The organism is Rothia terrae (assembly GCF_012396615.1).
GTDB classification, from domain to species: domain Bacteria; phylum Actinomycetota; class Actinomycetes; order Actinomycetales; family Micrococcaceae; genus Rothia; species Rothia terrae.
The window spans coordinates 57,672-105,355 of record NZ_JAAXPV010000010.1; the positions used below are offsets into that span (position 1 = coordinate 57,672).

The 47,684-nt window shown below is 52.7% G+C and carries 46 protein-coding genes, 1 pseudogene and 1 riboswitch (1 of these 48 only partly in view); of the genes and pseudogenes, 34 read left to right on the forward strand and 13 right to left on the reverse strand.

All coding sequences use genetic code 11. The annotated features are described in order from the left end of the window. The 5 genes from HF984_RS06885 to HF984_RS06905 form a co-directional block, all read left to right on the forward strand. Positions 1–1,856 carry the 3' portion of a PTS sugar transporter subunit IIBC gene (locus tag HF984_RS06885; RefSeq protein ID WP_168614946.1) on the forward strand. The gene continues 82 nt to the left of window position 1, outside the view, so the window shows 1,856 of its 1,938 coding nt (coding positions 83–1,938); the start codon falls outside the window, past its left edge; the stop codon is at positions 1,854–1,856. Positions 1,857–1,951: 95 nt separating this feature from the next. Continuing rightward, positions 1,952–2,716, forward strand: a complete 765-nt coding sequence (locus HF984_RS06890; RefSeq protein WP_168614947.1) for a MurR/RpiR family transcriptional regulator — start codon at positions 1,952–1,954, stop codon at positions 2,714–2,716. After that, complete coding sequence (locus HF984_RS06895) at positions 2,713–3,171, forward strand: cell shape determination protein CcmA (protein WP_168614948.1); 459 nt, start codon at positions 2,713–2,715, stop codon at positions 3,169–3,171. Before HF984_RS06890 ends, HF984_RS06895 begins: the two co-directional genes overlap by 4 nt. A 108-nt stretch (positions 3,172–3,279) precedes the next feature. Continuing rightward, positions 3,280–7,122, forward strand: coding sequence for a DEAD/DEAH box helicase (locus tag HF984_RS06900; RefSeq protein WP_168614949.1), 3,843 nt, complete (start codon positions 3,280–3,282; stop codon positions 7,120–7,122). Continuing rightward, the gene (locus HF984_RS06905; protein WP_210729618.1) at positions 7,115–7,333 is read left to right on the forward strand and encodes a hypothetical protein; all 219 of its coding nucleotides are present in this window, start codon (positions 7,115–7,117) and stop codon (positions 7,331–7,333) included. Before HF984_RS06900 ends, HF984_RS06905 begins: the two co-directional genes overlap by 8 nt. 71 nt (positions 7,334–7,404) lie before the next feature. Here the strand turns inward: HF984_RS06905 and HF984_RS06910 are convergent, their stop codons facing one another. Together HF984_RS06910 and HF984_RS06915 are read right to left on the reverse strand one after the other, a co-directional pair. After that, entirely contained in the window at positions 7,405–7,581 is a 177-nt protein-coding gene (locus HF984_RS06910; RefSeq protein ID WP_168614950.1) for an FmdB family zinc ribbon protein, read from the reverse strand. 77 nt (positions 7,582–7,658) lie between these two features. Then, on the reverse strand, positions 7,659–8,261 hold the full coding sequence (locus HF984_RS06915) for a 5-formyltetrahydrofolate cyclo-ligase (RefSeq protein WP_168614951.1): 603 nt from the start codon (positions 8,259–8,261) through the stop codon (positions 7,659–7,661). A 299-nt stretch (positions 8,262–8,560) separates the two neighbouring features. On the opposite strand from HF984_RS06915, the gene galU reads away from it, so the two are divergent. The 5 genes from galU (at position 8,561) to HF984_RS06940 (ending at position 14,081) form a co-directional block, all read left to right on the forward strand. Next, entirely contained in the window at positions 8,561–9,469 is a 909-nt protein-coding gene (gene galU / locus HF984_RS06920) for a UTP--glucose-1-phosphate uridylyltransferase GalU (RefSeq protein WP_168614952.1), read from the forward strand. A gap of 148 nt (positions 9,470–9,617) precedes the next feature. After that, on the forward strand, positions 9,618–10,490 hold the full coding sequence (locus HF984_RS06925; RefSeq protein ID WP_168614953.1) for a hypothetical protein: 873 nt from the start codon (positions 9,618–9,620) through the stop codon (positions 10,488–10,490). 156 nt (positions 10,491–10,646) lie between these two features. After that, complete coding sequence (locus HF984_RS06930) at positions 10,647–12,260, forward strand: CYTH and CHAD domain-containing protein (protein WP_168614954.1); 1,614 nt, start codon at positions 10,647–10,649, stop codon at positions 12,258–12,260. A 436-nt stretch (positions 12,261–12,696) separates the two neighbouring features. Continuing rightward, on the forward strand, positions 12,697–13,104 hold the full coding sequence (locus tag HF984_RS06935) for a DedA family protein (protein WP_247596507.1): 408 nt from the start codon (positions 12,697–12,699) through the stop codon (positions 13,102–13,104). A gap of 47 nt (positions 13,105–13,151) precedes the next feature. Then, positions 13,152–14,081, forward strand: a complete 930-nt coding sequence (locus tag HF984_RS06940) for a LysR substrate-binding domain-containing protein (RefSeq protein WP_168614956.1) — start codon at positions 13,152–13,154, stop codon at positions 14,079–14,081. A gap of 79 nt (positions 14,082–14,160) precedes the next feature. On the opposite strand, the gene HF984_RS06945 is transcribed toward HF984_RS06940, so the two are convergent. After that, positions 14,161–15,162, reverse strand: a complete 1,002-nt coding sequence (locus HF984_RS06945) for a mechanosensitive ion channel family protein (protein WP_247596508.1) — start codon at positions 15,160–15,162, stop codon at positions 14,161–14,163. Positions 15,163–15,315: 153 nt separating this feature from the next. On the opposite strand from HF984_RS06945, the gene HF984_RS06950 reads away from it, so the two are divergent. From HF984_RS06950 to HF984_RS06960, 3 genes are read left to right on the forward strand one after another with little or no spacing between them, the layout of a single operon-like run. Continuing rightward, a complete protein-coding gene (locus tag HF984_RS06950) occupies positions 15,316–15,780 on the forward strand; it encodes an NUDIX hydrolase (RefSeq protein ID WP_228008175.1) in 465 nt (154 codons plus the stop codon). Positions 15,781–15,813: 33 nt separating this feature from the next. Next, a complete protein-coding gene (locus tag HF984_RS06955; protein ID WP_247596521.1) occupies positions 15,814–16,929 on the forward strand; it encodes an ABC transporter substrate-binding protein in 1,116 nt (371 codons plus the stop codon). 10 nt (positions 16,930–16,939) lie between these two features. Continuing rightward, the gene (locus tag HF984_RS06960; protein WP_168614959.1) at positions 16,940–18,160 is read left to right on the forward strand and encodes a pyridoxal phosphate-dependent aminotransferase; all 1,221 of its coding nucleotides are present in this window, start codon (positions 16,940–16,942) and stop codon (positions 18,158–18,160) included. A 62-nt stretch (positions 18,161–18,222) separates the two neighbouring features. Here HF984_RS06960 and HF984_RS06965 read toward each other — a convergent pair whose 3' ends face one another. Beyond that, positions 18,223–18,483 carry an exodeoxyribonuclease VII small subunit gene (locus HF984_RS06965; RefSeq protein ID WP_168614960.1) on the reverse strand — a complete coding sequence of 87 codons (261 nt, stop codon included), beginning with the start codon at positions 18,481–18,483 and terminating at the stop codon, positions 18,223–18,225. A gap of 19 nt (positions 18,484–18,502) precedes the next feature. After that, entirely contained in the window at positions 18,503–19,792 is a 1,290-nt protein-coding gene (xseA, locus tag HF984_RS06970) for an exodeoxyribonuclease VII large subunit (protein ID WP_168614961.1), read from the reverse strand. A 129-nt stretch (positions 19,793–19,921) separates the two neighbouring features. Between xseA and HF984_RS06975 the strand changes: the two genes are divergently transcribed. From HF984_RS06975 to HF984_RS07000, 6 genes are all read left to right on the forward strand, one after another. After that, positions 19,922–21,238: a hypothetical protein gene (locus HF984_RS06975; RefSeq protein ID WP_168614962.1), complete on the forward strand. Its 1,317-nt coding sequence runs from the start codon at positions 19,922–19,924 to the stop codon at positions 21,236–21,238. A gap of 23 nt (positions 21,239–21,261) precedes the next feature. Continuing rightward, on the forward strand, positions 21,262–22,362 hold the full coding sequence (locus tag HF984_RS06980; protein ID WP_168614963.1) for a 4-hydroxy-3-methylbut-2-enyl diphosphate reductase: 1,101 nt from the start codon (positions 21,262–21,264) through the stop codon (positions 22,360–22,362). 110 nt (positions 22,363–22,472) lie between these two features. Beyond that, positions 22,473–22,856: a DMT family transporter gene (locus HF984_RS06985; protein ID WP_168614964.1), complete on the forward strand. Its 384-nt coding sequence runs from the start codon at positions 22,473–22,475 to the stop codon at positions 22,854–22,856. A gap of 227 nt (positions 22,857–23,083) precedes the next feature. Continuing rightward, positions 23,084–24,169, forward strand: coding sequence for a redox-regulated ATPase YchF (ychF, locus tag HF984_RS06990; RefSeq protein ID WP_168614965.1), 1,086 nt, complete (start codon positions 23,084–23,086; stop codon positions 24,167–24,169). Positions 24,170–24,389: 220 nt separating this feature from the next. Beyond that, a complete protein-coding gene (locus HF984_RS11525; RefSeq protein WP_247596509.1) occupies positions 24,390–24,869 on the forward strand; it encodes a prolipoprotein diacylglyceryl transferase in 480 nt (159 codons plus the stop codon). Between the two features lie 77 nt (positions 24,870–24,946). After that, positions 24,947–25,324, forward strand: coding sequence for a nuclear transport factor 2 family protein (locus tag HF984_RS07000; RefSeq protein WP_168614966.1), 378 nt, complete (start codon positions 24,947–24,949; stop codon positions 25,322–25,324). Positions 25,325–25,417: 93 nt separating this feature from the next. On the opposite strand, the gene HF984_RS07005 is transcribed toward HF984_RS07000, so the two are convergent. Further along, a complete protein-coding gene (locus HF984_RS07005) occupies positions 25,418–25,636 on the reverse strand; it encodes a hypothetical protein (protein ID WP_168614967.1) in 219 nt (72 codons plus the stop codon). 286 nt (positions 25,637–25,922) lie between these two features. Here HF984_RS07005 and HF984_RS07010 point away from each other — a divergent pair, with 286 nt between their 5' ends. Genes HF984_RS07010 through HF984_RS07015 form a run of 3 tightly spaced genes read left to right on the forward strand, consistent with a single transcriptional unit; the run spans position 25,923 to position 27,652 of the window. Continuing rightward, on the forward strand, positions 25,923–26,930 hold the full coding sequence (locus HF984_RS07010) for an amidohydrolase family protein (protein WP_247596510.1): 1,008 nt from the start codon (positions 25,923–25,925) through the stop codon (positions 26,928–26,930). After that, positions 26,867–27,118 (forward strand): hypothetical protein, encoded by a 252-nt coding sequence (locus tag HF984_RS11530; RefSeq protein WP_343947427.1) that lies wholly within the window; start codon positions 26,867–26,869, stop codon positions 27,116–27,118. Before HF984_RS07010 ends, HF984_RS11530 begins: the two co-directional genes overlap by 64 nt. Positions 27,119–27,151: 33 nt before the next feature. Then, on the forward strand, positions 27,152–27,652 hold the full coding sequence (locus HF984_RS07015; protein ID WP_168614968.1) for a 2'-5' RNA ligase family protein: 501 nt from the start codon (positions 27,152–27,154) through the stop codon (positions 27,650–27,652). Between the two features lie 75 nt (positions 27,653–27,727). On the opposite strand, the gene HF984_RS07020 is transcribed toward HF984_RS07015, so the two are convergent. Beyond that, positions 27,728–28,969, reverse strand: a complete 1,242-nt coding sequence (locus HF984_RS07020; protein ID WP_168614969.1) for a glutaminase — start codon at positions 28,967–28,969, stop codon at positions 27,728–27,730. A gap of 188 nt (positions 28,970–29,157) precedes the next feature. Between HF984_RS07020 and HF984_RS07025 the strand changes: the two are divergent. Beyond that, positions 29,158–29,518: pseudogene (locus tag HF984_RS07025) on the forward strand (zinc ribbon domain-containing protein YjdM). A 132-nt stretch (positions 29,519–29,650) separates the two neighbouring features. Beyond that, positions 29,651–29,989 (forward strand): hypothetical protein, encoded by a 339-nt coding sequence (locus tag HF984_RS07030; protein WP_168614971.1) that lies wholly within the window; start codon positions 29,651–29,653, stop codon positions 29,987–29,989. 78 nt (positions 29,990–30,067) lie between these two features. Here HF984_RS07030 and HF984_RS07035 read toward each other — a convergent pair whose 3' ends face one another. Next, entirely contained in the window at positions 30,068–30,409 is a 342-nt protein-coding gene (locus HF984_RS07035) for a DUF952 domain-containing protein (protein ID WP_168614972.1), read from the reverse strand. A gap of 140 nt (positions 30,410–30,549) precedes the next feature. Then, positions 30,550–30,648, forward strand: a riboswitch (TPP riboswitch). On the opposite strand from HF984_RS07035, the gene thiM reads away from it, so the two are divergent. The 6 genes from thiM to HF984_RS07065 all read left to right on the forward strand — a co-directional run bounded on the left by thiM (position 30,638) and on the right by HF984_RS07065 (position 37,251). Further along, positions 30,638–31,459, forward strand: coding sequence for a hydroxyethylthiazole kinase (gene thiM / locus HF984_RS07040; RefSeq protein ID WP_168614973.1), 822 nt, complete (start codon positions 30,638–30,640; stop codon positions 31,457–31,459). (Overlaps the previous riboswitch by 11 nt.) Before the next feature lie 9 nt (positions 31,460–31,468). Next, on the forward strand, positions 31,469–32,218 hold the full coding sequence (locus tag HF984_RS07045; protein ID WP_168614974.1) for a thiamine phosphate synthase: 750 nt from the start codon (positions 31,469–31,471) through the stop codon (positions 32,216–32,218). A 2-nt stretch (positions 32,219–32,220) separates the two neighbouring features. Then, positions 32,221–33,810, forward strand: coding sequence for a bifunctional hydroxymethylpyrimidine kinase/phosphomethylpyrimidine kinase (locus tag HF984_RS07050; RefSeq protein ID WP_168614975.1), 1,590 nt, complete (start codon positions 32,221–32,223; stop codon positions 33,808–33,810). A gap of 31 nt (positions 33,811–33,841) precedes the next feature. Further along, positions 33,842–34,786 carry a patatin-like phospholipase family protein gene (locus tag HF984_RS07055; RefSeq protein WP_168614976.1) on the forward strand — a complete coding sequence of 315 codons (945 nt, stop codon included), beginning with the start codon at positions 33,842–33,844 and terminating at the stop codon, positions 34,784–34,786. Between the two features lie 14 nt (positions 34,787–34,800). Beyond that, positions 34,801–36,150, forward strand: a complete 1,350-nt coding sequence (locus HF984_RS07060) for an MFS transporter (RefSeq protein WP_168614977.1) — start codon at positions 34,801–34,803, stop codon at positions 36,148–36,150. Positions 36,151–36,285: 135 nt separating this feature from the next. Further along, positions 36,286–37,251: a DMT family transporter gene (locus HF984_RS07065; protein ID WP_168614978.1), complete on the forward strand. Its 966-nt coding sequence runs from the start codon at positions 36,286–36,288 to the stop codon at positions 37,249–37,251. Between the two features lie 78 nt (positions 37,252–37,329). Here the strand turns inward: HF984_RS07065 and HF984_RS07070 are convergent, their stop codons facing one another. Continuing rightward, positions 37,330–38,400 carry a lipoate--protein ligase family protein gene (locus tag HF984_RS07070; RefSeq protein WP_168614979.1) on the reverse strand — a complete coding sequence of 357 codons (1,071 nt, stop codon included), beginning with the start codon at positions 38,398–38,400 and terminating at the stop codon, positions 37,330–37,332. A gap of 141 nt (positions 38,401–38,541) precedes the next feature. On the opposite strand from HF984_RS07070, the gene tpx reads away from it, so the two are divergent. From tpx to HF984_RS07085, 3 genes are all read left to right on the forward strand, one after another. Then, the gene (gene tpx, locus HF984_RS07075; RefSeq protein WP_168614980.1) at positions 38,542–39,042 is read left to right on the forward strand and encodes a thiol peroxidase; all 501 of its coding nucleotides are present in this window, start codon (positions 38,542–38,544) and stop codon (positions 39,040–39,042) included. A 167-nt stretch (positions 39,043–39,209) separates the two neighbouring features. Continuing rightward, positions 39,210–39,656: an OsmC family protein gene (locus HF984_RS07080; RefSeq protein ID WP_168614981.1), complete on the forward strand. Its 447-nt coding sequence runs from the start codon at positions 39,210–39,212 to the stop codon at positions 39,654–39,656. 248 nt (positions 39,657–39,904) lie between these two features. Next, positions 39,905–41,398, forward strand: a complete 1,494-nt coding sequence (locus HF984_RS07085; protein WP_168614982.1) for an amino acid permease — start codon at positions 39,905–39,907, stop codon at positions 41,396–41,398. Positions 41,399–41,696: 298 nt separating this feature from the next. On the opposite strand, the gene HF984_RS11730 is transcribed toward HF984_RS07085, so the two are convergent. From HF984_RS11730 to HF984_RS07100, 3 genes are read right to left on the reverse strand one after another with little or no spacing between them, the layout of a single operon-like run. Then, positions 41,697–43,049, reverse strand: a complete 1,353-nt coding sequence (locus HF984_RS11730) for a cation:proton antiporter domain-containing protein (RefSeq protein ID WP_168614983.1) — start codon at positions 43,047–43,049, stop codon at positions 41,697–41,699. Then, the gene (locus HF984_RS11735) at positions 43,016–43,297 is read right to left on the reverse strand and encodes a cation:proton antiporter domain-containing protein (RefSeq protein ID WP_168614984.1); all 282 of its coding nucleotides are present in this window, start codon (positions 43,295–43,297) and stop codon (positions 43,016–43,018) included. Before HF984_RS11735 ends, HF984_RS11730 begins: the two co-directional genes overlap by 34 nt. Before the next feature lie 25 nt (positions 43,298–43,322). After that, a complete protein-coding gene (locus HF984_RS07100) occupies positions 43,323–44,693 on the reverse strand; it encodes a DUF2252 family protein (protein ID WP_168614985.1) in 1,371 nt (456 codons plus the stop codon). 218 nt (positions 44,694–44,911) lie between these two features. Between HF984_RS07100 and HF984_RS07105 the strand changes: the two genes are divergently transcribed. Next, a complete protein-coding gene (locus HF984_RS07105; RefSeq protein ID WP_168614986.1) occupies positions 44,912–45,532 on the forward strand; it encodes a thymidine kinase in 621 nt (206 codons plus the stop codon). 294 nt (positions 45,533–45,826) lie between these two features. Here the strand turns inward: HF984_RS07105 and HF984_RS07110 are convergent, their stop codons facing one another. Next, on the reverse strand, positions 45,827–47,497 hold the full coding sequence (locus HF984_RS07110; RefSeq protein WP_168614987.1) for an AAA family ATPase: 1,671 nt from the start codon (positions 47,495–47,497) through the stop codon (positions 45,827–45,829). Between the last annotated feature and the right edge of the window lie 187 nt (positions 47,498–47,684).

Genomic DNA, 47,684 nt, shown 5'->3' on the forward strand with positions numbered 1-47,684 from the left:
TCGCTATTATCTGCAAGAACGAGCAACTCCTTGGCCCGATCGCGGCTGAGGGTACTGGCTGGTTTAACTTCTGGTCAGTGTGGGAGGCAGGCGCTTGGACTGTCTTCAACCAGATGGAATTGTTGTTTGTTCTTGGTTTGCCCATTGCACTGGCAAAGCACGCACAGGCACGCGCTGTTCTTGAAGCAGCAATGGTTTACCTGACCTTCAACTACTTTGTAGCTACCATCCTCAGCATTTGGGGCAACAACTTCGGTATCAACTACGAGCAGGACATCACCGAGACCGCTGCCGGTACCGGTTTGAAGATGATCGCTGGTATTAAAACCATGGACACCGGTATTTTCGGTGCGATCATCATCTCTGCAATCGTTGTGTGGTTGCACAACCGCTTCTTTAACACCAAGCTTCCGGACTTCCTCGGTATCTTCCAGGGCACTCAGTTTGTATACGGTGTTGGCTTCTTCTTGATGATGCCCGTAGCACTTTTGTTCTGCGCTGTTTGGCCCACTATCCAGGCAGGCATCGGCTCGTTGCAGGGTGTTTTCATGGGCTCAGGCGTCTTCGGCATCTGGCTGTACGTCTTCTTAGAGCGCATCCTGATTCCCACCGGTCTGCACCACTTTATCTACACCCCCTTTGTCTTTGGTCCCGCTGTTACTCCTAACGGTGTTACCAAGGACTGGGTTGCTGCACTGCCGCAGATTGCACAGTCATCTGCACCCCTATCAGAGCAGTTCCCCGCTGGTGGCTTTGGTCTGCACGGTAACTCAAAGGTCTTTGCGCCGCTGGGCATTGCTGCAGCGTTCTACACCACCGCGCGTCCTGAGAAGAAGAAGGAAACCCTGGCACTTCTCATTCCCGTTTGCTTGACCGCAATCCTCATCGGTATTACCGAGCCTCTTGAATTCACCTTCCTCTTCTTGGCTCCGCCGCTGTTTGCTGTTCATGCAGTATTGGCTGCAACCATGACATCAGTGATGTGGCTCTTCGGTGTTCGCGGCAACATGGGTGGCGGTCTGATTGACTTCCTGTTCCAGAACTGGATTCCGCTGTGGAGCAACCACTCAGGCACCTACATCGCTCAGATCATTATCGGTCTGATCTTCACCCTGATTTACTTTGTTGTCTTCCGTTTCATGATTTTGAAGTTCGATTTCAAGACTCCCGGTCGTGAGGTCGACGGTGGCGAAACCAAGCTGTACTCAAAGGCTGAGTATCGTGCAGCAAAGAAGAACGGCAAGATTGGTGTGGGTTCAGTAGCTGCAGCAAGCGCAGCTGGTGCTGCGACCGGTGCTGTTACTGCGGATGCTGATGACACCTACAGCCAGCGTGCACGCGACTTCCTGGGACTGCTGGGTGGCCCGTCAAACATCACCGATGTTAACAACTGCGCAACCCGCCTCCGCGTTTCGGTGAAGGATCCTGAACTCGTTGGTAACGAGTCAGACTTCAAGAGCGCAGGTGCTATGGGCCTGGTCAACAAGGGCAAGGCGCTGCAGGTCATTGTTGGTATGGACGTTCCTCAGGTTCGTGACCGTTTCGAGGATATGGTCAACGCAGCTGACTATGCTCCTGCCGAAGCAACCGCATCCAACGATCCTTATTCACAGCGCGCTCACGATTTCTTGGCTCTGCTCGGTGGCGCTGAGAACATCACTAACGTGAATAACTGCGCAACACGCCTTCGCGTTTCTGTTGCAGATGAGAACAAGGTTGATACCTCGGATGCGAACTTCAAGAACGCCGGTGCACTCGGTGTTGTTCGCAAGGGCAAGGCATACCAGGTCATCGTTGGTATGGACGTTCCCCAGGTTCGCGATCGTTTCGAAGATATGGTTAATTCCAACAAGTAACCGTTCAGGTCTCTGAGCGGATACGTTAGCTCCCGGTGTTTACGATGCTGTACTATCGTTTTTGATAGTAAGTAAGTATTCACCGGGAGTTTTTGTTGGATCTGCAAGACGTTGTCAACGCGAATCAGCATCGATTTAGTGAGACCGAGCGAGATATTCTTGCCTTCATGCTAGAGAACGAGGAATTCGTTGCAGAGGCAACTATTTCTTCCCTTGCTCACCGCACTTTTACGTCGACGTCCAGCATCATTCGACTGACAAAGAAACTCGATTTCTCGGGTTTTGCTGAGCTGAAATACTTCATTAAATCTTCTATCAACAAACCCACAGATTCTGCGGTTGACTTTATCCAAGCCGGTAAAGATGACATCGTGAAAACTCTGGAATTTGTCGAGTATTATAATCTCAAACCGGTGTTAGCGAAGATTCAGAACGCGCGCAGTGTCTACTGCTATGGCACCGGTTATGCCCAGCGAAATGCAGTTCAAGAATTTGCGAAATCGATGTTAGCGTGCGGCAAATTTATGCACGTTATTCCGGCACATAACGAGTTTTCCGGTAGCGTGGACGCGATGACCAGCGAGGACCTTGTGATTGTGGTGTCGCTATCGGGTAATACGGATCAGATTCGCGAGACGCTCAAAATGCTGTCACTGCGTAAAATCCCGGTCGTTGCCGTGACTGATTTTGGAATGAATTATCTGTCATCCATCGCCGTTCATAGCCTGCACTATGCGGCCACTCCAGCTACTATCAATAATCAGCGTGCGCCTTACCATTCCTTTGTTGGCCTCAATATTTTGCTTGACTATTTAGTGCGTAGCTACATCGATTTTATTGACCCGAAAGATACACCATGAGGGCCCTTTTACTTTTGCTGAGCGACTCAGCCAAGCTGACTAAAATTCTGTTTTGGTACTGGTTGTTGAGCGCCGGTGCTTTTGTGCTGTTTGCGTTTACGCAGGCTAGTTCTACGAGTACATCGTTTGAGCAGACGCTTCAGCAACCTTCGATTGCCCTGTCATTTTTGATTTCGTGCATGTCTATCATTCAAGCGGTCATGCTGAAGATGGCGCATAGTGAAAATGAAAATACGGTGCGAATTTTTTCGATTTTTAGCGGTGTTCAGCAGGTGCTGGTAGGCAATATTCCTGCTGCGCTTTTATCGTATTTTCTAGCCCGGTCTTTGCATGATGCTCCGCGTGAGCCGTTCGCTCCTACCTGGCGTTGGGTACTGATCGGCGTGTGTATTCTTTTGAGTTTCTTGACATTTTTGACGCTACTTGCACGCTATAACCAGTTCTTTGGCGCATAAGAAACAGACGGGTTTATGAGAACCGGTCATTGATTGATGCTGTCAGCACGTAAAATAGTGGCGTAACACTTTGTGAGGGTGAGAAAAATTTCTAACGAATCGATGCACTTGGGGCAGACCTCTGATGCCGCTGAACAGAACGACGACGTTGAGAACACTGGTTTCAATGAGGAAAGCGCGGCAGGCCTAGAGAAATGGGCTGAGCAGATGGACCTGTATACAGGTCCTGACGCCCTGCTTGATTTTAATCAGGTGGACTATGTCCATATTGATTTCACCCATGCCAATCCTTCAGGTATCGCGCAGCTGATGATGGGACGTAAGACTCGTCTTTCAACTATTTTGCGCGATAAACAACAGCTCGAATCGGGTATGCGGGCTGCCCGAGGCTTGCGCGCTAAGATTTTTGAGCTTGAAACCGGGCACGGATTGGACGCCGGTTACTTTGTTGCTGGTACCGCGTCCTGGCTGTCGCACGATGTGCGCGAGCGAGGAATGGCGAGTGAAAAGCGCTTTATTGCGCCAATTTTGCTGGCTCCATTAGCCATTACTCCTCATGCCTCGAGTGATGATTTTGAGCTTCGTTTAGCGGGTTCAGCTAAGCTGAATCCGGCTCTAGTGCGCCAGTTGCGTAAGGAATACGGCATCGATTTAGGAACGATGGATGTTGCCGCTCTTGCCAACTCCATGTCGCGTCTTGATCCAGAGCCTGTGATTGATCGTATGCGCGCATCGACCGCATCTATACCGGGCATGATGATTGAAGCGAAGTATCTCGTCTCGACCTTCGCTGATCTGAAGGAAAGCATGGGGGAGCTACCCCATACCGCCCACACTAAGGTTGTGCGTGACTTAGCGCAACTGAAATCCGGTGTTGAGGGCTCAGGCAATATTGCCGAAGTCTCAACTACCCGTCCTCCGCTTGATGCGCGTAATCCCGAAGACGAGATGCTGGTGTTGGATGCCGACGCCGCTCAGCAAGAAATTATCGACCTCGCCTATGAGGGATATTCTCTGGCTGTCACCGCCGCACCCGGCACCGACTCTTTACGCACCGCGGTAAACCTATCCACCACGCTGATTGCACAGAACAAGTCTGTTTTGGTAGTGGGCGAGAAAAGCTCAACTCTGCGCGATTTTTCGTCCTTGCTCGCTAAAACCGGCGTGCAGGAACTTCAGTACGACCTGCTGGCTGATACCGAACCTGAAGAACAGCGTCAGCAACTGATCCGCGGTATTGTACGCAACGAAAAAGCGATTACTCCTAACTACCGCGATGTTCAAGAAGAACTGGTTGAAACCCGCAATAAACTGGCCGGCCACATTAACGCACTGAAGTTTACGGAATCACGTTGGGGATGCTCACCGTTCGATGCGATGCAGACTCTTGCAGCGCTCACCGCACAGAACCCAGCACCTGCCTCTCACGTTCGTTTTGATCGTCCAGTCATGGATGCTCTCACCGAACGAGCACAGACCACCAAAGACCTGGTGCGTTTAGGCGAGCTAGCTGCTTTCAAGAAATCCACCCGTCAGTCACCGTGGCATAATGCCAAGCTCATTAGCGAAGAAGAAAGTTCGGTTGCACACGAACTCGTCAAGAGCCTTCAAAAATCGCTGACGTCCATGAACGCAGCGATGAGCCGTATGGCCGCTGAAACCGGTATGCGCGAAGGCAACTGCCTCAACGAGTGGGAAGAACAGCTTAACCTGCTCACTCGCATCCGCGAAACGCTCAAGAGCTTTACCGGCGATATCTACGACCGGCCGGTGACCGATCTGATTGCCGCAACTGCAAGCGGTTCGTGGCGTCGAGAAAACGGCATCGACATGAGCACCATGCAGCGTTCTCGTTTGCGTAAAGCGGCTAAAGAGTACATTCGCAACGGCGTACATATCTCTAACGTGCACGAGGCTCTGACAGTCGTACAGTCCGAGCGAGAAGAATGGCTACAGTGGGCTACCAAGGGCCACAAACCCGTTCCACCAGCCAACCTTGACGAGTTGAAAAACGAACTCGAGGTACTGCGTAACGAATTTTCCGGTCTTGCGCTGGTGCTTGAAGAGAGCCCATACGGCAACGACTTCTTCAACACTCCCGTGACTCAGATTGCGGACCGTCTAACTCAGCTAGCAGAAGATGAGTACTTGCTACACACTCTGCCTGAGCGCGACCGTCTGCTAGAGCGCCTACGCCAACAGGGCTTACACGATCTCATTGAGGACTTGCACGAGCGTGAAGTTGAAGCTTCGAATGTTGCAGCCGAGCTCGAGCTCGCATGGTGGCAGACTGCACTTGAAATGATGCTGGCTTCACAAGAAATCGAGATCTTAGACGGCGATGCCCTGCGCGACCTCGAAGCAAGGTTCCGCCGCGCTGACTACCGCCACCTCGCGTCCGGAGGCGCCCGTCTGATGTCTCAGGCAGCTGCGCACTGGAAGCAGGCAATTTCAGAGAATTCTCACCAAGCCGCCTATCTGAAATCTCAGCTACGCGGCCACGAATTCAGTATGAATGCAATGCTGTGCAACGCCGCCCATATCACTACTACCCTCTACCCGCTGTGGACCACCAGCCCCTTCGCGATCTCGCGTAAGCTACCGGTTGATATGCGTTTTGATGCGGTGATTTTGCTGGATGCGGACTCCACCCCGCTTGCTGCCAACCTGCCGGCGATTACTCGCGCTGATCAGGTCATCGCAATTGGCGACCCCGTCAGCGGTGTACCCGAGCCCTTCATGGTCTCGGCTATTGCTAACCCGGCAGTTCTAGAGAACGACGAAAAACTCGATTCAACCATCGAAGTATTAGCAAAGATTTTGCCCACACGCTCGTTGGCTGTTATCAACCGGGCTCTTGACCGTTCTGTATTCAATTACCTGAACGAGAACTTCTACAACAACCAGCTGAAGAACTACCCCTGGGGCGAAGAACTGACGGATAACGTCAGCGGCTTTAGCGTAGACCGCATTAGTTTAGAAGGACGCGTCAGCGATAACGCATCGCTAGATTCCCCTTCTTTGGAGGTTGAGCACGTGGGGTGGCGCGTTATTGAACACGCCATTAAACGACCGCAACAATCTCTTGCCGTTGTAGCAGCAAGTGTTCGACATGCACAGCGTATCGCTGATTTTGTGCGCCGTGCTCTTGCCCAGTACCCGCAAGCGGCGGACTTTTTCAAACCCGGTAAAGAACCTTTCCGCGTGGTTGATATTAGCCGTGCAGACGGTATTGAGCGCGACGTTATTATGTTCTCTCTGGGAGTGGGGCACGCCCGCCATAAAGCACCCGTGCACCAGCTCGGGCAGCTCTCTGAACCCAACGGACGCAACCGTTTTGTACTGGCCATGACACGTGCTCGCCACGAGACGCGCATTATGACGTGCCTAGAACTTGACGATATGGATCCGGCGCTCATGCAGCACGGTGCACTGGATATGTATAAGCTGCTTCAGGAATACGAACGTCAGCAGGCTGTCGATACTGAAATGCAGCTCAACGCGCAGATCACCGATAAGCTACCCGCCAACGAATTTCTGCTCAATGGAGACATTGAAGCAACCGATATGGGCGACTGGTTGCTCAACGATCTTGTGCGAAGGCTCAAAGAACGCGGAGCCACTGTGCACACCTCATATAACGGTGAAATCTCTTTGATTGCTACCGCCGACAGTGAGTCTCTCTCAGCTGGTGCTGTGCAGTCACCGCGTGCTCGTGCGACTTCCCAGAACCAGAAGACGCTTCGTCTGCCATTGGCGCTGTCTTCAGACGGTGCTGATAATTGGGCAGAGCTATCGGTACGCGAACGCACGCGTCTTCTGCCCGAGCGTTTGGGCAGAACAGGCTGGAACTACCTCACTCTGTGGACGATTGAGGTGTTCTCTGACCCCGAAGCGGTGGTAAACCGTATGAGCACCTACTTGGGAATCAGCGAGCCTGAGCATGTCTAAATCGCAGGAACAAGCACCGTCGGTGGGTTACTCGGCGACTCCTCAGAAACGACGCGGCCCGCGTCGGGCAACAGGCGGAAGCTCCATTGGCGGACCCGAACCTCAGCTTGCCGGTCTCAGCGCCCCCGTTGAACCTGAGGAACGAGCTGAGAATAACTCCCGCGATGAGTGGATGAAAGAGCAACGACCACCGCATTACGGTGGTAACTAGTAGACCAACTTAAAAAGCGGTGGACGCATCTTTTGATGCGCCCACCGCTTTGAGATAACGAGTGTAACTTTTTACTTATCGTTGGAGTAAAAACCTGAGCCTTTAAAGACGACTCCCACGTTGCCGAACTTCTTACGAAGCTGATCTTCGCCGCAGCTGGGGCAAGTTTTCAGTGGTGCATCTGAGAACGACTGGTGTTCTTCAAAAGCATGTCCGCAGTTCTTACACTGGTAAGCATAAACTGGCATGGGTATTCCTTAGACGTCTGTGCTGATAATCTGCACACCATACTACCGCGAAAAATAAGACGGTTATGCCATGCTTTCTAGGAGCGTAGTCGACGAGGTCCGCTGGGCGTAAGAACAGCAGGTGTTATGAAATCATGCTCCTCGTAGGGCAGTCCGTCGAGCAAGTCTTCATCGAAAATAACGGTGTAGGTGCTTTGAAGATGTTGTTCTGTCATCGCAGCGCAGAGCGTATCGTAAAAGCCGCCTCCCTGGCCCAGTCGATGGCCTTCGACATCGACTGCCAAGGCGGGCATGAGCCTGATATCAGCGTCCAAGAAAATCTCGGAACCATATTCTTCGCCTACCGGCTCATCAATTCCTAGAACATTGTGGACGCTCGGCGCATCCGGAACCCAACGCACCCAGGCAAGTTGTCGCGACAGTTTTACCACGGGTACAAAAATATTAATTTTGCGATTTATAAGGTTCAAAAGAATCTTTTCAATGGGCGGCTCGTGTACCAAAGGCAAAAAAGCTACTACCGCATCTCCTTCTTTTAGGAAGGAGAATAAATCCTTTGAGTTTTTCTCAAATTCTTGGGCAAGAAAAGAGCGGTAATCAGGATTAGACCGTAATTGACTGCGGCGTCTACGGATAGAAGCCCGAAGGAAAGCTTTATGGCTCTTTATACCTAGCATCATTGTTTTTCTGCGTCCTTGTCATGTATTGCAACTACAAAACATCTCTGTTTCACCCGGCACTCGTACACCGCCGGCAAGCGAATACTGCTGTAAAGGCTCGGTGGTTGCCCCGACCTCTATGAATAAAACACATCACACGTAAATCAGAGTATGAAATGAATATTTATGAATTTGTTTTGGCGTAGGGGCTGTTTAGTCTACAAGTGCGACGAAAAAGGGGGTATTTAGCGTCCGTAATTTGCTGAACATTACTTACTAATAAGCAGGTTTGCTCTATTTTATCGGCTATTGTTGACTCTATGACTGATACTAATTCACCTCGTCCTGTTACCAAGGCAGTAATTCCTGCAGCTGGTTTGGGCACCCGTTTTCTTCCTGCTACCAAGGCTACTCCCAAGGAAATGCTGCCGGTAGTTGACCGTCCTGCAATTCAGTATGTTGTTGAAGAGGCTGTTTCAGCAGGTCTGAACGACGTTCTGATGATTACTGGTCGTAACAAGCGCGCTCTTGAAGATCATTTTGACCGCGTTCCCACTCTTGAGGACTCCCTCGAAGAGCAGGGCAAAGACAAGCTTCTCAAGTCTGTTTTGGACACCAACGATATGGGCGAAATTCACTACGTTCGCCAGGGCGACCCTAAGGGTCTGGGTCACGCGGTGCTACGCGCTAAGATTCACGTTGGTAACGAGCCTTTCGCTGTGTTGCTCGGTGACGACCTCATTGACGAAAAGGATGACCTTTTGTCAGAGATGGTGCGCGTGCAGCAGAAGACCGGCGGCTCCGTTATTGCGTTGATGGAGGTTCCTGAAAGCCAGATTTCAGCATACGGCTGTGCAGCGATTGAAACGGTTGACGGTGAAGATTTCTTCAAGGTTTCTGAGCTTGTTGAAAAGCCCGCAGTTGAAGAGGCGCCTTCAAACTACGCGGTGATTGGACGCTACGTTCTCTCACCTAAGGTATTCGAGGTTCTTGAGAACACTGCGCCCGGTCGCGGCAATGAAATTCAGCTGACCGACGCACTGCAGACTCTTGCTAAGGGTAATGAGGAAGGCGACGGCGTATACGGCGTTGTCTTCAAGGGTCGTCGTTTCGATACCGGCGATAAGCTCAGCTACCTAAAGGCTAACGTTATTCTCGCTGCTGAGCGTGATGACCTCGGTTCAGAACTGCGTTCATGGATCAAGGAATTCGCATCAGAGCTCGACTAATAGCTTAATAATTTATCTAAAAGTGAGACAGAAAATATTTTCTGTCTCACTTTTTGCTTTTAATGAGTGACACTGTTGTAATTTAGATAGACTAAATTTTTGTAAGTGTGGGCTTGACGCTGTTTTTCAGTAGACTGGGGTGGATTGTATGGCTTGGGGTTGGCTGGGCGCATCTAGTTTTTTGCTGGTTATTGCCGCAGTTGTGACCTATATAGCCATGATCCGTCTCAACCGCTCGCGATTTGAACCCATTGGTGCTGAAAAGATGGCATGTGATGTTCTGGCGCAAGAGGCACGCTCGTCCGAAAGCACGGATATTGATTCATCATTCAGCAACGATGAACGTGGACCTTCTCGAAGTGGGCGTCTAGCTATTTTCGGTGCGGGTTCTCTTTCACTGGTGCTCGGTCTGCTCTTTGTGGCGGTTGCTGCTTTCACCAATGTTTCTTGGTCTGTGCCCGTGTGTTTTGTACTTGTAGGTTTTGGGTCTCTTGCCTTGCTACGTTTTTGGGCAGTGCGAGATCAACGTGCTCAGCAAGAGCGTTCAGTAGCTTATTCGGCAGGTATTCCTAGCGACCATGAATCGGGTGAAACCGTAAAACGCCAGGACGCGTCGACTCACTCTGAAAACCCGGTTTCGGATGCGCATTCGGCAGGTGCCCGCGTCGTGAAAGCAAAGCCTGTTGCTGCGTCCGTCAAGTCGCTACGATACGCTCGCACGCACCGAGATTTTGATCGCTACGAAAATAAAGCTAATGACCTTCAGCGCACAGCGACGCCCCAGCGCAAGGTCGCTACATCTTCAACGATTGACCACCGCGCCTTGCAGGTTGAAGATAACTCCTGGGCACCGGTGCAGGTACCGCGTCCGCTCTATCTAGATGCTGAAGAGCGCTTTCAACACATCGAACTGATGGAACTGCCAGAAGAGCCTTATGCTCGCTCCAAGACGCTCAAAGAAGCCGCATCGGGTAGCGTCCGCATTGACCTTGACGATGTACTGAACCGTCGACGCGCCTAAGATACAGTCGTTTGCGCCCTCCCTCGCCGAGAACGGTGAGAGAGGGCGTTACGTCTTAAAGATGCGACTGCTGAGAACGATGGGTATTTGTTATCTTTGAAAGTGGACAAACGCACAAATGATGCGCTGATTATGAGCCAGACTAAGGGGATATCAATGCCTGCTCATCACCTAGAAATTGAACGCAAATACGAGAGTCCCGATGGGGCAGAGCTGACTATTGATTTCTCATCGCTCAAGGGCTTCTCAATTCAGTCGCCGGTGACCGAAGAGATGGACGCCGCATACATGGATACCGCCAACCGTGACTTGTCTTCGGCGCGGGTAGCGTTGCGCCGTCGGCTGGGCGGTTACGACGAAGGCTGGCACATTAAATTCAATGGGCATAATGGCGGGCGTCACGAAGTAACTTTTGAACTGCTGAAAAACCGCGAAAAAATGCCCGCTGCCGTTGAACACATTCTGCAAGGTGTAACAGCGGGGCAACCCTTACAAGAAGTTGTCTCTCTCAAAACAACGCGTATTCGAACCGTTGTCACCGACGGGGCGCAGCATCAGATTCTTGAAATCTGTGATGACACCGTACAGGCCTTTGACTTCACCACTCAGGTAGAGCGTTCATGGCATGAGTGGGAAGTTGAACTTATTGACCCGGGACACGAGAAAGCTGATGAAGCCTTCAGCGCAGTGGATGCGATCATCACCGAAGCCGGAGCCCAAGAATCTCAGTCAATCGCTAAAATTGCCCGCGCTATGGGGCAGGATGTTGCCTTCGAACAGCGACGCGGCGCACTCACAGAAGCCCCTGAAGGCACTGCCGAAGACGACCAGCATCAGTGGCGTCCCGCTCAAACCGTCGAGTATCGTGTGCGGTCAGGCCTTGACCATCTGGTCTCCGATTTAGCAATAAGCGATCTGAAAGTCAGAGCAGAGATTGACGATGCTACCCAGCAGCTGCGCGTCAGCGCCCGCAAGCTTGCAGGTTTTATCGAACTCGCAGTGCTGCCTTTTGTGAGCGATGAGCAGGCAGAAATTGAGCTCAACGAGGTGATTACAGAACTCAGCGAGCTCGCAGCTGATACCGCTAGCGTCCGTGAGCTGGTAGCGGTGCGTCGTTTTATGGCCGGGCACAATGACTACGGTGTTATCTCGCAGTCTGCCGAAAACGAGTTAGAAGCTATGATTCAAAAAGACGAAGAGGCAAGCCATCGCGCTGTTCGCCGCCGTCTGGATTCAGCAGAATACATCGAGCTGGTTCTTTTCTTGCGCTCGCTAGTGTTGCACGTGCAAGACCACATTGAACTGCCGCGTGAGGAAAAAGAGTTTCTGAGCGCGGTTGCGCAGCACGGACGGTCGATGCTGAAAATGCATCTGAAAGACTCAAAGGCGCTGTGGAAGGCAAAACGCGCTGACTTTATTGATGTACCCGAGTGCGAAAATACGTTGCGCATGATTGCCCTGGACGCTAAAAGTGTGGCGTACGCACTGGGCACCTGCCGTAGCGCCGGGCTTAAACTTCCTAAGAAAATCAAGCGTTTAGCTAAGCTGACGGATCAGCTGCAAGAAGGATTGATTGAGCAACGGCAGCTTCAGGAAATTCATCAGTGGCTGGATGCTGCCACCCGTAAAGTGGGGCGTGCAGGTAGCGACCGTTTAGCGGTGGGGTACTTGCTAGGTATTGCAGAACAGAAGCGCTATACCGTTGCCTATGAGGCTCACAGCTATGTGCCCGACCAGCTACAGAAAATTAAGGACAACAAGATTAAATAAAGCGTTCGTTCTGTGTAGCACGTCTCATACTGGGGTGCTGAGAGATAGAACCTGAATAAAAGTTAGGGGCTGGATCATCTTGAGATGATCCAGCCCCTAGCATCACACACAGGAAGAAAAGTCTTCACACCAAGTTTCGGGACTTCCCACAAGCCCTGAAGTATTTGGTAATAAAAATATAACCTAATTATTGGTGCGATTTCTACCCTCTTTCTCAAAAAATTTTGAAAAACCTTCCCCAGAACTTAGGTTTGCCTTAATAAGTAACTGAACGGTGCGGAAAATCAGCGGAATTTCGGTGCTTTATGGCACAGTCGACCCGCACTTTCACTCACCCTGAGTAAACTAAAGGGCGATGAAGGAATGGATTGAGAGCTTAGACCTGTGGGCTGCCATAACTGTCTTATGGGCAGTAGGGATTCTACGAACGAGCATTATGTTTAGCTTGGGACACTTGGCCGCGGCAGGCGGTGCACGTTTTCAACGCATCCGGTCAGCTCTTGAACACCCGATTTACCGCAAAGCTCAAGCCTTCGTTAACCGCTGGGGCGCGCTGGCAGTGCCTGCCTGCTTTTTCACCGTGGGCTTTCAAACAGCGGTTATCGTCACCACAGGCTTTACTAAAATGCCACTGTCGCGATGGATTCCAGCGATGCTGGTGGGCACCTTTGTCTGGGGTGTTATCTACGGAACTGTAGGCATGGCAGTTGTCTGGGCCTGGCTTGAGCGTCCTTGGATTGCAACACCGATTATTCTTATTGCTGTAATTCTTGTGACGGTACGCCATTTTTACCGCAAAAAAGCTCGGAGAACCGGCAACGTGCAAGCGCACGACACCATCTAATTCCCCCTGTCTGACCGCACCATTCCAGCCTTCAGAAAGAACTTTGTATGACAGAACAAGCCGATGCAACGCGTCCTCTTTTGCACCCGAAACACGAGGAACTATTAGCCGACCTCCAAGTTTTTGAGCGCCTATCTGCCTACCGGCAACAAGAAAATCAGCTGGTGGTGGGCTTCGTTCCCGGCATGATGCCCGGTAAATGGTTTGGACGCTGGCACGAGAGATTTGGGCAGATTCGCTCGCTGGTTGAAATGCCGTTGAGCGAGAAAAACGGTCTTCGTGCTCTCGATGAGTTTGCCACGATGGTTCTTCTGCGACCGGAACATGAACCGGAATCTGCCGATAAGGATCGCTACCACCGGATTGAGCTTTACCGCGAGAAACAGGTGGTCGTGATGCCCACGGACCACGTGCTCACAGTACTTAATGAAGTGCCGGTGGCAGAGCTCGCCGAGGAATTTCTCCTGCAAGAGCCGCAGACCGCACCGGAATGGGCCGAAGCCTCAGCGGAATATCGACAGCAGAATCCACAGAAACTCCCGCAGATGCGTCATACCAAGGACGCTATTGAGCTGGTTGCCGCCGGAATCGGCCTGCTGATTGTTCCGCTGTCGGTTGCTCGCATCTATCACCGTAAAGACCTCACCCACCGTGTGGTGCCCGATGCGGCAGAAACGTCTGTGGCGCTGGTGTGGAAGCGTCAGGTGCGTGAGGATGTTGAAGAAGCCATGGTGCAGGACTTCGTGGGTATCTGCCGAGGACGCACCGCATCCTCTGATCGCGGTAGTGACAGTAAGCAGACAGCGCTAGAGAAAAAACGCAAAGAAAAAGAAATTGCCCAGCGCAAGCGTCGTGCGGCTAATGCCCGTCGTGAGCTTGCCGATAAAAAGGCTCGGAACGCGCGCAAAAACGGGAATGCGCGTCAACATGCGGCGCAAAAGGCTAAGAGCAAGTCCGGCGGTAAAAAGCGCCGCTAAAAAGATTCGGAAAAGATAGCTGTGGGATTTGGTGAAAAATGCTAAATCCCACAGCTATTTTGACAGTGTCAGAAGTAAGTTAGCCTTCGGTAGCTCCGGTATCTTGCGGCATGGTGCTCGTTGCTCCAGCTTGTTGTGATGCCGTGTGATCCGGCACTGAGCGCACAACAGACTGATTGATGAGCGGGATATGGTAGCCGTTGTTATCCAGCGCCTGCTTGAGAGCAAGACGCAGGACGCGTGCAACCGCCCACTGCTCACTCGGCGCAGTTTTGACGGAGAGGCGAATGGTGAGAGCCTCACCGCTGACTTTCTCAACGCCCCAAATTTCTGGTTCGCTCACTACACGGTCGCGAATGGCGTCTGTTGCGATTGCTTCTTTCGCGGCGTCCATAAGCACAGAATTGACGTGCTCAATATCGGCATCGTAGGGCACAGGCATATCGATGTTGGTGCGCGCCCAGCCCTGAGATGAGTTGCCCACCCGCAGGATCTCACCGTTGGGCACGTGCCACAGTGTGCCGTTCGTGTCTCGAATTTGTGTGGTGCGCAGGCTCACTGCCTCAACTTCACCCGATGCCTCACCTACATCTACCCAGTCGCCAATGCCTAGCTGGTCTTCGGCGACAATAAAAATACCGGTCAAGTAGTCCTTAACTAGCGACTGAGCGCCAAAAGATAGCGCCACGCCGACAACGCCTGCTGACGCTAGCACCGGTGCAATATTGAAGCCCAAATCAGCGATGATCATGACAATTGCAACCGCCCAGATCACAATGGACGCCACAGAACGTAGAACCGAACCCACCGTTTTAGCGCGTTGAGCCTGATGCGCGTTTGCCGTTTTGGTGTCTTGCGTCCAGCGCCCTCCATGAGATTTGCTGGATGCCGGAATAACGCGTGCTCGAGTGCCACGAGCAATCGAGTTGGTAATGTGTTTGATCGCGATCTGCATGAGAGCACTTGTCACCAGCGCAAGTACTAAGATCAGCACAATTCGCAAGGGCTTATTAACCCAAAAATCAAGAGAGCTGATGGATTGCAATACTTTATCGGCTGCAACAGTTAGTGAAGACGTCATAAACGGAGATTCTGCCACAATCATAGTTACGAGGCTAACCGGTTATTGCGGGCTCATCCCAAATAATTCACGGTGAATTACTAGATTCTATGGTTACTTTCAAGAATGCATCAGCGTGCGTAAAGCTTTAGTATTGAAACTATGCCGCTTTCTATGGATACACGCCCCTCTGCTTACGCCGTCATTATCGAACAAGGCAAAATTCTGCTCACTCGTTGGGTGCCTTCTGACGGTAAAACTCCTGCATGGAGTCTGCCCGGTGGCGGTATAGACCCGGGGGAGCAACCTTATGACACCGTGGTTCGTGAGGTTTTTGAAGAGACCGGGTACGACGCGGCCCCTGAGGATTTGCTCGGTGTGGATGCCGGCTACTTCGATCCCAACGCTGGCTCTGATCGCATCTTTTGTGCCCTGCGTATTGTGTATCGCGCCCATATCGAGGGTGGTACTTTGCGCCATGAAATTGGTGGCTCATCAGATCAAGCCAAATGGGTGCCTATTTCAGACCTCGACAAAATCCAAAAAGTACATCTGGTAGATGCAGCGGCAACCATGATGGGGTATGCGAACAGCACCGACTGGGCGCGTCGTTTTAGAGAACGTAAACTCGCTAAATAGCGCGGGAATTCAAGGGATATTGCAGTGAAGAAAATGCGTCGAGCGCGTGTTCTAACCGGTAGCGCACTTGCCGGTTTATTGGTGTTGAGCGGGTGTAGCCAGGCATCGCCTACCATTCCTACCGACCCCAAGGGTTCGGACCTTGGCACCATTACTATTTCTTCTGGCATCTCTTCTGAAACTGAGATCGTTGCCAATATTTATGCCCAAGCGCTTGAGCGAGCGGGGTACACGGTTGAAGTTACTGACACCGGCGATAGTCGCGATGACTACCTGACGGCAATGGAAAGCCCCCGAGATTCTTCCGGCGCTGAAGAAAGCACTGATAGTGCATCGGCATCTGATGAGACCGTGGTCAATGACCCAACCACCGTTGATATCACTCCTGACTACAGCGGTAACCTGCTACTCAAACTCACCAACGACGGTGAAATCAGCCCCTCCGATATTGAAAAAGAGCGTCAAGAAGAAACGGAAAGCCCTACGCCGGAGCCCACTGAAACCCTGCCCGGTCTGACTCAGTCACCCACTCCATCTCCCACAGGTAGCCCCCTCAACATCCGCGGGATGAACGGTAACGACATCACCTCAACTCTCGACCGCGTGCTACCCACCGGACTGAGCCTACTCGACGCCGCAAGCGCTGAAAACAAGGACGCCCTCGTCGTAACCCGTGTGACAGCGGCTAGATACGACATCAGCACCATCAACGATCTTGCACAATACTGCGGAAAGCTTACTTTCGGCGGCCCAGAAAGCTTTAGCACCAGAAGCTACGGTCTACCCGGCCTCGCAGAGAACTACAGTTGCAAACCCGCAAAGTTCATCGGCGAAGGCTCTCAACAAAAACTCGCCGACAACCTCGCCGACGACACCGTTCAAGTAGCAGATATCTACACGAGCTCACCCGACATCGTTGACAACAAGTTCATTGTGCTCGAAGATACTCAAAACAACTTTATTGCCCAAAACATTGTGCCCGTTGTCCGAGAAAACGAGTTGCCCAGTACCGCAAAAGACACCATCAACACCGTCTCAGCGAACCTGAAAACAACCGACCTCGTTCAGCTCAATAGACTCACCACCGGTGAGCACTCTATTACGACACAAGAAGCGGCAAAATTCTGGTTAGACCACCTAACGGAGTAACCTAAATCTCATGGCAGTATATAAGCAGTCGAAAAAGCTCCAGAACGTTCTGTACGATATCCGCGGTCCGCTCCTTGAAGAAGCAGAGCGCATGGAATCCCGCGGTCAACGCATCCTCAAGCTGAATATCGGTAACCCCGCGCCCTTCGGCTTTGAAGCCCCGGACGCCATCATGATGGACATTATCCGTCACCTACCCGAAACCCAGGGGTACTCAGACTCTCGCGGTCTCTATACAGCGCGTACTGCCATCATTCAGTACTACCAGAACAAGGGAATCATGGACATCGAACCCACCGATGTCTACCTCGGCAACGGCGTCTCAGAACTTATCCCCATGACCCTGCAGGCACTGTGCGATCAGGGCGATGAAATTCTCGTGCCCATGCCCGACTACCCGCTGTGGACGGCATCCACCGCGCTCGCTGGCGGCACTCCTGTGCACTACCGTTGCGATGAAGAAAATAACTGGTTCCCGGACGTTGAAGACATCAAGTCGAAGATTACGTCTAAAACCAAGGGCATCGTTATCATCAACCCCAACAACCCCACCGGCGCAGTCTACTCCAAGGAGATTCTGCAGGAGATTATTGATGTGGCCCGCGAGTACAACCTCATTGTTTTCGCTGACGAGATTTACGAGAAAATTACCTATGATGGCGCTGAGATGGTTCACGCCGCAACAGTGTGCGACGATGACGTGCTGTGCTTGACCTTCTCAGGCCTATCTAAGGCGTATCGCGTGTGTGGCTACCGCGCAGGCTGGGTAGCTATTACCGGTCCCAAGTGGCAGGCAACCGACTACCTCGAAGGTATTCAGCTGCTCGCATCTATGCGCCTGTGCGCCAACGTACCCGCACAGCACGCTATACAGACCGCCTTGGGTGGATACCAGTCCATCAATGAGCTTCTGGTACCTGGCGGACGTCTGAAAGAACAGCGCGATTTGAGTTACAAGATGCTCAGCGAGATGGACGGCGTGACCGTTAACCAAGCTGACGGCGCGCTCTACCTGTTCCCCAAGTTAGATACTGACAAGTTCAATATCACCTCGGACGATCAGTTTGCCCTGGACCTGTTGCACGATCAGAAGATTCTCATTAGCACCGGTAGCGCTTTCAACTGGGACGCTCCCGACCACTTCAGACTGGTCTTCCTGCCCGATACGCAGACTCTGCACTCGGCACTTGAACGACTAGGAAACTTCCTGTCTGAATATAAACAGAACTAAATACTGTATCTACATCATGGGGCGAACACTCGATGCGTTCGCCCCATTTTTATATCCGAAAGCTATGAGCCGTGGTTTTCAGCGTGATTGGGCTCAGCCCTTGCCGCGGCAAGACGAGCCTGCGCACCGTCCAACCACGCTTCACAGCGGGCTGCCAAGGCCTCGCCGCGCTCCCACAACGCAATGGATTCTTCAAGAGACGACGTACTGGATTCCATGCGGGTAACAACCTGCATCAGTTCTGTACGTGCCTGCTCGTAGGTAAGTTCCTCTGCCGGGGTGCCGCCGGTGGAATCATTGAAAGTAATGTTGTTCTCGCTCATAATGTGCCTTTCCTAAAAATTAGATATTCGATTCAAAAACAGTGGTGATATTAGCCTTCGCGGAACCCTGAGCCGCACGAATCATAACCTCAGTGCCCTCAGCCAAAGCGGCGGCGTCACGTACAAGCTCGCCAGCATCCGTCTGCACCACCGCGTACCCGCGTTCAAGTGTTCGCTGCGGTGAAAGAGCGGTGACGCGCGCTCGCAACTGCATGATATTCTCGCGACCTCGCAGCACCTGAGTTTGTGCCGCCATGTGCAGGCGCGACCGCAGACGTTCGAGATCTTCTTCGCGAGCTAGTAGCGTTGAATCCGGGGTGGCCAGTACAGGGCGCGATCGAATCTGTACCAGTGCGTACCGTTCATTTTCAATGAACTGCTGCACGGAGCGTTCGATATAGTCACGTGCCTGAACGATGCGTTGTTTCTCATCAGCAACATCGGGCACGATGCGTTTACCCGCGTCCGTGGGAGTGGACGCGCGAACATCGGCAACAAGATCGAGGATGGGGTTATCTGCCTCATGTCCGATAGCTGAAACCACGGGCGTGCGAGCAGTAGCAACAGCCCGAACCATTGCTTCTTCGCTGAAAGGCAGAAGATCTTCGAGTGAGCCACCGCCACGAGCAATCACAATCACGTCAACCTCGGGGTGAGCATCTAATTCTGCAAGAGCCGCCGTTACCTCACGCACAGCGTGAACACCTTGCACAGCTACCTCTCGCACCTCAAAATTGACTGCTGGCCACCGCAAAGAGGCGTTGCGAATAACGTCCTTCATCGCATCGGAATCTCTACCGGTAATCAAACCAATGCGGTGAGGTAAGAGCGGGAGCGGTTTTTTCAGATGATCGGCAAAAAGTCCCTCTTGCGCTAGAGCCTGTTTGAGCTTCTCAATACGCTCTAACATCGAACCTGTACCCACAGGGCGGACGTCGCGTCCTAACATCGATAAACGGCCGGTCTTAACCCAAAAATCAGGCTTAAGCTGAATGACCACACGCTGACCGCGCTCAAGATTTCCCTGCACCTTAGCCATTTCCTGGCCGAACAAGGTAACGGACACCGAGATTTCTTCATCGACATCTCGCAAGGTTAGATAGGTGACGCGGGCACGCTTATTGAGCTCAATAATCTGACCCTCAACCCAGGTCGGTGAAGAGCGGGCAATATACTCATGCAACTTGGTCGAAAGCACACGCAACGGCCACGGGTTCTCGGGCGTAGTAGAACCGGCGGTCGGCGCCAAAATACGCTGAGCATCGGGTACTGGCACCTCGCCGGGAGCTGGTTCAAAAGATTGGGGCATGTCTACAACCTTAAAGGCAACCCCTGACAATATAAGAGCCTTCGCGAAAATAGCGCGAAAATTCTCGCAAAAAATCAGCTCACCGCGCATCCCTAGCCTGCGCACAGAAACACCCTGTACTTTAAAAACATGCCATCACAGCAAAACCGATTCGAAGATCCGGACGCTACAGAAATTTTTTCTGCCGCGGTCGATGACCACACGCGTCCTATGAACACCACTGAACAATCCTTGCCCAAGGTAACTCCGCTCAACGACGACTACGGTGATGGCAACTGGGAGAACCCTGAAGTACCTGCCTACACACAGGACAGCGATTACGCACAACATCATCAAAGCGTTGCGGCATACTCTGCGCCGGTAGCTCAGCCAGTCAAGCCGAGTCCTCAGGCTTTTTATCCTGCGCATCATCAGGTGTCTCATAACTATGCCGAGCAACTTCACAGTTATATACGCAACGAAGAAGTACAAGAAGTAGCGGCTTACTCGCCTGAAAGAAGGACGCGCCGCGCTCCCATTCTTGCCAAGACGCGTCGTGCCCTGTGCATAATATTGGCCCCATTTTTCTTACTGTCTGGTGTAGCCAGCGCACTGGCCTACTGGACACAGCAGACTATCATCGATCCGCAAGGTTTCAGCCAGATTAGCTCGTCGATGGCTCACAACGCTGATTTTCAAAGTTCACTGGCGAACTCTGTGGCAGATGACGTCATGAACTCATCGAGCGTTCAGAGCGTGCTAGGCGATGGTAACTCAACGGCCTGGTACGGTAGCGCGCAGAACTGGTTGCACGATCAAGTGAATACGACCGTTCATGATTCAGCTCAAGCTGTGGTGACGAACGACAACTATCCGCAGACCTGGGAAACCGTCATGAACGATACCCATAACTACTTATTTAACGGCGAAGTAAAACCTGCAGCGCTGGATCTGAACTACCTGTATGACCAGGTGGATCAGACTATCGGGCAACCGCTTGGCATCGATATCAATGCTGACGCCGATCAAAAATTGGTTCTGCTGGATGGATCGGACGGCGGGTACCCCATTAACTCGTTTGCTCAGCGTCTGACAAACTTTGCAGCAAGTTGGAAAATACTGACAGGAATTACAGCGGCTCTTGGGCTGGCGATGTTTGCTCTGTGGCCGAAAAATCGCTTCTTGTTCACCGCGATTGTTGGATTTATCGGCGCTGCTATCCTCTGGATTTTTTCGATGCTCGCATCCGGCGCGACATGGGGATTGGGGTCACTGAACATACCCACCGACACCGGTAAAACATTCATGAACCAGCTGGTGCAAACCCTCTCAGGCTCAGTTGCCGAATTCGCCAAAATGCTGGCTACTAACGTCGCTCTTGTTTCAGCGGTATGCCTGCTTCTTGCCATTGCAATAAGCGTTGTATCTTACGGTGTCAGAGCCACCACATCGGCACGCACCCGCTAAAAATTCCTATTAGGATAGAGACTATGTCTGCACTTTCAGTCGAAAACAATTCTGTTTCTCTCGGTCTGCCCCATGTACCGCGCGTCCGTCGTACTCGCGAAGAAGTTGAGGTGGCAGCCCCTGTACTCGGTGAGAAGAAGGTTCTTCTTGCTGCCCCTCGCGGTTACTGCGCTGGCGTTGACCGCGCGGTGATTGCAGTTGAAAAGGCTTTGGAACACTACGGCGCTCCTGTGTACGTGCGCAAGCAGATTGTGCACAACCGCCACGTGGTTGAGACATTAGAGGCGCAGGGCGCAATTTTTGTGGACGATGTTGATGAGGTTCCCGAGGGCTCAGTCACCGTGTTCTCAGCGCACGGTGTCTCACCCGCTGTGGTGAACTCGGCTGCTGAACGCCAGCTCAACACTATTGACGCGACCTGCCCGCTGGTGAATAAGGTTCACCGCGAAGCTGTGCGTTTTGCAAAGCAGGACTACGACATTCTGCTGATTGGTCACACCGGTCACGAAGAAGTTGAAGGCACCGCTGGTGAGGCTCCCGAACACATCCAGATTGTGAATTCACCTGATGAAGTTGACCAGGTAACAGTACGCGATCCTGAGAAGGTTGTGTGGCTGTCGCAGACCACTTTGTCTGTCGATGAGACCCTTGAAACCGTTGAGCGTCTCAAAGAGCGTTTTCCCTCGTTGCAGAACCCGCCGTCAGACGACATCTGCTACGCGACCTCAAACCGTCAGGGCGCTATCAAGGAGATCGCTCCCAACGCCGATTTGGTGATTGTTGTGGGATCCACCAACTCATCAAACTCAGTGCGTTTGAAAGAGGTCGCCCTGGAGTACGGTGCAAAGCAGGCATACCTGGTCGACTTCGCCCACGAGGTAGATGAGGCATGGTTTGAAGGCGTAGCAACGGTTGGTGTAACTTCCGGCGCCTCTGTGCCCGATGTTCTCGTGCAGGACGTGTTGCGTCTGCTGTCAGATTACGGGTACTCAAGCGTTGAAGAAGTTGAGACCGCTAAAGAAGACATTCTCTTCTCCCTGCCTAAGGAACTGCGGTCTGCGCTAAAGGGTACTGAAGCCGAAGGACGCCAGCTAGGCGGACGCGGCTCGAAGCCAACTCGCTAGGCTTTCGCCTGAGCGTAAGAGGTACCGTAGGTTCAAGGCTGAACGTACGGTACCTCATTTATTTGTAGAGAAATTATGCACACATTGACCACAGCATTCAGGAATACCACATGCCCTACCTCTTTTTGACGCTAGCCATCGGCGCAGAACTTCTAGCAACGTCCCTGCTGAAAACCACTGAGGGTTTTACCCGTTTGCTACCGACGCTAGGTTGCTTGACACTTTACGCTGTATCGTTCTTCGGCCTTGCCCAGGCAGTCAAGGTAATCCCCGTGGGCGTAGCGTACGCGATGTGGTCCGGGCTGGGCACTGCAGCGATTGTCGCGATCGGTGTAGCCTTTTTGGGCGAGCCGCTGAGCCTTGTAAAGGTTGTAGGCGTGGCGCTCATTATCGCCGGCGTCGTCATCATCAACCTCGGCGGGGGAGCGCACGAAGCCGTCGGCCCCATGACCGGTGTTATCGATATTATCGATATACCCGAGCATGAGGTTTAGGCGCGGGGCACCGGCAACTCTGGAATCTTGAAAAATTGACCCGGCGTTTTTTCCTTGAACCGGCGGTTGGTTATAGCCGGTTCAGCCCCAAAACGCCGGGTCAACCGGTGAGTCCTGAAAAACACAACCAAACTCACCTGCCTCGTTCGCATCGGAACAAGCGCGCGCCTTGCTGTGCCTAGTAGACTAGAGGCAAAAGAACGTCCACAAACAAAGGTTTATTTTCCGTGGCTCTTACTATCGGCATTGTTGGTCTGCCCAACGTTGGCAAGTCAACCCTCTTCAACGCGCTGACCAAGAACAACATCCTGGCAGCAAACTACCCCTTCGCAACCATCGAACCCAATATTGGTGTTGTGAACCTTCCCGACGAGCGTCTGAATCGTCTAGCTGAAATCTTCGGTTCCGAGCGAATCCTGCCCGCAACTGTCTCCTTCGTTGATATTGCGGGTATCGTTCGCGGTGCGTCCGAGGGCGAAGGCCTGGGCAACCAGTTCCTGGCAAACATCCGCGAAGCACACGCTATCGCGCAGGTTGTTCGTGCCTTCGATGATCCCGACGTAATCCACGTTGACGGCAAGGTTGATCCCGCGTCCGACATGGAAACCATCAACACCGAGCTGGTTCTTGCCGACCTGCAGACCCTCGAAAATGCTATTCCGCGCCTTGAGAAGGCTGTAAAAATCAAGAAGGGCGACGCCGCCCAGCTTGAAGAATACAAGAAGGCTCAGACCGTCCTTGAAGCAGGCGACACCCTGATCTCTAAGAAGGACGAGGCGAAGCTGGACTTCGCACTTTTACGCGAGCTGAACTTGCTCACCACCAAGCCTTTTATCTACGTCTTCAACTCAGACGAAGGCGTCCTGGCATCTGAAGAAAAGCAGAAAGAGCTGCGCGACCTCGTTGCGCCTGCTGAGGCTGTCTTCTTGGACGCCAAGCTCGAAGCTGACATGGTTGAACTCGACGAAGAAGAAGCGCGCGAGATGCTCGAAATGTCAGGTCAGGACGAGTCAGGCCTAGACAAGCTTGCACGCGTTGGCTTCTCCACCTTGGGGCTACAGACCTACCTCACCGCAGGTCCTAAGGAATCACGCGCGTGGACCATCTCAAAGGGCGACACCGCTCCGCAGGCTGCTGGTGTTATTCACACCGACTTCGAGCGCGGCTTCATTAAGTCTGAGGTTGTCTCATTCGAAGACCTTGATGCCGCTGGCTCCATGCAGGAAGCGAAGGCAAAAGGCAAGGTCCGTATGGAAGGTAAGGACTACATCATGGCTGACGGCGATGTTGTAGAGTTCCGCTTCAACGTCTAACCCCGGCTGATGCATCGTAACCCCTAGCGTTCCGCTCACCAGAAGGACTTAAAGTCCCAGTGGATGAGCGGAACGCTAGGGGTTTTGCGTACCCTGTGAAAAATAATCAGCCCACTTGATAAAAGTTCGGTGAACTTGGTGTGTTATGAGGCGGACCACTTTGGGTTGTTTGGCATAATGACAAACAGTAACCGCTCACTTCAAACAAGAGGTATTTACTATGAAGACTCGTTTGGCATTTGTAGCTGGCGCAGGCGTTGGCTACGTACTCGGTGCACGTGCAGGCCGTGGCAGCTACGAAAAGCTCAAGACCCAGGCTAACAACGTGTGGAATGACCCCAAGGTTCAGGAAACCGTAAAGACAGCACAGGAGACCATCAGCGAAAAGGCTCCCATTGTTGCTGACAAGGCTAAGGAAGCCGCTGCAACCGGTGCTGAAAAAGCTAAGGCTAAGACTGAAGAGGTTAAGGAAAACCGTGCTGAAACTAAGGCTGAAAAGCAGGTAGAAAAGGACCTCGCTAAGGCAGAGAAGCAGGCTGACAAGGAGCTTGCTCAGGCAAAAAAGGATGCGGCTAAGGTGGAAAAGAAGGCAGAGAAGCAGGCTGACAAGAAGGCTCAGAAGATCGCTGACAAGGCTCCCGCAGATGTCGTTTCAGACCCTGCAGTTGACCCCAACGATGAAGGTCCTGCAACCGCATAAGGTGTAGTGCCTCATGTGCAAGTGAGTTGCCAGATAATCCAACCATCTGGCAACTCATTTTTTGTTAAGGAAAGTAAATGTCCCACCAGGCTAAAGAAGGAATCGCAGATAATTGGAAAGCGCAGCTGGCCGCAATGGATGCTGCTGACATCATTGCGTTGAGAGAGTGCTTCACGGATGATGCTGTGCTGGTGCATATGATTGGCTATAGACAACCGCTGGATGAGTGGATGCGCGGCATCGAGTCGGAGGAGTTTGTTTACCACCAAGTCATCGAGAAGGAAGTGAGCATTTCTGTTCTATCTCATTCCGAGGCTAAGGTGGTCGGCGATATCATCACCGGGTATAGAGCCGACGGCACGGGCCAAGCATGGCCGCTGCATGTAGAACAGAAGTTTGTGCAGGAAAATGGGCGCTGGCTATGTGCCGAAAGCATTGTTAACCTGGGCCGTTAAAAAGAAATCTTAAATAAAGAAACCCACCTGCTAGGGGTGGGTTTCTTGAAGAAAGTCGACTGGAAGTCTTTTTCCAGTCAGGCTAGCCCAATCTTAGTAGCCAAGGTTGAGGATGTAGCCGCCGGGGAAGTACTCATTAATCATGAGACCCCAGTCTTCCTGAACCTGCTTGTTGTACTCTGCGTCTGACAGGTTAGTGTCAGCAGCATTTGCAGGAGCAACTACGCCAAACAGTGCAGCGGTTGCAAGAGTTGTACCAGCAAGGGTAGTAGTCAGCTTCTTCATGGTGTTCATCTCCTCTGGGTTGCCCACAAGCTTTTCTTGTGGATCTTTTGGTTTGAACAATTTCTAGCCTAGTAAATACTTGTAAGTGAAAGTAACTGTTTTGTTGAAAAAACTGCAAAAAATCTGATAAATAATGCTCTGGCTAGTGTAAATAGATTTAATAATCAAGTAATAACGGGTACCTCTCACAGGATTTGTGTGCGGTTTCGGATGCGAATCTGCCGCCGTAGTGCGAGAGTAAAAGATGCCATGGCAAGGCATATTCTTGCCGGAGAAAAGGTCTTGCACACCCCAAAATTGATAGGCTAAAACCATGACTCTTGTACTCAAAAACGTTCGTGAGTGGTCTGCAAGCAACGGTGCTGAGACCACAGATTTTCTGATTGAAGACGGGCAGATTTCTCGCAAAGAACCCGAAATAACCGCGCCGCAAGATGCAACGATTATCGACGGAAAAGGGCTTCTGGCTCTGCCGGGTTTTGTGAATGCTCACGCGCATATCGATAAAAGCTGGTTGCACCGCGACTGGGTGTCTAATCGTGCTGAGCCCAGCACTCAGGGGTGCATCTCTTTCGAGCGAGAAAAGCGGGATGAGCTCAACATTCCTAGTACCCAAGTGACTGAAACCGTTTTGCGCCAGATGCTGGCCTCCGGCACCACGCGCATCCGCTCTCATATCGATGTTGATTTGGGAGTTGGTCTTCGCGGGCTTGAAACTGTTGCTGAAGCTGTAGAGAACCTGCAAAACGCCGTAGAAGTTGAGGTCGTAGCCTTCCCTCAAGACGGCGTGATCCGTCGTCCTGGCGTCCGCGACTTACTCGAAAAAGCCGCGAGCACTGGCGTCGCTCATATCGGTGGTCTCGATCCTTGCCTGATTGATCGTGATCCTGCGGGGCAGCTCGATCAGCTTTTTGAAATCGCTTCAAAATACGACTGCGGTTTGGATATTCACTTGCACGATGCGGGGACACTGGGTCATTTTGAATACGAGATGATTCTGGAGCGCATCCACGCGTTTGGTCGCCAGGGCAAGGTCAACATTGCTCACGGATTTGCGTTGAGCACTGTTCCTGCATCGCGCCAGGAGTCTTTGCTGAAAGAGCTGGGCGAGGCCGGTGTATCGTGGTCAACTGTCGCTCCTGTGGGGTCTGCCCGTCTGCCGCTGCATCTGATGAAGAACAACAGCGTGCGTTTAGGCTTGGTACGGATGGCATTCGGGATTTGTGGTCGCCGTACGGTGATGGTGATATGTTGCGTGTGGCTCAGCAGTTCGCTCGTTTGCACGGATTCAAACGCGATGAAGAACTCTCCGACGCCGTAGATATGATTACGAAAGGTGCCACCTGGTTTGTGGGAAATGATCGCAATGATTTCACTATTGGGTCTCGTGCTGACATTGTGCTGGTTGATGCTTTGCACCCGATGGATGCGTTGGTTCGCGCTCCCCGTCGTGAGCTGGTGGTAGCCGGCGGGCAAGTCGTCGTGCGTGAGGGCGAATTGGTGATCTAACGGTCTCTTACGCGGTGAGGAAGGGAATCATTAGTGCCATCGCCTGAGAACATTTTGTTGAGGCTGTCTGCTCGTGATGATGCGTATGTGCGCGAGCTTTTCGACAAACTCGAAGCTCTGGGTTTTCCCAGGCAGCATCAAAGTCCGCATATTTCTCTTACATTTGCACCAGAGATGGACGCTGCAGTGGTGCACCGGGCGCAGGAGGTTCTGCCGGGGTGCGTACCTTCGTTCTTGCGACGAGCTGGCATTGTCACCTTTGGCGTGAAACGTAAGCAAACAGTGGCGTGGCTACTAGAGGCATCTGATGATCTCGAGGACGCTGCTCGCCAGCTCAGCGCCCTCAATCCGGAAGGACGCGGTTCGCGTTGGGTTCCGCATCTGACCTTGGGTCTGCGACTTCCACGCGAGATAGTGCCCGATTATATTCGGGCGCTGGATGAACTAACGTCTCCTTATGTCAGAGAACTGACGGCTGAGCGGGCAGTTTACTGGCGGCCTCAGCTGGGTGAAGAAACTCAGCTTGCGCCGTGACAGATGTTACCACGAAAGCGTCATTTTCGCCCGATAAAACCGGGGAAAATGACGCTTTCGTGGTCACCTTTGTAGTTAGCTGCAGTACTCGAACGGGTACGTGCCGTCGCCCATGTCGGGCTTGGGCAGTACGCCCTCGGGGTCTGCCAGGCCTACCTGCTTGCCTTCTGCACACAGTCGGCGCATCGCCTCAAGCGTCATACGGCGGCCCACACCGGTAAAACGTTCAACACGGCTCACATCGAAAACGACCTTAGAGCTGAGCTTCTCATTCTCCAAACGGTAGAGCAGGCTTTCCGCTGCGTTGAAGGTAAAGCTGCCCTGCAACGTCACGATGCTGGTGTCATCACCCGTATTGACGGTGCGAACGGAGCGCGACACCACACCGTCAACTTCCATCATGTGCATGGACATATCCGATGACATGCGCTTGAAAACCTCAACGCCGCGCACACTGTTGCCGTGAGAATCCAGGGGAGGAGAAAACACACCTACACCCAGCTGCCCAGGAATCGCGCCGAGAATACCGCCGGCAACACCTGATTTCGCCGGAATTCCAACGTCTGTAAACCACTCACCGGCAGAATCGTACATACCCGAGGACGCCATCACGGACAGCACATGACGCACCACGCTGCGCTTAATCATGCGTTCACCGGTTACCGGGTGTACACCACCGGTTGCGAGGGTTGCGCTCATCATTGCAATATCCTGAACATTGACCAAAATGGAGCACTGGGCGGTATAGCCCGCAACTGCCTCGTGAGCCTTGCCTTCCATCATGCCGTAGCTGGTCAGCATATGCGCAAAAGCAAGGTTGCGGTGGGAATGATCCATTTCTGACTGGAACACTTCTTTATCCATGGTCAGCTTGCGGCCAGCCAGTGCCGAGAAGAAATCAGTCACGCGGTCAACGCGTTCTTGCATTGTCGCGTCCTCACCGATGAGCATCTGGTGGGCCAAAATGGCACCGGCATTAATCATCGCGTTCTTGGGACGCTTGGTGCCTTCTTCAATTGAAAGGTCGTTGAAAGCATCACCCGAGGGCTCAACATCGATTTTGGTCTCCACGAAATCGATGCCGCGGTCAGTCAAGGTCGCAGCGTAGGCAAAGGGCTTAGACATGGACTGGATAGAGAACTCAGCCTCAACATCACCGGCAGAATAGGTGTGTCCCTCAGCGGTGGTCATGGCGATACCCAGCAGGTTAGGGTCAGCGTCCTTCAGTGCTGGAATGTAGTCGGCAACTTCGCCGTCTTTAATATCGCGAACCGAGTCGAGGATTTCCGTCAAATAATCGGGGATAGGTGTACGCATCTGTCCTGTCTTGGATAGTGAAGTTGGGCAAAATTCTTTTATATAACTATTGGCGCTCTTTTCGCTATCAATGGTGATAGAAAGCTCGAAGCTTTCCGCCGCTAACAGGTCAGCTGGGTGATATCTACCGTTTAGTATTTTTAAAGCACGATGCGCGTTAATGCGACTCACACAGACAAGGGATCCTCATGGCTGATACTTTGCCCGCTTGCCCCGAATGTTCAGAAGACTACACCTACGAAAACGGTGCGCTTTTTGGTGTGCCCTATGTGCGGTCATGAGTGGTCCGCGGATGCTGCTGATGCTGAAACCTCCGAGGTTGCAGTGGCGGTCGTGAAGGACGCGGTGGGTAATGAATTAGTAGACGGTGACACCGTTACTATTGCTAAGGGTCTGAAAGCCAAGGGCGGTGCTGATATCAAGGCCGGCACTAAGGTTCGCGGTATTCGCCTACTGGAGTCACCTGTCAACGGTCACGATATTGAAGCGAAGGTTCCCGGCGCAGGCCAGATGTACTTCAAGTCCTTTGTCGTGAAGAAGGCTAAATAGCCTTCTTGTTCCTGTAGGTGAGCCAGAGAAAAAGCGTTACTGGTAGCGGGCGTCCTGCAGTCTGGGATAGCCACTTGAAACACCATTGCTCATACTACTTATTTACTGCGAGCGGGTTGTAGTATGGCTTACATGGAAACACCTTTTGGCAAGACTCTCGAAGTCTACGAAGATAAGCAGTCCTTCTACAAGAGCTTCCCCGAAGCCGGTAAAGGCTGGAACCTGCAGGAATACCCCGGCAAAAGCCCTCTCGGGATTGACCTCTTTGATGGTAGCCCTGAAGACGACCCTCGCTGGGTGGTGACGTTCTGCGCACCGAAGAAAGCCGTCGAATTCGAAGAGACACCGTCAGGTTCATGGCCTGTAGTTGCGTTCGACCGTAACTCCGGTGACATCTATCTGCTGGCAGAAAGCGTAGCTTTCGAGCAGGCTAAAAACTCATACGACCACCTCTCACACGAGGTCAACTAATTTCATTTAGAACAAAGAAGCCGGCACCTTTTCATAAGGTGCCGGCTTCTTTTATATAAGTATTGGGGTGTTCCGATGCTAGTTCAGTGGAAGTCCAGATGACTGAATTTTCAGGGTAGACAGGGGGAGCGGACCGCCGTAAATATGCGGGAAAATCTCGGATTCAGCATCGTTGGGATCGCTGTTTTCAAACTTGATAGTAAGACCTTCTGCTTCAACCGCGTCCTCGTTGATGGCGAGCAGAAGAATGTCTTCACGGTCGCTGTAAAAAGCCTGCCACACTTCGCGCACCTGTTCGACGGACGCTGAGCAGTGAATAAAGCCAACCTCGTCAATAGTGCGACCGCGGGTTGAAACGGTGTAAACGCCGGTGTCTTGAGCTACGGCAAAATCTTCGGGCAGAGCGAGATGAAACAACATATAGATAGCTTAGTGGGTGAGTGCTCTGATAAAAGAACTCTGTGCAACCAAAGAATTAACTTTTCACATATTTTCGTAAAAAATACTGTCAAATATCTGTTTACTCTTCTCTGACTAGGGTTAACAGGTGTAGTGTGTTGCGTATTGCCACGGGGTGCCTCTATGCAGGGAGGCTGAGAAAATACCCGTTTGAACCTGATCTCGGTAATTCGAGCGGAGGAATGGACAATGAGCGAAGTAGCTCTTGTGCGCCGTATTTACGACGTATGGAAAGCATTACCCACCCATAACCCACTGGTGCAGTGCCTCACGAACACAGTGGTTCAGGGGTTTAGCGCCAATGTTTTATTGGCGGCTGGGGCATCGCCTGCGATGGTGGATGTGCCCGGTGAGGCCGGAGATTTTGCGGCTATCTCATCTGCAACGCTGATCAATTTAGGCACTATCGGCACTAGCCAGCAGTTGGCGATTCCAGAAGCGGCACAGTCCGCTCACCATTCTCAGACTCCCTGGGTACTAGACCCTGTGGCTGTTGGTGCGTTGAAGGTTCGCACCCGTCTAGCCCATGAGCTATTGAACTACCGGCCCACAGTGATTCGCGGTAATGCCTCCGAAATTATTGCCCTGTGCGGTGGTGCAGCCGCCCGAGGCGCAGACAGCACAGCTCAGGTGCAGGACGCACACGGGAGCGCCATAGAACTGGCGAAAAAGCACAAGACCGTGGTCGCGGTATCGGGAAGCGCAGACTTTATTACGGACGGCGAACGCCACTACCAATGCGCTAACGGCCATGCCATTCAGACCAAAGTAACCGGCTCGGGGTGTGCATTGGGTGCGGGGATTGGTGCCTGTGTTTCTGTCACCGAGGATACCTTGTGGGGCACGGTTGCGGCACATGCAGTGTACGGGATTGCCGCTCAACAGGCCCAAGAGGTGTCAGCCGGTCCCGGTACTTTTGCCGCGAATTTCCTGGATGCTCTTGCGAACGTGAGCGAAGATGACGTGGAACGACTTCTCGCTGTACGACAGCTCGCCACCGATAAAGAGTAGGTGGTGACCGTGCAACAGAACTCACCGCGGCCTGGAATTTACTTGGTGACGGATCCGCCGCTTTCCCTGGCGACTCATACCCCCGAGCGGCACTTTAGAAGTGAGGCAGAGCGTCACAGCGCGGCTATCGATTTGACGACTCAGCTGGTAGAGACTGTCGTTGCGGCGGGAGTCTCAACCGTTCAACTGCGCTGGAAGAACGTAGACGCCAGGTATTTTTATGACCTTTCGTTAGCAGTCTCAGACGTCACCGCTGGCACAGCGGATTTAATCATCAATGACAGGGTCGATGTTTATTTAGCAGCACGCGAAGCTGGCGCTCAGCTTGCGGGGGTGCACATCGGCCAAACCGACCTTCACCCGAGTAGCGTCCGAAAACTGATAGGCCAAGACGCACAGATTGGCTGGTCGGTCTCGCAACCGGCAGAGATCGCTGAGGCTAACCGGCTAGCTGACGTGATTGACTCGGCAGGTGTTGGTGTTTTGCGGACGACCGCCACTAAAACGGATGCTCCACCACCGCTTGGATTCGACGGAATTGCTCGCCTTGCGGACGAACTTAAAGTACCTACCACAGCCATCGGTGGCATTAAAACAGCCGATATTGCGCATCTGGCGCCGAGCGTCCATAACATCGCGGTGGTTTCAGCGCTGGTGGCTTCACCCGCCCCTGGTCAAGAAGCCCGCGAGATGGTGCGCCTGTTCAACCATGCCCGTCAACCGGGTGAAACTTTCACTGCAAACGCTCAAGGAGCATAGAGATGGCTATTCCTCGCGTACTTTCCATTGCGGGAACAGACCCCACCGGTGGCGCCGGGATCCACGCCGATATTAAATCTATTACTGCTGCCGGCGGCTACGCTATGGGAGCGGTGACCGCACTGGTTTCGCAGAACACCCACGGGGTAACTGACGTACATTACCCCGACGCCTCAGTGCTTACCATCCAGTTGGAAGCGGTATCAGCAGACGTGATTGTCGATGCTGTGAAGATTGGTATGCTCGGACAAACTGCCTATATTGATGCTGTCAACCAGTGGCTAGAGAAAACAAAACCGCCGATTGTGGTCATTGATCCGGTGATGGTTGCAACCTCAGGCGACAGACTCATCGATGAGGACGCCGAGCAGCATCTGCGTCAGCTTTTTCACCGTGCAACGGTGCTAACTCCCAATACTCCAGAGCTTGAAATTCTGGCAGGATGCGAAAGCGGGAGCATTCTCAGTGATGAGGGCGCGATTGATGCGGCGCGTACACTGGCGCAGCAGTACGACGTGCTGGTGGCGGTGAAGGGCGGGCATCTTGACGGAGAGCGCATTATCAATCATCTGGTGGCAGCGCACGGTATTGTTGCGACCACCATGCAACCTCGCATTCAAACAAAATCAACTCACGGCACCGGTTGCTCACAGTCGTCGGCGCTGGCTACCCGGCTCGCGGCAGGGGAGAACCCCCAGGATGCTTTAGGCTGGGTGACGCGTTGGCTACACGATTCCATTAGGGCGGCCGATGGACTGCAGGTTGGCACGGGGCACGGTCCCATTGACCACTCGCATCGGGCGCGTACTCTCGCCGCTCATGCGCTCAGCACACCGTGGTTATCGCAAACTGTGGATCTGCAGGCGTTCGCCTCAGATCCTTCCTCCGACTTATTGCCGCACGCTGACGCCGTGGCACGTTACCGCATCCAACCTGCCGGTCAGTGGACGCGTCTGCTGGCGCAGCTAACGCACGATATCTTAGAGCAAACCCTGTTCGATGACTTTCTCACCGGTTTGCGGGAAGGAACTCTTGAAACCTGGGAGTTCACCGCTTATCAGCGTCAGGACGCGCACTACCTCAACCGCTACGCGCGTGCCTTAGCGGCGTTGGCGGCGCGAGCATCAGACCCGGTGCACACTGTGTTTTGGAGTTCCGGTAGCGCCTCAGCTATCTCTGTGGAACAGGTTCTTCACCATACGTGGTTGGCTGAGGTTACCGGTGAGGAGCTGACCCAGGTAGTCTCGATGGCTATCACGCCCATTACTGCCGGGTACACCAACCACCTGTTAGCAAACACTGCATTAGAAAGCTACGTTGTAGGTGCAGCCGCCGTTCTGCCCTGTTATTGGATGTACGCAGAAATAGGCCTTCGACTCAGCGAAATCAACACTGAAGATCACCCTTACCATGCGTGGCTGACCACCTATCAGGACGAAGCTTTTACCCGTTCTACTCAACAGGCGATTGCTATCGTTGAAAGTCTGTTAGCGGCTGCTTCTGCACCCGAACGTGAACAAGCCATGCGCGCGTTTATCGAAGCAAGCCTCTGGGAGCGTGAATTTTTCGACCAGGCTAGCCGTATGCGCTAAGTACAAAAAGTGTGCAGTAAAGTTAGGCTTTATGCACCCCACCTTAGAACTTATTCAGCAACGCTATGAATCAAACTCTCTTCCCCTGCATCGTACTGACGATGCGCGGTTAGCCCTTGTGCTGGAAGGCGGAAGTTCACGCGCTGCCTACGGCGGTGGCATGGTGGGCGTGCTCGAAGACTACGGACTTGTGGATGTTTTTGACGCGGTCTACGGCACCTCAGCCGGTGCGCTGAACGCCGCCTGGTTTGTCTGCCAGCGCGCCAACGCTAATATGTTCGGCTGGTGGGAGCCGGAATCGATGAAATCAATCATCAATTTTTGCAACGTGCTGGCGCGTAAGCCTATCGTTGATGGCGACTACCTGATTGATTACGTGTACCAGAACATCACGCACATGGGTTTTGACGACATCATCGCATCAGACGTGGAGTATCACGCTATCGCAACCGACGCTGACACCGGTGAAAACGTTGACCTTCACCCCTTCATCACCGATGTTCCCAGCCTGAAAAAAGCGATGAAGGCGACCGCGCGCATCCCCGTGCTTTCCGGACAGCCGGTGGAGCTTGCCGGACGCCGGTTTATTGACGGCGGTATGACGGAGAACGTACCCGTTGAAACTGCTCTTGCTGACGGCGCTACGCATGTACTGGTCATCCGCACCAAAGCCCCGAACATTGAGCTACCGGCTACCAACAAATACAAGCAGCGCGTTGTCACCCGTTGGATGGAAAAACACACGCCTGGTTCAGCGCACACCTGGGAGCTTCGCAACCGGCGCAAGCAGGAGATTGAGATTCTGATGCACGAATCTTCTGACCGCGTACTGCAGGTAGCACCGCCTGCAGACGCGCCGAAAATCTCCATGGTCAACAGCAACACTCAAACACTCAAACGCGCGGTGGACATCGGCAAAACCACCATGCAAGCGGCGCTCGCTCCACTCAACCTTGACCAGCGCTCACGCCGATAGGAGGTAAAGCACTCATGAAATGGCTCATTTGGGCGGTGAGCGTACTTGCCTACGTGCTAGCTGTCATCAACCGAAGCTCGTTTTCTGCCCTCGGCCCCGTTGCCCAGGAGCACTTTGGCGCCGAAGCAACCGCGCTGTCTACCTTCGTCACCGTGCAACTGGTAGTGTACGCCGGTGCGCAGATTCCCGTAGGCATTGCGCTTGATCGCTGGGGCGCACCAACCCTGATTACCAGCGGCCTCAGCGCAATGGCAGCTGGCCAGTTCCTGCTAGGAGCCTCAGACTCCATTCCCGTTGCGATTATCGCCCGCATCCTCGTTGGTGCGGGGGACGCGTGCATCTTCACCTCAATGGTCCGGCTCATCTCTGAATGGTTCGGTTTCAAACAGATTCCCGTGATGAACCAGCTCAGCGGCAACATCGGACAAATCGGGCAGATTATTGCCGTCACCCCGCTGGTGATGCTGGTTGCCGCCGCCGGATGGCAAGGAGGCTTTAGCGTCCTCGCCATACTCTGCCTGATCGTGGCGCTCGCATCCGCTGTTATTCTGCGCGATAACCCGCGCCAGAACACCGTTCTGCAACGTTTGCGCGGCAAGAAAGCCCAGCAACACTTTGAACAGGCTAACCTCGAACAAGCTCATCAGGCATCGCCGATTACCGAGGCGCTACCGATTACCGGGCCAAACTCCAGCGGTATTTTTCCGGCACTCAAGGCACTGCTCAAACGCCCGGGTATACGTATGGCGTTTTGGGTGCACCTGTCAACATCTTTCACGATTTTCAACTTCACCCTGCTGTGGGGCACCCCGTTTGTGACTGGCGGTCTAGGCTATTCGCAAGGTGTTGCAGCGATGCTGATTACCACCATCATTATCACCACACTCGTCTTCGGTGTTTTTGCGGGCGGCTTGCTCACCCGTTTTGCCAGCTACCGCGTACACATGGTGCTAGGACTGGTCATCTGCTCACAAATTTTGTGGGCAATCATCGTCTTGATGCCCGGTCAACCTCCGCTGTGGCTACTCTTTACGCTGGTCATTGTGCTTGGAATGAGTAGTCCCATTTCGATGGTCGCCTTCGAGCTCGTTCGTGCTCACGCACCACTGTCGCAACGCGGCGTAGCCACCGGCATCGCCAACATGGGCGGTTACGTTGGTGCTTTTTCGATGATGCTGATCGTTGGCCTTCTGCTGGATGCGCAGGGCGCTGGCTCACCCGACACCTACGCCATGCAACCGTTCAAGTGGGCAATGGCGTCCCAGCTGGTAGTCGGAGTACTGGGAATCTGCATGATTCTGCGTGAGTACCCCAAAGCCAAAAAATATTTGCTCTCAAAATACCCGCCCTCGCACAGAGGCTAACTGGCAGCAGGCACTACTGCCCAACAGTTACTACTTCTGAACATAGCGTCCTAAGTGAGAACGCGCGAGATGACGGTTCGCAGATACTTTCACCTACAATAAAAATGAACAGAGGCGGGTGAAAGGACATTAGATATGCAGGGGCTTGAAACATTCGGTGTAGGTATTGGCGTGCTGGCAGGCTTGCTGTTGCCTATCCAGACCTGCCTGAACTCGCGGCTGCGTGAATCTGTAGGATCGCCCTTTCTCTCGTCCTTGATTTCGTTCATTGGCGGTACGGTGTTTTTGTTCATCGTTACCTTATGTGTGAATGGCTCCGTGCTCTTTCCGCTCAGCACCTTCGCGCAGAACCCCGCGTGGCTGTGGCTCGGCGGTTTATTCGGCGTTATTGGTCTCACCACTAACATCTTTATCTTTCCCAAAATCGGTGGAGTTCAAACCGCGATTCTGCCGATTACCGGACAGATTATTATGGGGCTGATTATCGATACTTTCGGGCTGTTCTACTCAGCCCAGCAAACACTCAATATCACCCGGCTACTCGGTATCTTGCTGGTAATCGCCGGCGTGGTTGGTGCCGTAGTTCTGGGGCAAAAGCGCTCGCATAAAAACCTGCCTTCAGATTCTTCGCCCTCTGATGGACAGGACGCAGGGCTGTGGGGCTGGCGCGCGCTCGCACTGGGAACAGGCTTCTTGATGGCCGCGCAGTCAGCTATCAACGGTCACCTCGGTGTAGTTCTCGGTTCAAGCGCTAAGTCAGCATTTGTATCTTTCACCGTTGGTACCATCGTTTTAGCCCTGATTGCTTGCGTGCTCAAGCTGAAGATTCGCATCCGCGTGCCTCAAGGCAAGACGAAGAACCCCTGGTGGATGTACTTTGGCGGCGTGCTTGGTGCGCTGTTTGTTGCCGGTAACGCGCTTCTTGTGCCCGTTCTCGGCACCGGGCTGACGATTATGGCGGCTTTGACCGGCATGATTACCGGCTCGCTCATGGTCGACAAATTTGGGCTTCTGCAGGCTCCGCAGCGGGCAGTAACGCTGACGCAGGTGCTCAGTCTGGGCGTCATGGTCATCGGCATTGCGCTGGTGCGCCTGACGTAAAGGCATCTCACGCGACAGGACGCGCCCCTGAGTCAAGGGACGCGTCCTTTCATGTTTGTACGGCGGGTAAGCTGCGCTTTATGGCACGCGATGACGCCACTGCTCGGTGGAGAACTTCTCATCAACGAGCTTTTGACCGGCTGCCAAATCAGCTTCGCTGAGTTTGCCCATGTGAGAGGCGTAGCGGGAGGTGAAAGTGTCGATGAGGGTCTGCACCACTTCTTCGCGGGTCGCACCGGTTTGACGGCGTAGCGGGTCTACTCGCTTCTTCGCTGAGCGGATTCCCTTGTCAACGATTTTGACCTTACCGATGCGCAAAACGTCCATCATCTTATTGGCATCGATATCGTAGGACATAGTGACGTGGTGTAGAACTGCACCGTTAATACGCTTTTGTGCGGCACCACCAATCTTGCCGTTATCCGATGTGATGTCATTGATCGGCTGGTACCAGGCATTGACGCCCAGTTTTTTCAATGCCGCCAAAACCCACTGATCCAGGTACTCGTAAGACTGCTCGTAGCTCAGACCAGCAACGAGTTCTTCAGGGAGGTACAGCGAGTAGGTTACGCAGTTGCCGGCTTCCATGAACATGGCACCGCCGCCAGAGATGCGTCGAACTGCCTGTATACCGTGCTTCTCAACGCCTTCTTGGTTAATTTCGTTTTGGTACGACTGGTATGAGCCAAAGACTACCGCGCGATCTTCCCAGTCCCAGATGCGCATGGTGGGGCCGCGGCGTCCTGCCTGCACTTCTTCAAGCAGGTACTGGTCAAGACCAACATTCAAAGGTGAGGGGAGCGGGCCGGGATTAAGAACCTCCCACTCGTAATCGGTGAAATCCTTGGCGCCGGATACAGCTCGTTTAACCACGAGAGCCACATCAGCGGTAGAGAATCCATGGAGCGCAAGCGACTCACCGTATTTAGCGAGTGACGCGTCCAGGCGGTTCTTCAGCTCATCGGCAGAATCTTTGGTGGACGCATCGACCAACGCCTGCGTCATATCGTCGAAAGCCTCTTCAGGCTCTAGAAAATAGTCCCCTGAAATAAGCGTTGAGGTAATGATGGTGTCCTCAACGGTTACATCTGCAACGAGCAGTTTTCCGCCGGGAACCTTGTACTCAAAATGGAAGGAATTCGTGTTCATGCAGCAGAGTCTATGCCCGGCCCAGCAGCTTGTATAGGAAGTTCGCAACCAGCCAATCTTTACCCGCAGGCAGACTTGGCAATCAGCTTAATTACGTTTTCTACCTGTACAAAGTGCTGATATGTGACCCACAATAAAGATATGGCTGAAACTAAATTCCAAGGAACTGAAGTACACACCGTTGGCGAGCTGCCCGCAGTAGGCGCGCTCGCACCGGCGTTTTTGACCGTCAACACCGACCTCGAAGACGTCAGCGCTGATAAGTACTCAGGTAAGAACATCGTTCTCAATATCTTCCCGTCCATCGACACCGGCGTCTGCGCACAGTCAGTCCGCCAGTTCAACCAGGACGCTACCAAGCTCGAAAACACCGTTGTTGTAGGTGTTTCACAGGACCTTCCCTTCGCACTGGGACGCTTCTGCGCTGCTGAGGGCATCGAAAACGTTGAAGCAACCTCAGCATTCCGCTCATCATTCGGTGAAGACTACGGCGTGAAGATGGAAGACGGCCCTCTGGCAGGTCTGCTGGCGCGCGCAGTTGTCATCATCAACACCGAGGGCGAAGTTATCTACACCGAGCTCGTTCCCGAAATCACCGAAGAGCCTAACTACCAGGCAGCTTTGGACGCGCTCAAGAAGTAACGCGTTACAGCTTTTAACTTTGTTCGGCCTCGTCGCTATGTAGCGGCGGGGCCGTTGTAGTGTGTATGCGGTGTCCGTCTTCGCAAATGCGGGCACCACTCAGGAATATTTCGAGTACTCGCGTCCTTATACTGGGGTAAGAAAAATCTTCTGAAAGGACGTCTGACATGAGCGAAAACAACGAGCGCGCGCAAGACCCCAACTACCGCGCAGTTAAAGTGGAACGCGTTGGACAAAAGCACTACCGCGCCACCAATAAAAACGGCGACACTCTCGATTTCGGGCAAGGCGAGGGGATGCTCACTCCGGTCGAGCTCCTGCTGGCAGCTATTGCAGGATGCTCGTCTGTTGACGTTGACGTCGTCACCTCTCGCCGTAGCGAACCCGAAACGTTCGAGGTACTGTCCTCGGGCATTCGCAAAGACGATAACGGTGCCGTCAGCCTGGACGATATCGAGGTCAGTTTCAATGTGAAATTCCCGGCCGACGCTGATGGTGAAAAGGCACAGGGAATGGTCGATCGCCTCATCAAACTTTCAGCAGAAAAAGACTGCACCGTTTCGCGCACTGTCGAACACGGCGCATCCGTCAATTTCATCAACGAAAACGCGTAAGCTACGTCTACGAAAAACCCAGCATTACAAGGGCATCTGTACTCACAGCAGATGCCCTTGTGCACACCTTGCTGGTAGATGCGCCTCAAGAAAAGCCCCGACACTTGCCTGCAGTGGGCAAGGACTGAGAGATAAAGTGATGAGCAGACTTAGAAAGAACGCCGCGCGGTGGTAATCTAAAGAAAGTCTTAAGGGGCATAAGAAAACATTAAGATGCCCGTTCACCAACGTTACGGAAAAACACTCCTATGGCTTCACACTCAGCCGGGTCGGATATCGAGCAGGTCAACACCACCGCCGACGACTCCAAGCTTCAGCGCGGGCTGGCTAACCGCCACCTGCAAATGATCGCAATCGGCGGTGCAATCGGTACCGGTCTGTTCGTGGCATCAGGCTCATCCATCGCAACAGCAGGCCCCGGCGGCGCACTTCTCGCCTACGGCCTCATCGGCATCATGGTGCTCCTGCTCATGCAGTCACTGGGCGAAATGGCAGCGCACCTGCCCATCGCAGGCTCCTTCCAAGCCTACGCATCCCGCTACGTCTCACCCTCATTCGGCTTCGCAATGGGCTGGAACTACTGGTTCAACTGGGCAATCACTCTCGCTGCCGAGCTCGTCGCAGCAGGCATCATCATGGCTTACTGGTTCCCCAGTGTCCCCGGATGGATCTGGGCAGCAGTCTTTCTCGTAGCCCTCACCGGTCTCAACGCGGTCAGCGCTCGCGCCTACGGTGAAGGCGAATTCTGGCTGGCAACCATCAAGGTTGTCACCGTTATCGTCTTCCTCATCGCTGGCATTGCTATGATCTTCGGCATCTTCGGTGGACACACCGGCGGCCTCAAGTACTGGACCGAAGGCGATGCGCCCTTCGTCGGCGGCTGGCTATCCGTCGTCTCTATCTTCATGGTCGCAGGCTTCTCCTTCCAGGGCACCGAAATGATCGGTACCGCAGCCGGCGAAGCTGAGAACCCGCGTCGTGACGTCCCCAAGGCAATCAAGACCGTGTTCTGGCGCATCATGCTTTTCTACGTGGGCGCTATCTTCATCATCGGCACCCTGGTGGTGTACACCGACCCCAACCTGCTGCGCTCGGATGCAACCGACATTGCGTATTCGCCGTTCACCATGGTTTTTGAACGCGCGGGTCTGGCATTCGCAGCTGGACTGATGAACACCGTTATCCTGACCGCGATTCTTTCAGCCGGTAACTCCGGTCTCTACGTGTCCTCACGTATGCTCTACGGTTTGGCGAAAGAAGGTCAGGCGCCAAAGATTTTCACCCGCGTGAACTCAGGTGGCGTACCCGTACCGGCGCTACTCATGACCGCAGCTGTTGGCATGGTCGGCTTCATCACCGCCATCGTCGGTCAGGGCACCGCGTACACTTGGCTGATTAACATCTCCGGTCTGTCCGGCTTCATCGTGTGGGTTGGCGTGGCACTGTGTCACTTCCGCTTCCGCCGTGCCTACGTCAAGCAGGGTCACGACCTGAAAGCGTTGCCCTACCGTGCACCGCTGTTCCCTGTCGGCCCGATTCTCGCATTCGTCATGTGCAGCATTGTGATTCTCGGCCAGAACTATGAGGCGGTATTCGCAGGACGCGGCATGGAAGTTCTCAGCGCCTACATCGGCTTGCCCGTATTCATCGCTGTATGGCTGATCCACAAGGCTGTTACCAAGTCGAAGACCGTCCCGCTGGAGACCATGGACGTGTCAGGTTTGGACGTGCAGCAGCGCTAAATCCGCCTAGGCGGCTACTACATACAAAATTCCCGAGCTACATATGCTTTTGATATGTAGCTCGGGAATTTTTATGTTCACACTGTTCAATAAAAGTATGGGCGCGGCGAGCCAGCTACGCCTAGTCGCCAGCAGTCCCTCTCGCTTGACTCGCGCAGGGCGCTCGGAAGCGATTCACGTCAGACCCGATGCCAGCTGGCGACTACGCGTAACTGGCTCGGGGCTGGCGTTTATGGGAAGTTGACTACAAGCGTCCTACCTAAGCTGTTGTACATACCCACCTAGGTGTTTGCCCCGTCTACCGCGCCGCGTCCTTACGTTTCATCTCGATGAAGGCGTCGTAAGCGTGCTCCGCGAGTGTCTCACCCGCGCCATCGTACACGTTGATGACCTTGTCGATACCCAGCGCTTTGAGCTCTCGGTACTCATCGACATATTGGGCAACGGCGGCAAAGGCACATTCTGATTTAGCTTCGAGTGCGTAATGGTATGCCTCAACGTTCACACCGTGCGAGGGCATGGCGAGCACTACGAGTTCGACGTCTTGGTCGTCTTTGAGGCGCTTCCAGAATTCGGCGTCGGATGCGTCTGCCTCCAGCACGTTGTACCCGCGGGATTGTAGGTTTTCGACGCGGAATTCTGAGTTGTCTACGCCGACGACATTGAACTGATAGTCGCCTGCGAGCTGGTCGTAGGCACGGCGTCCGATGCGTCCCATGCCGAGTACGACGGCTTGTGCGGTGCCGAGGTCGATGGGGCGTTCTTCAGGGTGCATACGATCTTCTGGAACCTGTGGGATAAATGAACCGAACCATCGCGGGGGCTTGGAGCCACGCATATTGAGTACGGTTGAGACCACAAAGCTCAGCGAGACGGCGATGGAGAACGGTACAACCCAGGTTTCGCTGACGAGGCCTGTGCTGGCACCAATAACGCAGATGATAATGCAGAATTCTGAGAAGTTGGTGAGGGTAAAGGACGCGAGTGTCGAGGTTCGCGGGGATAGTCCGGTGAGGCGCAGAACGCCAGCGTAAATGACGGTATTAATGGGTAGTAGGATCAATAGCACGATGGCAAAGCCGACCTGCGCTAGCGTGGGCGTGGCGCTCAGGCCGATGGATACAAAGAATCCGATGAGCATGAATTCTTTGAGGGAGAAGAGAACGCGAGAGAGCTCGTTGGATTTGGGATGCGTGGCGATGAGCATACCGATGATGAGCGCGCCGAGATCACCCTTGATGCCGACGAGGTCGAAGAGCCAGTAGCCGGGAACAAAAGCCAGTACCACGCCGTAGAGCACGAGTAGCTCGCTGTGGCCAACGCGCGTCAGACCCTTGCCGAGGAGCCAGCGGGCGGGAATCAAGAGTACTAGCAGTAACGCCCACGGGCTGGGCAGATGTTCGCCGGTGAGAGCCATGAAGATGACGGCGAAGATATCTTGAATCACGAGGATGCCGATGGCTGTGCGTCCGTAGAGGGAACGTGTTTCGCCGCGTTCTTCGAGGGTTTTTACAACGAGTACTGTGGACGAGAACGACAGGGCAAAGCCGAGGAGTGCAGCCTCACCGAGCGGGACGATGCCGCTGCCGCCGAGCCCCAGCATCGTGAGCAGAAGAATCAGACCGGTACCCAGGAATGATGTGAGCACCACGTGTATGCCTTAGTCAGCCAGACTTCTTTGCGGGTAAGCAGGCGAACGTTGATTTTCAACCCGATGGTGAAGAGCATGAGCGTGACGCCGAGGTCGCCGAGTTCGGTGATGATCCCGAGCTCTTCGTAGCCCATGAAATTCAGTATGAGGCCGCTGACCAGAAAGCCGATCAGCGGTGGCAGGTTAATTTTCTTGGCGAATAAACCGCACAGCACCGGAACAACGAGATAGGGGATATAGTGCGACATCTGGCTCCTTTGCTGTGCTACGGGGTTAGAGACCGTACTGGACGGGTACGACACCCTTTTCTGCTACGTATTTGAGGTTTTCGAAGTCTTTCATGCACTGTTGCGCGTAGCCTTTTGACCACTGTGCCAGCGCGATATCTAGCGGTTTGCCGCCTTCAGCGAAGATCGCGATATCGCCGATGCGGTGTGATTGCGCGTGCGCGCGAGCCAGCAGGGACGCGCAGAGTTTAGCGGTGCCTTTGAGGCTGTTGGCGTCGAGCGCGGCGAGGTTGATGGACCCCTTCATATCGCGGAACTGACGCACGTAGTAGTCGCGGGGGAGTCCGTCGTGGCCGGGGATGCGGTCAACCCAGCCGAGGAACATATCTGACTGTGCCTGCAGGACCTTCTGCGATGCGACCACGCGGTAGCCGTTGCCGCGAATCTCGTTACCACCGGGAATGTGCGCTTGGGAGCCCATTTTGCCGTACTGGTAGAGAACGGAGGTCTGCGCTTCCTTGATTTGCAGGAAAAGCGGCGCGCGGTTGACGTCCTCAAGTAGCGAAATATAGCAGCGAGTGCCCACAGAACCTACACCGACCACGCGAAGCACCTGGTCAACGACCTCAAAACTCTGCAAAAGGTAGCGGATTTCGCTGGATGCGCTATTGATGTACTTGCCCCACAGCGTCTCTTGGACGTCCTTGGGCAGAGCATCGGAGTGCATGGTCAGCGGCGGCTGGTCAACGATGCGGTGGCTACCGTTTTCCTCGCGCACGGCGAATTTGGCGAGTGCTTGCGCTGAGTTGCGTGTGCGTGCCTTGTTGGTGATCTTTTCGAACTGCTTGCGCATCTTGCCGTGGGTGAGCGTGGGCAGAATATTGTCGGCGTCCACGGAGTAGTAGAAGCGCTCCAGGGTATCGAGCTCCAGCATCTCGAGCAGGGTCTCGCGGTAGTACTTGGAGGTCTTGCGGGTGATCTCGAAGGCGGTGTCTTCAGATTCTTTGTTGTCGAGGGCAGCCAGATAGACGGATGCCATCAGACGTTTGAGATCCCATTCCCAGGGGCCGTAACCTGACTCATCAAAGTCATTGAGATCGAACAGGAGCTTGCGCTCGGGGGAGGCGTAGAAACCGAAGTTGGAGATGTGCGCGTCACCGCAGATCAGCATGTGCACGGATGAGTTAGGCACAGTTGCTAGGTCAGCCGCCATGATGCCCGCTGTGCCGCGGTAGTACGCGAACGGCGACTCCAGCATACGCCCCATACGCACCGGCACCAGGTGCGCCAGACGCGTCTGGTTTTGCTCCATGAGGATGTCCAGCGGCTTGCGCTCTCGCTTAATCGGTTCAGAAAGAGCAGCGATATCGGATTTAGAGAGCACGGTGGGAGCCTTCCTCACATCGGTTTTACGCACGAAAATGCTTTTACTTAACACTAACCGGTCGCACGGTTGTGAACGTAACTGAGGGACGTTTGTGACGGGTGGACGAGGGAAGAGGTATGTCGACGTTCATAGCCGATAAGAACCCTCGCACTGAGACTGATGTCTAACACCGTTAGGCGGTTTGCGGGCAGGGCAGTGGGCTAGAATTATCTGCAGTTTTGGTTATTTGTGCGAAGGTGGTCTGTCTCGTGGCTAAGCTTTATTTCCGTTATGGCGCGATGAACTCGGGTAAGTCGACTGCGCTGTTGCAGGCTGCTTATAACTATGAGGAGCATGGCCAGCGCGTACTGCTGGCTAAGCCTCGTGTTGATACGAAGGGCGATACCGAGATTGTGTCGCGCCTGGGCGTGACGCGTCAGGCGGATTTTCTGATTGGCCCCACCGATAGCGCGCTGGAGCTCTTCCATGCGGCTGCAGCTCAGGATGAGAATGACGGACGCATGCACTGGCACCTGCCGGTTTCGTGCCTGCTCGTGGATGAGGCTCAGTTTCTCACTGCCGATCAGATTGATGATCTGATGCGTATTGCCGTGGTGGAAGATATCCCGGTGATGGCGTACGGTATCCGCACGGACTTCAAGACGATTGCGTTCCCCGGTTCTTCGCGTCTGCTGGAAATCGCGCATACGTTGGAAGAGCTGAAGACTATTTGCCGATGCGGACGCAAGGCTCTGTTCAATCCGCGTACGGTGGACGGCAAGTTCGTGTTTGAGGGCGACCAGGTAGCCATTGACGGCGTACACGTGGGCTACGAGTCGTTGTGTGCGACCTGCTACCTGGAGGAATCGGGCGGGAAACTGAGCCAGTAAGTTTTGCGCGCGCCGAGTTCCCATCTTTTGTACCAACTCCCACTCATTGAGCGGGAATTCGGTCAAAAAGTGGGAACTCATTGTCGTAGCAACCGCGTCAGCTGCCTTTTGAATTCGTTGGGACGACGCGTCACCATGTCCCAGTTGACGCGAAAGACTAGCAGTTCCTCACAGTCGTCTTGGTTCCGCCCGAAGCATATTCTAAACATGAATAAAATGGCTGGCTACCTAATATAATAGCCAACCGTTGTTATATAGAAATTAAAAAATATAATGAGTATATTTTGTTTCAAATTAAGAATGAAGCATACCTAGGGTTTTTTCACAATAATTCCTTAACTCATCATCATAAATTTCTACGTTATTGCACTCTGGGTTGGTGTCATGATGAAACTGTGAAGCATATCCATTTATATCTCGCAAAATATCAATTTGAAGGCTGTCATATGGAAATAAATTTGTATTATCGTTGCTCATCGTAGTTATTACGGTGCCCAACATGCTACTTCTAGATAGACTTCTGGGAAACTTTCTATGCAAATAACCTTCCAGTAAAGGTCTAATCGATTGAGCAACAATTATTTTCTTGTCCGCAAAGACCGATGGATTTTCTATAAATTGGCAAATATTGTCGTATCGTTTGTAGTAATCACTCTGACATTTTTGGAAAAGATCAATTTCAATAAAACTTGAGTATCTGTCACTTGTTGATGATATCTCAACAGAGTGTACTGATTCATCGCTTGCAGTACATTTTTGAAAAATATCCTTAGCAAAGAATTCATCATGAGTTAGAATAAAAACCTGTAATGCGTCCTTTGATATTTTTATAATTTCCTCAATGGTTTTTCTGCGTCGGACAGAATCGAGACTTGTAAAAGGGTCATCAAAAAAAACTATTGAGTTGCTTAGTGAGCGACTCCTTTTTAGAGCCGAAATAAAAAATGCGAAGCTAAGAGTTCTTTTGTCCCCTTCACTTAAGGCTGTACCAAATCTATTATCATTCCCGCTAGTAGTTATCTCATTTCCTCTTAGCTTTATATAAAATTCAGTTCTCTCTCCTCCTCTGAAATTGGTTTTGAAGGCTGATAAATCAAAATTTGCATAAAGGTTTCCCAGCTCACGGTTGATTGAATCTTTATACGTTGAGAGAACTAAATCGACTTCATCGGTATACTCCTTACGTAAATCTTTTTTAATTTTATTTATACCTGCTTCACGTCGCAATCCGATTTCAATTTTATCAATAATTTTTGATACTTCAGAGGTCGAACGCAGATGCTTGACTTGATATTGATATAGTTCTCGCTGGACTGAATTAATATCTGAAGAGTCTAAAGATTGTTTGTATGTTTCATATGTTTTATTTATATTATTAATTCGTTCTTCTAATGAGCTGATATTATCATTGATAGCATTGTACTTGTCGAAAAGTTCTTTGTAATTTGAAGAATCTACCATGGATTCATGAAATTTTTCTTTTTTAGCAACAATAAGGTCGCGGGCTATTATATAAAATGATTCGGTTAGTAGAACTAATCTGTCAACTTCTGGTACTGCTAATTCCTCAAAGCCATCCTCCACCCAGTGGGATCTATTTGCTATTTGATTACGGTTCCAGTCCTTTATTTTGCCTGACAATAAGGAAATCTGATCGGGCTTGAAAGAAATATCTAATGAATCTAATTTTTGTAGAAATTCGTTGATTTCTTCATTAAAATACACTTGGTATTGCTGGTAAATAGTGGAATCGGTTAGATTTTGGTCGCAAAATGGGCAATCCTCATTTTCTGATGAACGCAGTCCCTGTTGAATCCATGAGGGCGATACACCATGCTTTTGAATGTGGAGAGCAACATTTTCGCTGGCTCTTACATGAAAATCATCAACTGTTGTAGATATTAAATCAGTTATATCTGAAAATCTTTTATCGATTGAGACTATGTCGGCAATATTATTTTCCAATAACGGACGTTTTTTGATTGCCTGGATAGATTTCAGATTTGTTATCCTATCTTCTAACTTTGAGGCTTATTCAAAAGTAGGAACACACCCACACCCCACCAACTAGACAACGGCCCCACCAGCGGCAAAAATAAGAGGATTAAATCACTACAAATAACCTCAAACCATACCGGAAGAACCGTTGCTC

Excerpts from the sequence above, each read along its gene's own strand:
- HF984_RS06895 (WP_168614948.1), top strand. The coding sequence starts at position 2,713 with ATGAGGGCCCTTTTACTTTTGCTGAGCGACTCAGCCAAGCTGACTAAA.
- HF984_RS06905 (WP_210729618.1), top strand. The coding sequence starts at position 7,115 with ATGTCTAAATCGCAGGAACAAGCACCGTCGGTGGGTTACTCGGCGACT.
- HF984_RS06910 (WP_168614950.1), bottom strand. The coding sequence starts at position 7,581 with ATGCCAGTTTATGCTTACCAGTGTAAGAACTGCGGACATGCTTTTGAA.
- HF984_RS06915 (WP_168614951.1), bottom strand. The coding sequence starts at position 8,261 with ATGATGCTAGGTATAAAGAGCCATAAAGCTTTCCTTCGGGCTTCTATC.
- galU (WP_168614952.1), top strand. The coding sequence starts at position 8,561 with ATGACTGATACTAATTCACCTCGTCCTGTTACCAAGGCAGTAATTCCT.
- HF984_RS06925 (WP_168614953.1), top strand. The coding sequence starts at position 9,618 with ATGGCTTGGGGTTGGCTGGGCGCATCTAGTTTTTTGCTGGTTATTGCC.
- HF984_RS06930 (WP_168614954.1), top strand. The coding sequence starts at position 10,647 with ATGCCTGCTCATCACCTAGAAATTGAACGCAAATACGAGAGTCCCGAT.
- HF984_RS06935 (WP_247596507.1), top strand. The coding sequence starts at position 12,697 with ATGTTTAGCTTGGGACACTTGGCCGCGGCAGGCGGTGCACGTTTTCAA.
- HF984_RS06940 (WP_168614956.1), top strand. The coding sequence starts at position 13,152 with ATGACAGAACAAGCCGATGCAACGCGTCCTCTTTTGCACCCGAAACAC.
- HF984_RS06945 (WP_247596508.1), bottom strand. The coding sequence starts at position 15,162 with ATGACGTCTTCACTAACTGTTGCAGCCGATAAAGTATTGCAATCCATC.
- HF984_RS06950 (WP_228008175.1), top strand. The coding sequence starts at position 15,316 with ATGGATACACGCCCCTCTGCTTACGCCGTCATTATCGAACAAGGCAAA.
- HF984_RS06955 (WP_247596521.1), top strand. The coding sequence starts at position 15,814 with ATGCGTCGAGCGCGTGTTCTAACCGGTAGCGCACTTGCCGGTTTATTG.
- HF984_RS06960 (WP_168614959.1), top strand. The coding sequence starts at position 16,940 with ATGGCAGTATATAAGCAGTCGAAAAAGCTCCAGAACGTTCTGTACGAT.
- HF984_RS06965 (WP_168614960.1), bottom strand. The coding sequence starts at position 18,483 with ATGAGCGAGAACAACATTACTTTCAATGATTCCACCGGCGGCACCCCG.
- xseA (WP_168614961.1), bottom strand. The coding sequence starts at position 19,792 with ATGCCCCAATCTTTTGAACCAGCTCCCGGCGAGGTGCCAGTACCCGAT.
- HF984_RS06975 (WP_168614962.1), top strand. The coding sequence starts at position 19,922 with ATGCCATCACAGCAAAACCGATTCGAAGATCCGGACGCTACAGAAATT.
- HF984_RS06980 (WP_168614963.1), top strand. The coding sequence starts at position 21,262 with ATGTCTGCACTTTCAGTCGAAAACAATTCTGTTTCTCTCGGTCTGCCC.
- HF984_RS06985 (WP_168614964.1), top strand. The coding sequence starts at position 22,473 with ATGCCCTACCTCTTTTTGACGCTAGCCATCGGCGCAGAACTTCTAGCA.
- HF984_RS11525 (WP_247596509.1), top strand. The coding sequence starts at position 24,390 with ATGAAGACTCGTTTGGCATTTGTAGCTGGCGCAGGCGTTGGCTACGTA.
- HF984_RS07000 (WP_168614966.1), top strand. The coding sequence starts at position 24,947 with ATGTCCCACCAGGCTAAAGAAGGAATCGCAGATAATTGGAAAGCGCAG.
- HF984_RS07010 (WP_247596510.1), top strand. The coding sequence starts at position 25,923 with ATGACTCTTGTACTCAAAAACGTTCGTGAGTGGTCTGCAAGCAACGGT.
- HF984_RS07020 (WP_168614969.1), bottom strand. The coding sequence starts at position 28,969 with ATGCGTACACCTATCCCCGATTATTTGACGGAAATCCTCGACTCGGTT.
- HF984_RS07030 (WP_168614971.1), top strand. The coding sequence starts at position 29,651 with ATGGAAACACCTTTTGGCAAGACTCTCGAAGTCTACGAAGATAAGCAG.
- HF984_RS07035 (WP_168614972.1), bottom strand. The coding sequence starts at position 30,409 with ATGTTGTTTCATCTCGCTCTGCCCGAAGATTTTGCCGTAGCTCAAGAC.
- thiM (WP_168614973.1), top strand. The coding sequence starts at position 30,638 with ATGAGCGAAGTAGCTCTTGTGCGCCGTATTTACGACGTATGGAAAGCA.
- HF984_RS07050 (WP_168614975.1), top strand. The coding sequence starts at position 32,221 with ATGGCTATTCCTCGCGTACTTTCCATTGCGGGAACAGACCCCACCGGT.
- HF984_RS07055 (WP_168614976.1), top strand. The coding sequence starts at position 33,842 with ATGCACCCCACCTTAGAACTTATTCAGCAACGCTATGAATCAAACTCT.
- HF984_RS07060 (WP_168614977.1), top strand. The coding sequence starts at position 34,801 with ATGAAATGGCTCATTTGGGCGGTGAGCGTACTTGCCTACGTGCTAGCT.
- HF984_RS07065 (WP_168614978.1), top strand. The coding sequence starts at position 36,286 with ATGCAGGGGCTTGAAACATTCGGTGTAGGTATTGGCGTGCTGGCAGGC.
- HF984_RS07070 (WP_168614979.1), bottom strand. The coding sequence starts at position 38,400 with ATGAACACGAATTCCTTCCATTTTGAGTACAAGGTTCCCGGCGGAAAA.
- tpx (WP_168614980.1), top strand. The coding sequence starts at position 38,542 with ATGGCTGAAACTAAATTCCAAGGAACTGAAGTACACACCGTTGGCGAG.
- HF984_RS07080 (WP_168614981.1), top strand. The coding sequence starts at position 39,210 with ATGAGCGAAAACAACGAGCGCGCGCAAGACCCCAACTACCGCGCAGTT.
- HF984_RS07085 (WP_168614982.1), top strand. The coding sequence starts at position 39,905 with ATGGCTTCACACTCAGCCGGGTCGGATATCGAGCAGGTCAACACCACC.
- HF984_RS11735 (WP_168614984.1), bottom strand. The coding sequence starts at position 43,297 with ATGTCGCACTATATCCCCTATCTCGTTGTTCCGGTGCTGTGCGGTTTA.